At 64.4% G+C, this 54,668-nt stretch carries 59 protein-coding genes, 1 pseudogene and 1 riboswitch (1 of these 61 only partly in view); of the genes and pseudogenes, 17 read left to right on the top strand and 43 right to left on the bottom strand.

Going from position 1 to position 54,668, the window contains the following annotated elements:
* Positions 1–70 precede the first annotated feature (70 nt).
* On the bottom strand, positions 71–3,157 hold the full coding sequence (locus AiwAL_RS06695) for a response regulator (protein ID WP_262312379.1): 3,087 nt from the start codon (positions 3,155–3,157) through the stop codon (positions 71–73).
* 172 nt (positions 3,158–3,329) lie between these two features.
* A pseudogene (locus AiwAL_RS06690) lies at positions 3,330–4,103 on the bottom strand (chemotaxis protein CheB); the annotation flags it as partial.
* A 24-nt stretch (positions 4,104–4,127) separates the two neighbouring features.
* On the opposite strand from AiwAL_RS06690, the gene AiwAL_RS06685 reads away from it, so the two are divergent.
* Positions 4,128–4,265 (top strand): hypothetical protein, encoded by a 138-nt coding sequence (locus AiwAL_RS06685; protein WP_262312365.1) that lies wholly within the window; start codon positions 4,128–4,130, stop codon positions 4,263–4,265.
* Between the two features lie 114 nt (positions 4,266–4,379).
* On the opposite strand, the gene AiwAL_RS06680 is transcribed toward AiwAL_RS06685, so the two are convergent.
* Positions 4,380–5,786 carry an APC family permease gene (locus AiwAL_RS06680; RefSeq protein ID WP_235704142.1) on the bottom strand — a complete coding sequence of 469 codons (1,407 nt, stop codon included), beginning with the start codon at positions 5,784–5,786 and terminating at the stop codon, positions 4,380–4,382.
* A gap of 61 nt (positions 5,787–5,847) precedes the next feature.
* The gene (locus tag AiwAL_RS06675) at positions 5,848–6,951 is read right to left on the bottom strand and encodes a P1 family peptidase (RefSeq protein WP_235704143.1); all 1,104 of its coding nucleotides are present in this window, start codon (positions 6,949–6,951) and stop codon (positions 5,848–5,850) included.
* Between the two features lie 125 nt (positions 6,952–7,076).
* On the opposite strand from AiwAL_RS06675, the gene AiwAL_RS06670 reads away from it, so the two are divergent.
* Positions 7,077–7,871: a helix-turn-helix transcriptional regulator gene (locus AiwAL_RS06670; protein WP_235704144.1), complete on the top strand. Its 795-nt coding sequence runs from the start codon at positions 7,077–7,079 to the stop codon at positions 7,869–7,871.
* Positions 7,872–8,141: 270 nt separating this feature from the next.
* Here AiwAL_RS06670 and AiwAL_RS06665 read toward each other — a convergent pair whose 3' ends face one another.
* The 13 genes from AiwAL_RS06665 to tatA (AiwAL_RS06605) form a co-directional block, all read right to left on the bottom strand.
* On the bottom strand, positions 8,142–8,876 hold the full coding sequence (locus tag AiwAL_RS06665; RefSeq protein ID WP_235704145.1) for an ABC transporter ATP-binding protein: 735 nt from the start codon (positions 8,874–8,876) through the stop codon (positions 8,142–8,144).
* Positions 8,877–8,887: 11 nt separating this feature from the next.
* On the bottom strand, positions 8,888–9,898 hold the full coding sequence (locus AiwAL_RS06660; protein WP_235704146.1) for an ABC transporter substrate-binding protein: 1,011 nt from the start codon (positions 9,896–9,898) through the stop codon (positions 8,888–8,890).
* Between the two features lie 15 nt (positions 9,899–9,913).
* Positions 9,914–10,672: an ABC transporter permease gene (locus AiwAL_RS06655; RefSeq protein WP_235704147.1), complete on the bottom strand. Its 759-nt coding sequence runs from the start codon at positions 10,670–10,672 to the stop codon at positions 9,914–9,916.
* Between the two features lie 278 nt (positions 10,673–10,950).
* Positions 10,951–12,276, bottom strand: coding sequence for an aminotransferase class III-fold pyridoxal phosphate-dependent enzyme (locus tag AiwAL_RS06650; protein WP_235704148.1), 1,326 nt, complete (start codon positions 12,274–12,276; stop codon positions 10,951–10,953).
* A 136-nt stretch (positions 12,277–12,412) separates the two neighbouring features.
* A complete protein-coding gene (locus tag AiwAL_RS06645; protein WP_262312378.1) occupies positions 12,413–13,987 on the bottom strand; it encodes a heparinase II/III family protein in 1,575 nt (524 codons plus the stop codon).
* A 17-nt stretch (positions 13,988–14,004) separates the two neighbouring features.
* Positions 14,005–14,676, bottom strand: a complete 672-nt coding sequence (gene rpe, locus AiwAL_RS06640) for a ribulose-phosphate 3-epimerase (protein WP_235704149.1) — start codon at positions 14,674–14,676, stop codon at positions 14,005–14,007.
* A gap of 70 nt (positions 14,677–14,746) precedes the next feature.
* The gene (locus tag AiwAL_RS06635) at positions 14,747–15,226 is read right to left on the bottom strand and encodes a helix-turn-helix domain-containing protein (protein WP_235704150.1); all 480 of its coding nucleotides are present in this window, start codon (positions 15,224–15,226) and stop codon (positions 14,747–14,749) included.
* Positions 15,227–15,539: 313 nt separating this feature from the next.
* Entirely contained in the window at positions 15,540–17,081 is a 1,542-nt protein-coding gene (lnt, locus tag AiwAL_RS06630) for an apolipoprotein N-acyltransferase (RefSeq protein ID WP_262312364.1), read from the bottom strand.
* A gap of 11 nt (positions 17,082–17,092) precedes the next feature.
* Entirely contained in the window at positions 17,093–17,800 is a 708-nt protein-coding gene (mtnC, locus tag AiwAL_RS06625; protein ID WP_235704152.1) for an acireductone synthase, read from the bottom strand.
* Positions 17,801–17,807: 7 nt separating this feature from the next.
* A complete protein-coding gene (locus AiwAL_RS06620) occupies positions 17,808–18,347 on the bottom strand; it encodes an acireductone dioxygenase (protein ID WP_235704153.1) in 540 nt (179 codons plus the stop codon).
* Entirely contained in the window at positions 18,344–18,940 is a 597-nt protein-coding gene (locus tag AiwAL_RS06615) for a methylthioribulose 1-phosphate dehydratase (RefSeq protein WP_235704154.1), read from the bottom strand. Before AiwAL_RS06615 ends, AiwAL_RS06620 begins: the two co-directional genes overlap by 4 nt.
* A 22-nt stretch (positions 18,941–18,962) precedes the next feature.
* The gene (gene tatA / locus AiwAL_RS06610) at positions 18,963–19,229 is read right to left on the bottom strand and encodes a twin-arginine translocase TatA/TatE family subunit (protein ID WP_235704155.1); all 267 of its coding nucleotides are present in this window, start codon (positions 19,227–19,229) and stop codon (positions 18,963–18,965) included.
* A gap of 3 nt (positions 19,230–19,232) precedes the next feature.
* A complete protein-coding gene (gene tatA, locus AiwAL_RS06605) occupies positions 19,233–19,463 on the bottom strand; it encodes a twin-arginine translocase TatA/TatE family subunit (protein ID WP_235704156.1) in 231 nt (76 codons plus the stop codon).
* A gap of 235 nt (positions 19,464–19,698) precedes the next feature.
* On the opposite strand from tatA (AiwAL_RS06605), the gene AiwAL_RS06600 reads away from it, so the two are divergent.
* Positions 19,699–19,851: a DUF3309 domain-containing protein gene (locus AiwAL_RS06600; RefSeq protein WP_235704157.1), complete on the top strand. Its 153-nt coding sequence runs from the start codon at positions 19,699–19,701 to the stop codon at positions 19,849–19,851.
* 220 nt (positions 19,852–20,071) lie between these two features.
* Positions 20,072–20,467: a cupin domain-containing protein gene (locus tag AiwAL_RS06595; protein WP_235704158.1), complete on the top strand. Its 396-nt coding sequence runs from the start codon at positions 20,072–20,074 to the stop codon at positions 20,465–20,467.
* Positions 20,468–20,734: 267 nt separating this feature from the next.
* Here the strand turns inward: AiwAL_RS06595 and AiwAL_RS06590 are convergent, their stop codons facing one another.
* The 4 genes from AiwAL_RS06590 to AiwAL_RS06575 form a co-directional block, all read right to left on the bottom strand.
* Positions 20,735–21,289 (bottom strand): acetate uptake transporter, encoded by a 555-nt coding sequence (locus AiwAL_RS06590; RefSeq protein ID WP_235704159.1) that lies wholly within the window; start codon positions 21,287–21,289, stop codon positions 20,735–20,737.
* A 141-nt stretch (positions 21,290–21,430) separates the two neighbouring features.
* On the bottom strand, positions 21,431–22,027 hold the full coding sequence (locus tag AiwAL_RS06585; protein WP_262312363.1) for an ankyrin repeat domain-containing protein: 597 nt from the start codon (positions 22,025–22,027) through the stop codon (positions 21,431–21,433).
* A 42-nt stretch (positions 22,028–22,069) separates the two neighbouring features.
* Positions 22,070–22,528: a TspO/MBR family protein gene (locus AiwAL_RS06580; protein ID WP_235704161.1), complete on the bottom strand. Its 459-nt coding sequence runs from the start codon at positions 22,526–22,528 to the stop codon at positions 22,070–22,072.
* A gap of 141 nt (positions 22,529–22,669) precedes the next feature.
* Positions 22,670–23,044 carry a winged helix-turn-helix domain-containing protein gene (locus tag AiwAL_RS06575; protein WP_262312362.1) on the bottom strand — a complete coding sequence of 125 codons (375 nt, stop codon included), beginning with the start codon at positions 23,042–23,044 and terminating at the stop codon, positions 22,670–22,672.
* 82 nt (positions 23,045–23,126) lie between these two features.
* Between AiwAL_RS06575 and AiwAL_RS06570 the strand changes: the two genes are divergently transcribed.
* From AiwAL_RS06570 to AiwAL_RS06560, 3 genes are all read left to right on the top strand, one after another.
* A complete protein-coding gene (locus AiwAL_RS06570; protein WP_235704163.1) occupies positions 23,127–24,044 on the top strand; it encodes an extracellular solute-binding protein in 918 nt (305 codons plus the stop codon).
* Between the two features lie 125 nt (positions 24,045–24,169).
* Positions 24,170–24,781, top strand: coding sequence for an ABC transporter permease subunit (locus AiwAL_RS06565; RefSeq protein WP_235704164.1), 612 nt, complete (start codon positions 24,170–24,172; stop codon positions 24,779–24,781).
* Between the two features lie 9 nt (positions 24,782–24,790).
* The gene (locus AiwAL_RS06560; protein ID WP_262312361.1) at positions 24,791–25,330 is read left to right on the top strand and encodes a YbhB/YbcL family Raf kinase inhibitor-like protein; all 540 of its coding nucleotides are present in this window, start codon (positions 24,791–24,793) and stop codon (positions 25,328–25,330) included.
* Between the two features lie 61 nt (positions 25,331–25,391).
* On the opposite strand, the gene AiwAL_RS06555 is transcribed toward AiwAL_RS06560, so the two are convergent.
* The 4 genes from AiwAL_RS06555 to AiwAL_RS06540 form a co-directional block, all read right to left on the bottom strand.
* Entirely contained in the window at positions 25,392–25,622 is a 231-nt protein-coding gene (locus AiwAL_RS06555; RefSeq protein WP_235704166.1) for a hypothetical protein, read from the bottom strand.
* The gene (locus AiwAL_RS06550; RefSeq protein WP_235704167.1) at positions 25,619–25,870 is read right to left on the bottom strand and encodes a hypothetical protein; all 252 of its coding nucleotides are present in this window, start codon (positions 25,868–25,870) and stop codon (positions 25,619–25,621) included. The genes AiwAL_RS06555 and AiwAL_RS06550 overlap by 4 nt, the downstream gene beginning before the upstream one ends.
* Positions 25,871–25,899: 29 nt before the next feature.
* Positions 25,900–26,082: a CsbD family protein gene (locus AiwAL_RS06545; protein ID WP_235704168.1), complete on the bottom strand. Its 183-nt coding sequence runs from the start codon at positions 26,080–26,082 to the stop codon at positions 25,900–25,902.
* Between the two features lie 118 nt (positions 26,083–26,200).
* On the bottom strand, positions 26,201–27,685 hold the full coding sequence (locus tag AiwAL_RS06540; RefSeq protein ID WP_262312360.1) for a PAS domain S-box protein: 1,485 nt from the start codon (positions 27,683–27,685) through the stop codon (positions 26,201–26,203).
* A gap of 107 nt (positions 27,686–27,792) precedes the next feature.
* Here AiwAL_RS06540 and AiwAL_RS06535 point away from each other — a divergent pair, with 107 nt between their 5' ends.
* Entirely contained in the window at positions 27,793–28,053 is a 261-nt protein-coding gene (locus AiwAL_RS06535) for a type II toxin-antitoxin system Phd/YefM family antitoxin (RefSeq protein ID WP_262312359.1), read from the top strand.
* 33 nt (positions 28,054–28,086) lie between these two features.
* On the opposite strand, the gene AiwAL_RS06530 is transcribed toward AiwAL_RS06535, so the two are convergent.
* The 3 genes from AiwAL_RS06530 to AiwAL_RS06520 form a co-directional block, all read right to left on the bottom strand.
* Positions 28,087–28,566: an ISAs1 family transposase gene (locus AiwAL_RS06530; protein WP_262312377.1), complete on the bottom strand. Its 480-nt coding sequence runs from the start codon at positions 28,564–28,566 to the stop codon at positions 28,087–28,089.
* Positions 28,538–29,209, bottom strand: coding sequence for an ISAs1 family transposase (locus AiwAL_RS06525; protein ID WP_262312358.1), 672 nt, complete (start codon positions 29,207–29,209; stop codon positions 28,538–28,540). The genes AiwAL_RS06530 and AiwAL_RS06525 overlap by 29 nt, the downstream gene beginning before the upstream one ends.
* A 222-nt stretch (positions 29,210–29,431) precedes the next feature.
* Positions 29,432–29,899 carry a GIY-YIG nuclease family protein gene (locus AiwAL_RS06520; protein ID WP_262312357.1) on the bottom strand — a complete coding sequence of 156 codons (468 nt, stop codon included), beginning with the start codon at positions 29,897–29,899 and terminating at the stop codon, positions 29,432–29,434.
* A 210-nt stretch (positions 29,900–30,109) separates the two neighbouring features.
* Between AiwAL_RS06520 and AiwAL_RS06515 the strand changes: the two genes are divergently transcribed.
* On the top strand, positions 30,110–30,700 hold the full coding sequence (locus tag AiwAL_RS06515; RefSeq protein ID WP_262312356.1) for a hypothetical protein: 591 nt from the start codon (positions 30,110–30,112) through the stop codon (positions 30,698–30,700).
* A 157-nt stretch (positions 30,701–30,857) separates the two neighbouring features.
* Here AiwAL_RS06515 and AiwAL_RS06510 read toward each other — a convergent pair whose 3' ends face one another.
* From AiwAL_RS06510 to AiwAL_RS06485, 6 genes are all read right to left on the bottom strand, one after another.
* Positions 30,858–32,648: an acyl-CoA dehydrogenase C-terminal domain-containing protein gene (locus tag AiwAL_RS06510; RefSeq protein WP_262312355.1), complete on the bottom strand. Its 1,791-nt coding sequence runs from the start codon at positions 32,646–32,648 to the stop codon at positions 30,858–30,860.
* 22 nt (positions 32,649–32,670) lie between these two features.
* Positions 32,671–35,034: a 3-hydroxyacyl-CoA dehydrogenase/enoyl-CoA hydratase family protein gene (locus tag AiwAL_RS06505; protein WP_262312354.1), complete on the bottom strand. Its 2,364-nt coding sequence runs from the start codon at positions 35,032–35,034 to the stop codon at positions 32,671–32,673.
* 1 nt (position 35,035) lies between these two features.
* Positions 35,036–36,172 (bottom strand): thiolase family protein, encoded by a 1,137-nt coding sequence (locus AiwAL_RS06500; protein ID WP_262312353.1) that lies wholly within the window; start codon positions 36,170–36,172, stop codon positions 35,036–35,038.
* 34 nt (positions 36,173–36,206) lie between these two features.
* The gene (locus AiwAL_RS06495; RefSeq protein WP_235704517.1) at positions 36,207–36,641 is read right to left on the bottom strand and encodes a MerR family DNA-binding transcriptional regulator; all 435 of its coding nucleotides are present in this window, start codon (positions 36,639–36,641) and stop codon (positions 36,207–36,209) included.
* Between the two features lie 162 nt (positions 36,642–36,803).
* Complete coding sequence (locus AiwAL_RS06490; RefSeq protein ID WP_235704467.1) at positions 36,804–38,462, bottom strand: long-chain fatty acid--CoA ligase; 1,659 nt, start codon at positions 38,460–38,462, stop codon at positions 36,804–36,806.
* Positions 38,463–38,659: 197 nt separating this feature from the next.
* Positions 38,660–38,863: a cold-shock protein gene (locus AiwAL_RS06485; protein WP_029312631.1), complete on the bottom strand. Its 204-nt coding sequence runs from the start codon at positions 38,861–38,863 to the stop codon at positions 38,660–38,662.
* 313 nt (positions 38,864–39,176) lie between these two features.
* Here AiwAL_RS06485 and fghA point away from each other — a divergent pair, with 313 nt between their 5' ends.
* A complete protein-coding gene (gene fghA / locus AiwAL_RS06480) occupies positions 39,177–40,028 on the top strand; it encodes an S-formylglutathione hydrolase (RefSeq protein ID WP_235704468.1) in 852 nt (283 codons plus the stop codon).
* Between the two features lie 58 nt (positions 40,029–40,086).
* Here the strand turns inward: fghA and AiwAL_RS06475 are convergent, their stop codons facing one another.
* A complete protein-coding gene (locus AiwAL_RS06475) occupies positions 40,087–40,395 on the bottom strand; it encodes a PepSY domain-containing protein (protein WP_235704469.1) in 309 nt (102 codons plus the stop codon).
* A gap of 105 nt (positions 40,396–40,500) precedes the next feature.
* A riboswitch (cobalamin riboswitch) is annotated at positions 40,501–40,727 on the top strand.
* A 76-nt stretch (positions 40,728–40,803) separates the two neighbouring features.
* On the opposite strand from AiwAL_RS06475, the gene metE reads away from it, so the two are divergent.
* Positions 40,804–43,083, top strand: a complete 2,280-nt coding sequence (metE, locus tag AiwAL_RS06470) for a 5-methyltetrahydropteroyltriglutamate--homocysteine S-methyltransferase (RefSeq protein ID WP_235704470.1) — start codon at positions 40,804–40,806, stop codon at positions 43,081–43,083.
* Here metE and AiwAL_RS06465 read toward each other — a convergent pair.
* Positions 43,071–44,921: a chloride channel protein gene (locus AiwAL_RS06465; protein WP_262312352.1), complete on the bottom strand. Its 1,851-nt coding sequence runs from the start codon at positions 44,919–44,921 to the stop codon at positions 43,071–43,073. The genes metE and AiwAL_RS06465 overlap by 13 nt on opposite strands.
* A 99-nt stretch (positions 44,922–45,020) precedes the next feature.
* Here AiwAL_RS06465 and AiwAL_RS06460 point away from each other — a divergent pair, with 99 nt between their 5' ends.
* Positions 45,021–45,431, top strand: a complete 411-nt coding sequence (locus AiwAL_RS06460) for a MarR family winged helix-turn-helix transcriptional regulator (protein ID WP_262312351.1) — start codon at positions 45,021–45,023, stop codon at positions 45,429–45,431.
* A gap of 47 nt (positions 45,432–45,478) precedes the next feature.
* On the opposite strand, the gene AiwAL_RS06455 is transcribed toward AiwAL_RS06460, so the two are convergent.
* Complete coding sequence (locus tag AiwAL_RS06455) at positions 45,479–45,706, bottom strand: hypothetical protein (RefSeq protein ID WP_262312350.1); 228 nt, start codon at positions 45,704–45,706, stop codon at positions 45,479–45,481.
* A gap of 29 nt (positions 45,707–45,735) precedes the next feature.
* Complete coding sequence (locus AiwAL_RS06450; protein WP_235704474.1) at positions 45,736–46,065, bottom strand: hypothetical protein; 330 nt, start codon at positions 46,063–46,065, stop codon at positions 45,736–45,738.
* A gap of 349 nt (positions 46,066–46,414) precedes the next feature.
* On the opposite strand from AiwAL_RS06450, the gene AiwAL_RS06445 reads away from it, so the two are divergent.
* Positions 46,415–46,612 carry a DUF6726 family protein gene (locus AiwAL_RS06445; protein ID WP_235704475.1) on the top strand — a complete coding sequence of 66 codons (198 nt, stop codon included), beginning with the start codon at positions 46,415–46,417 and terminating at the stop codon, positions 46,610–46,612.
* 116 nt (positions 46,613–46,728) lie between these two features.
* Here the strand turns inward: AiwAL_RS06445 and AiwAL_RS06440 are convergent, their stop codons facing one another.
* Complete coding sequence (locus AiwAL_RS06440) at positions 46,729–47,676, bottom strand: CoA ester lyase (RefSeq protein WP_262312349.1); 948 nt, start codon at positions 47,674–47,676, stop codon at positions 46,729–46,731.
* Between the two features lie 93 nt (positions 47,677–47,769).
* On the opposite strand from AiwAL_RS06440, the gene AiwAL_RS06435 reads away from it, so the two are divergent.
* Positions 47,770–48,996, top strand: a complete 1,227-nt coding sequence (locus AiwAL_RS06435) for a CaiB/BaiF CoA-transferase family protein (RefSeq protein ID WP_262312348.1) — start codon at positions 47,770–47,772, stop codon at positions 48,994–48,996.
* A 30-nt stretch (positions 48,997–49,026) separates the two neighbouring features.
* On the opposite strand, the gene AiwAL_RS06430 is transcribed toward AiwAL_RS06435, so the two are convergent.
* The 3 genes from AiwAL_RS06430 to AiwAL_RS06420 form a co-directional block, all read right to left on the bottom strand.
* Positions 49,027–50,871 carry a TRAP transporter large permease subunit gene (locus AiwAL_RS06430; protein ID WP_262312347.1) on the bottom strand — a complete coding sequence of 615 codons (1,845 nt, stop codon included), beginning with the start codon at positions 50,869–50,871 and terminating at the stop codon, positions 49,027–49,029.
* Positions 50,872–50,879: 8 nt separating this feature from the next.
* Positions 50,880–51,899 (bottom strand): TRAP transporter substrate-binding protein, encoded by a 1,020-nt coding sequence (locus tag AiwAL_RS06425; protein WP_235704479.1) that lies wholly within the window; start codon positions 51,897–51,899, stop codon positions 50,880–50,882.
* A 191-nt stretch (positions 51,900–52,090) separates the two neighbouring features.
* Positions 52,091–52,231 carry a hypothetical protein gene (locus AiwAL_RS06420; protein WP_262312346.1) on the bottom strand — a complete coding sequence of 47 codons (141 nt, stop codon included), beginning with the start codon at positions 52,229–52,231 and terminating at the stop codon, positions 52,091–52,093.
* A 14-nt stretch (positions 52,232–52,245) separates the two neighbouring features.
* On the opposite strand from AiwAL_RS06420, the gene AiwAL_RS06415 reads away from it, so the two are divergent.
* Positions 52,246–52,875, top strand: coding sequence for an alpha/beta fold hydrolase (locus AiwAL_RS06415; RefSeq protein WP_262312345.1), 630 nt, complete (start codon positions 52,246–52,248; stop codon positions 52,873–52,875).
* A gap of 6 nt (positions 52,876–52,881) precedes the next feature.
* Here AiwAL_RS06415 and AiwAL_RS06410 read toward each other — a convergent pair whose 3' ends face one another.
* Complete coding sequence (locus tag AiwAL_RS06410; protein ID WP_262312344.1) at positions 52,882–53,184, bottom strand: helix-turn-helix transcriptional regulator; 303 nt, start codon at positions 53,182–53,184, stop codon at positions 52,882–52,884.
* Positions 53,185–53,252: 68 nt separating this feature from the next.
* Here AiwAL_RS06410 and AiwAL_RS06405 point away from each other — a divergent pair, with 68 nt between their 5' ends.
* Together AiwAL_RS06405 and AiwAL_RS06400 are read left to right on the top strand one after the other, a co-directional pair.
* Positions 53,253–54,206, top strand: a complete 954-nt coding sequence (locus tag AiwAL_RS06405) for a threonine/serine dehydratase (RefSeq protein ID WP_262312343.1) — start codon at positions 53,253–53,255, stop codon at positions 54,204–54,206.
* Between the two features lie 68 nt (positions 54,207–54,274).
* A protein-coding gene (locus AiwAL_RS06400; RefSeq protein ID WP_408851335.1) for an MFS transporter crosses the window boundary here: on the top strand, positions 54,275–54,668 show its 5' portion. It continues 212 nt past the right edge of the window; 394 of the gene's 606 nt are visible here — the first part of the coding sequence; its start codon is at positions 54,275–54,277; its stop codon lies off the right edge, out of view.

Below are 54,668 nucleotides of genomic sequence, written 5' to 3'. Positions count from 1 at the left end.
AGGCTCAGCTACGGGTTAAAATTCAGGCCGGCTGGTATCATATCAAAAAAACTGACCCGCAAGTGGGCCATCACGGCCTGCCCGTCCCGGGTTCGGCGAACGGCGTGTCGTCTCCGGTCCACGTGGCGGCGAGCGCCAGCCTTGCCAGCGCCGGGAGCGACGCCGCGCCCGTCTTGTCCATGATCGCGGCGCGATGGGCCTCGACCGTGCGCTGGCTGATGCCGAGATCGGCAGCGATGTTTTTGTTCGGATACCCGGCGAGGATCATCTCCATGATCTCGCGCTGCCGCGCCGTCAGGCCGGCGATGCGCCGCGCCGCGTCCTCCCGCCAGGCGGAACGTTTGGTCGCGTTGCTCATCTGTTCGAGCGCGTGGTCGATGCTGGCGAGCAGGTCGCCGCTTCCGATCGGTTTTTCGATGAAATCCAGCGCCCCCGCCTTCATCGCCCGAACCGCCGTCGGCACGTCGCTGCTGCCGGTCATCATGATGACCGGCAGCCGATACCCCGCCTCGTGAAGGTGCGCCAGCAGATCGAGCCCGCTCATGCCGGGCAGGTAGGCGTCCAGCAGAAGGCAGACGGCACCGCCCGAATGGTAGGCATCGAGGAACGCTTCGCAACTGGCATAGGTTTTGACGGTCCTGCCCTCGCGTTCGAGAGCCGCGCGAAGTGCCTCGCGGACGCCGGGGTTATCGTCCACGATACAGATGGGTGGGGCTGATCCGGCACCGGCCGCCACGGGTGGCGATTGTGGTGCCGGCCGCGGCGCGGCGAGCAGACGCTGGATGGCGCTGGTCAGTGCGGTCAGTCGCACCGGCTTGTGGAGCGCCACGCAGTCCTCGCCGGCAATGTTGCGCAGGGCGTCGGTCGAGATATCGCCGGTCAGGAGAATTGCCGGCACCGGGCGGCGCAGCCGCTGCCGCAGCGTGGCCGCAAGCTGCAAGCCGTTGACGTTGCCGGGCAGGTTGTAGTCGGTGAGGATGAGGTCCGGCTGGAGCCGTTCGCGCGCCACCAGGGCGAGGGCGGCAGCGCCGTCTCGCGCGGCCGCCGTACGGTGTCCAGCCTCGGTGAGAAACAGGTCGAGCAGGGAGCGAATCTTGGGATCGTCCTCGACGATCAGGATCGTGCCGGTGTGGCTGTCCGATGCGGCGATATCTCCCGCTTTCTGCCGGCGCGCGTGTTGCGGTAGCGTCTCGTACGGCGGCAATGCGACCTCGATGGCGAAGACCGAGCCTTTGCCGGGGCGGGACCGCACCTGTACCCGATGTCCCAGCAGGTCCGCCAGCCGCTGCACGATCGACAAACCAAGGCCGAGACCCCGGCTGTATTCCCGCGCCGCATTGTCGATCTGGTGGTATTCCTGGAAAATCGCCGAGAGTTCGGCTTCGGGAATGCCGATACCCGTGTCCCAGATCTCGATACGCAGCGTTCCGCCGTGCCGGCGGCACCCGAGCAGGATTTTACCGTGCCTGGTATATTTCAGGGCGTTCGACAGCAGGGTGCGGACCATCTGTTCAAGCAGATGCGGATCGCTTCGGATCGAAAGACCGCACGGCACCACGCGCAGAGTCAGCCCTTGCGCCTTCGCCAGATAGGCGAACTCGTCGTCCAGCCGTCCGAGCAGATCGCCGATCGGGAAATCGACCAGGTCGGCATGCACGGCGCCTGCCTCGATCTGGTTGATATCGAGCAGGGTGTTCAACATGCTCAGCATCGCGTCCAGGGTCTGGCCCAGCTTTGTGGTAAGGTCCCGCGGAATGTCGCCCTGCCCCTGTTTCTCCAGCATGCCCTGGATCAGAACCAGGGTCTGCAGCGGCTGGCGCAGATCATGGCCGGCGGCGGCGAGAAATCGCGACTTCGCGCGATTGGCGAGTTCGGCTTGGTGCTTGGCCGCCGCCAGCGCATCCGCCACATGCCGGCGCTCGGTAATATCGGTGAAGGTGATCACCACGCCCCCCACCCCGCCATCATGGGTGCGATACGGCAATATCCGGCGGTTGAACCACGCGCCTTGCCGCGCCTCGATCTCGCGCTCGATCGGCGTCAGGCTGTCCAGCACGGAAGTCGCGTCGCCCAGAAGGGTATTGTCGTTGGTGGGCGATCGCAGATCGGCCAGCTTGCGCCCGATATCGCCTGGGATCACGTTGAACAGCGCCTTCGTGGCAGGGGTGAAGAAGCGGATGTTCAGATCGCGATCGAGAAACAGGGTCGCGATGTCCGTGCTGTAGAGCACGTTCTGCAGATCGTCCGAAATGATGCGCTGGCGTTCCAGGGTTTCCTGCAACTGGCCGTTGAGCGCGGTCAGTTCCTCGTTGAGCGACTGCAACTCCTCCTTCGAGGTCAGCAATTCCTCATTGGTGGACTGGAATTCCTCGTTGGCGGACAACGCCTCTTCGTGGATGGCCTTCTGGTCCTGCGAGGCGAGTTCCAGATTGCGGATCGCGCCGCGAAGCTCGGCCTGGGTCGCGGCCAGTTCATGTTCCAACTCGGCGACGCGCGGATCGGCGGACGATCCGGGGGGCGCGGTTTTCTCGCGTGCCCGCGCCGGCGCCTCGACGAAGCAGACCAGAAATAGTGGCTCACCCTCGTTCGGCACCGGCTGCACATCGATGTCGAACGCCACCTTGCTGCCGTTCGCCGCGAAACTGCCTCCGGCGATGACGATGCGGGCATTGTGTTCCATCGCCCGGTGGATTGCCGAGCGTAGCTTGGTGCGCATGCCCTGCCCCGTCATCGCCAGCAGATCATGGGAGGGATGGCCGGGTGCGATCCGCAGATAGCGGTCGATCGGGCCCAGCGAATACAGGGTTTCATTCTTTTGGTTGATCAGCACCGCCGCGGGTGCGTGGGTTTCCAGCACCAGGCGCCGGCACAATTCGGCGAAGCCGGCCTGGCGGGTCGGCGAGCGTTCCTGTGCCTGTCCATGTCCGTGGCCCGGCTGGGTCAGCGCGCGTGCGCCAGGGCCGAAGCCGATCGAAAAATCGATCTCGCCCGGCCGCCTGCGCCCGACATGCCGATACAGCCGCTCCGGCTTCGAAATCACCTCGAACCGCTGGTCGGCGCCGTTGATCGTTTCCGAACGGCCGAGCAGAAGGACCCCGCCTTCGCGCAGCCCGAAATGGAACATCGAAATCACCTTCGCCTGTGCTTCCGGGCGCAGATAGATCAGCAGGTTGCGGCACGATATCAGATCGAGGCGCGAAAACGGCGGGGTCGCGGAAAAAACTGGTGACGTTGATCAGCAAGTCGCGGGCCAGCAGATCGAGTTCGGTCTTGTCGGTCTGCAATCGCTGGAGGTAGCGCCCGCTGTCGGCGGGCTTGATCGCCGCCAGGGCCATCCGCCGCTCGATCCTGCGCTGCAGCGTGCCCGGCTTGTAGAGGGTAAAATCATGCGCCGTCCTGCTGCGCAGAAGTCCGATGATGTCGGCAAGCCAGGGCGCCGGCGCGGCGTGCGGCTGTGCCTCCGGGGCCGACTCACCTTCCGGCTCGCTTGGCGGGACGGGATGGGTGCGCAGCCGGGCCAGCGCCGCGGGAATTTTCGCCACCGCGAGCACCTGATCGACCACGCCGGCGGTGATGGCGCTTCGCGGCATGCCGTCATAGGCGGCTTCCTCGGGGGCCTGCGCGATGACCCGCCCACCCTTCATCCGTATTTGCTTGGCCCCGGCGCAGCCATCGCTGCCGGTTCCCGACAGGATGACGCATACCGCGCGGGCGCCGTATGCATCCGCCATCGATTGCAGCAGATGGTCGAACGGCAACCGTGCCCCATGGCGCGCCTGCGGGCGTGACAGATGCACCACGCCGCCACCGACCGTCAGATAAGCGCCGGGCGGAATCACGTAAAGCTTGTCTGGTTCGACCGCCATGCCGTCGGTCGCCTGACGCACCTGCATCGCGGTATGGCTGGCCAGGAGCTCGACCAGCATGCTCTCATGGGTGGGGTCGAGATGCTGGACCAGAATCAACGCCATGCCGTGACCGGCGGGCAGTGCGTCGAGCAGTTTGCGGCACGCATCCAGGCCGCCGGCCGACGCCCCGATGCCGACCACGGGGAAGCCGGCGTCGTCTCGCCCGCCTTCAGGTGTGCTGGCCGACGCGATCATGACGAAGCTATCCGAGTTTAGAACATGAAGGCATTCGACATCAAAATAATCGCTTTCGACAAGAAAATTAATCGATATGACGATTATGGCGGCGAAGCAAACCGAAACGGCGCCGGTTACCGGGGGCGGCACACCCATCGCGCCGCAGACCCTCGATTCTGAAAATCGCATTCTTCGAGCCCCGCCGCGGCGAAGCGCCCGTGCGTCCATGATCGAGCATGCCGACAGCCGCCCTGTTCAGAGCGGCTGTCTCATCTATCTACGTCAGCCCCATATTTATTCGGGCCCCCGCAGCGTCCAAGCGCCGCGGCGGCGCAGCACGGCCAGGTAATAGATTCCGGCGGCGACCGCGATGCCGATCGTGGTCAGCAGGCTCGGCCGCCCGATCACCGGGTCGAGATAATTGGCATAGATCACGTAGCCCAGCACCAGCAGCGCCGCGACGGGAGCGAGCGGGAAGAACGGCATTTTATAATGGGCGTGCGCCGTGCTGCCGCGCATCCGTCCGAGGATCGCCGCGATGCAGAGCGATCCATAGACGAAGATGATCCCGGTGCCGGTGACGACGAACAGGACGTTCTCGTTCACGAAGCACGCCGCCACCGAAAAACCGCCGCAGATCAGCGTCGCGATCCAGGGCGAATGGAATTTCAGGTGGATTTTGCTCAGGGCGCGGTCGATGGCCGGCGCCCACACCGAATCGCGGCCGGTGCTGAACAGGATACGCGCGGATTGCAGCGTGGTGGCGATGACCGCGTTGAAAATCGCCAGGGCAACGCCAAGGCTGATGATGGTATTGATCTCGCTGCCGCCCCTGCTGACGATGAAATCCCCGAACATGTTCGATGAGCCAAGCAGCGCCTTGAGGTCGGGCGCACCCAGAAGAACCGCGGTCAGCGGCACCAGCTCCGCGAGAACGGTGATGACGAGCGCCCAGAGGATCGCACGGGCGATGTGCCGTGGCGCATCGTGGGTTTCCTCGCCGAAATACACCGCGGACCCGTAGCCGTTATAAGCGAAGATCGCGATCGAGGTTGCCATGCCGATGCTGGCGAGCGGCGCTGCGATCAGATGCCCATGGCTCAACAGCACAGGATGCGTGATGAGGCTGGCGAGCGGCCGGCTGACATGCAGGAATCCCAGCACGACCAGAACGATCAGCGCCAATATTTCCAGCAGCAGGAACAGTCCGGTAATCACCGCGTTGGTGCGGATATTCAGAATCGCGATGATTGTGGTCGAAACAATGGTGGCAACGGCGGTCCAGACCACCGACAGATGGGGAAACAGAACGCTCAGATAGGTGCTGACGCCGAGCGCCAGAACCGCCGGAATCAAAATGCTGCCGACGAGCAGGATACCCAGAACGATGAAGCCGGCGAACGGGCCGACCACCCGTCCGACGATCGCATACTCGCCGCCCGTCAACGGAAACGCCGAAGACAGCTCGGCGTAAACAAGAGCCATGAAAACCCCGACAATCGCGGCGAGAACCATGCTCAGAAACGCGCCGGAACCGCTCGTCTGCATGATGCCCGGCACGATGATGAAGACAGAGGATGCCGGGGTCACCGAAGACAGGGTGATGAACAGCACCCCCAGAACCTTCATGCCGCGCTTCAGGTTTCCAGCAGGCACCCATGCGGGTGCATCCTTGTCGATCGCGTCTTCGATCAAAGCCATTTTTACCTCCCGTTGGATAGTCTTTTAGTCTTTTATCTGTCGTCCGTTCTAACGGTTCGTTTCAATGCGCCCCGGCCGTCGGACCGCGCTGCATCAAGACACACGAAGCCAATCGATCGGGATCGATCGCGTGCACCACGCGCCCGTCTTTTCCAGTCATGGTTTCGGCGGCGAGCAGCGCATTGAGAATCGCTTCATCGACGCTCTCGACCGTCGCGATGAAAAGCCCGTCCAGATCGTCATTGGCGATCGCATCGAACCGCAGCAGCGCCGGCTCCGGCACTTCGCCGGGATCGTTCGCCGTCGAAAAGGCGATGAATATATCGCCGGAATTGTTGCCGGACGGCGTGCCGCCGCGGCCGATCCCCAATGAGGCGCGTCGCGCCAGACGCTGGAGCTGCGTCGGCAGCAGCGGCGCATCCGTCGCGATCGCGACGATGATGGAGCCGCGTTCGGCGGACCAGAAACTGTTCTCCGGCAGCATCTCCCCGACCGGCACGCCACAAACGTTGAGCCAGGGCCGCAATCCGTGATTCGCCTGCACCAGCACGCCGAGCCGGTAGGTCCCTGCCCTGGTCGTCACGACCCGCGACGCCGTGCCGGTACCCGCCTTGAACTCGTACGCGATCATTCCGGTGCCACCGCCGACATTGCCTTCCGCCACCGGCCCGGATGCCGCCGTATCGATCGCCCGGAGCACATGCTCCTCGCGCAGATGAAGCCCGGCGATATCGTTCAGCCATCCGTCGAAGGTCTCGCCGACGACCGGCAGCGGCCAATGGGTATTGCCGACTTTCTCGGGAAAATGCCGCACGAGCCAGCGCAGCGTGGCATGGTGCGCGATGCCGAGCGAAAACGTATTGGTGATGGTGATCGGCCCGGTGAACCACCCGGCCTCCTTGATCCAATGGCAGCCGGTCAGTTCCCCGTTGCCGTTCATGGCGAAAGTCCCGGCCCAGACCGGATGCAAAAGCGCGTCGCGCTGGCGCGGCAAGATCGCGGTCACGCCGGTCCTGATACCGGCATCGTCGTTGATCAGCGTGGTGAAGCCGACGGAAACGCCGGGAATGTCGGTAATGGCATTCAACCGTCCGGGTGTGCCCGGCAGCGGCAAACCGATGTCCCGTGCGCGCCGGCACGGGGCGGGAGATAATAAACTTGACATGCCTTCTTTTCAGTCCTCGCTTTTGTCATTACTTCCAGCAAGCTTGGCACTTTGACGATGCGCAATGATATTCCCAAAAAGAGGTATCGCGCGATCGCCCTTATACCTATTGGAGGGTATAATCGATGATGCTGCCGGTGACGGATTTGGCGTTTCACCAACGCCTGGGACATCTCGTGGAGCGTCTCGACTCCGGCCAGTTCTGGCCGTCCCTCGCGACCTTCCTGCGCAAGCTGGTCCCGTTCGATTCCTGGGTTGCCGTGATCTTCCGCGGCGGCTACCCGCCGATCGTGCTTTACGAAGGCGGCGCGGACGAGACCGAGGATACGCTATTCATCGAGTACGTGAACAGCCTCTATGTCCTCGACCCGTTCTATCAGTTTTCCCTGACCCGGTTCACGCCCGGATTGTTCCGAATCGACGATGTCGCGCCGGAACATTTCCGGGAGACCGAGTATTTTCGCCATTATTTCGTCCATAATGTCGTCGCCGACGAGATCCAGTTTCTGCTTCCCTTGCCCGATCTCGGCGTTTTGTCGCTCTCCCTCGGCGGCCAGGCGCGATTTACCGATGCCGAAATCGGCGCGCTGTGCCTCTACACGCCATGGCTGCTGCCGCTGATGCGCCAGGCCACATACGCCGACGGCAACGGCGCGCTGAAATCCTCAAGATTGCAGAACGATCCCGACCAGCTCGTGCGCCTGGAGGATTGGCTGCGCGAGAAAGCCAGGCCACCGCTGACCGACCGGGAGGTTCAGACCACCCTGCTCATTCTCGGCGGGCATTCGGCAAAAAGCATTGCCGGCCAGATGGGAATTTCCCCGGAAACGGTAAAAATCCACAAGCGCAATCTCTACCGGAAACTGGGCGTATCGTCTCAGGGCGGCATCTTCGCCCAGTTCATCAAGCGATTGGCATAGACCACGGCTTATACCAACCGCCGTAGCCTACGACTCACGACTGACGCTAACTCGTCATTGCGACACCGAGCGTCACGCGAAGGCGTGCATTCGCGTGACGCGAGGGGGAAGCAATCGATTTTTCCATGCACAGCACTGCAACAAAATGGATTACCTCCGCGTCGTTCCAGCAATCCCTTGGATTGCCGGAACCTTCGACGCTCCGCCACGCCGGCTGCGCCGGCTCGCAATGACGGGGGGGGGATGGGTCATTGTCCAGGCCGGTTGGCTTTACGCCGCGAGAATCGCCATCGCCTGCCGCTTGAGATCGAGAAATTCCGGGTCGAGCGTCATGTCCCAATGGCGCGGGCGCGCCAGCGGCACAACCCGTTCCAGGGCCACCCTGCCCGGCCGCGCGCTCATCACGATCAGCCGGTCGCCGAGCAGGATGGCTTCGTCGATGTCGTGCGTGATGAACACCACGGTCGCGCGAATCCGCTCCCACAGCCCGAGCAGGAATTGCTGCATGGTATGCCGGGTCTGGGCATCGAGCGCGCCGAACGGTTCGTCCATCAGCAAAACCCGTGGCCGCATCACCAGCGCGCGCGCGATGGCGACGCGCTGCTGCATTCCCCCCGAAAGTTCGTAGGTGCGATGGTTCTCGAATCCTTTCAGGCCCATGACCTCGATCAGCTCATCGACCCGCGCCCAATCGATCGATCGCGCGGACTTCATGCGCAGGCCGAAGGCGATATTGTCGCGCAGCGACAGCCACGGATAGAGCCCCGCCTGCTGAAACACCACCACGCGATCCGGCCCCGGCCTAGTGACATTCGAACCGTCCAGCGTCAGCCGGCCGGCACTGGGCGGCGTCAATCCCGCCAGCATGTTCAGCAGCGTCGATTTGCCGCATCCCGAAGAGCCGAGAATGGTCACGAAGGTGGCATCCTCGATCGTCAGCGACACATCGTCGAGCACGCGCAACGGGCCGAAATCCTTGCAGACGCGATCAACCAGAATTGGCATCGGCGCCGCCCCTACTGCGCCGCCGCGGCGAAGCGCGGCTCGACCGCTTCGGCCGGGTTTTTCGGCAGAGACGTGATCCGGCCGATCTTCAGCAGGACCTTGGCGGTATTCTCAAGCGTCTTGGTCGTGGCCGAATTAGCAACATTGCTGCCGGAGCCGAGCACATTCTGGGTCGTCTGATCCTTGGCGGAGAAAATCTGATATCCCGCCAGCTCGGATTTCGCGACCGGCAGGGTAACGCCCGCGGCTTTCGCCATGATCGCCAGCGCCTTCTTGGGATGCTGCTTCGTATAGGTCACGCCCTGATCGAGCGCGCGAACGAAATCGGTGGCCAGCTTCGGATGTGCCGCAACCCATTTGGTGTCGGCGATGCAGATATTGTAGGATGAGGCATCGGGCGGCAACTCGGCATCGGTCTTGAGCACGCGCCCGCCGAGCCCGCGCAGCGCGTCGAAAACCGGGTCCCAGACGATCGCGGCATCGATGCTTTTGGTGGTCCAGGCGACGCGCATTTCCGGCGGCGACATGTTGAGCTGGCGCACGCTGCCGAACGGCACACCGGCTTCGGCCAGAAACGTCGCCAGTTCGAACGAGGATTGCGAGCCCTCGGCGATCGCGATCTTCCTGCCCTTCAGATCGGCGACAGTCTTGATCCCCTTTCCCGGCCGCACGACGATTCCCGCCGCCGTCGTATAGCGCTCCTGATTGAACACGATGGCGAGCGGCAGGCCCTGCGAAATTCCCGCGACGAACGGCGGCACGCCGAGCCCGCACATGAATTGCAGGCTGTTCGACGCCAGGGCGCTCATCGCCGCCGGGCCGGACGCGAAGAATTTCAATGTCACGTTTGCCGGAATCGTCTTCTGGAACAGGCCGAGCGACTGGGTCACCATGTAGGGATCGGCGCCGTTATTCTCATAACCGATGACCACGCGCGGTTTCGCCGCATAGGCGGCTCCCAACCCGCCGATCATTGTCGCCGCCGTCAGGCTTGCAAGGAGAATTTTACGCGATGCCGTCATGATGATCTCCTATTGTTACGCGTGACCACGCCACGGAACGGCGCGGCGCTCGAAAACCCGGATCAGCAGTTCCATCGCATAGCCGATGACGCCGATGACGATGATCCCGACGATGACGATCGAAACCTGCAATGCCTGTCCGGCATATTGCACGAGCCACCCGAGCCCCTGATCCGCCGCGATCAGCTCGGCGGCGACCAGGCAGGTCCAGGCAACGCCGATACCGACGCGCATGGCGGTGAAAATCTCGGGCAAGGCGGAAGGCAGAATCACATAGCGAAAGATCTGGCTTTCCGAGGCGCCGAGCGTGCGCGCGACGGAAAGCCGCAACGACGGCGTGCCCCTGACGCCCGAGATCGTGCCGATGATGATGACCGGAACCGTGCCGATCAGAATCAGGAGAATCTTCGGCAGCTCGCCGATGCCGAACCAGACCACCAGAAGCGGAATATAGGCGAGCGGCGGCACCGGGCGAACGAATTGCAGGAACGGATCGATGATTCGAAAGATCAGATCGCTCCGCGCCATCAGCAGTCCGGTCGGCACGCCGAGCACGATCGCCCCGATAAAGCCGATCGCGATGCGCACCGAACTGATCCAGATGTCGTCGAGCAGAGAATGGCCGCCATAGCCCTGCACCAGCAGCAGCACGAGCGCGTGCCAGACCGCGACCGGCGACGGCAGGGCGACCGGTGGGAAAATATGCAGAACCGAAACAAGTTCCCACAGGACAAGGGCCACGCACAACGCCGTCGCCGTCGCGAACCGGGACACGTGCCGCCACCGCAGGGGGAACTGCGCAACCGGTGGGGGGCGATCAGCTCCGAGTGCCGGAGCCGGAGCCTCGGGCAATGCGTCGGCCGGCGCCGTGTTTTCCTGAACGATTATCTCTTCCTGCAACGCACCCTTCCTCCTCGTGTCCTGCTCCTGAAGTTCCCTGCATGAACTTCAGGGATAAGCAGGCCACTCATTTATCGATTCTCGTGCCGGGGTTTTTTCGGATTGTTCTATTCTTCTGAAATCATCTCCCGAAACCCGGCCAAACGCTCATCCTACGCCGCGGCGCGCTGTTCGGCCGCAAGAACATCATGCAGAATATCGCGCATCTGATCGATCTCGCCGCCATTAACCGTGAACGGCGGCGCGAGAATGATCGTATCTCCGGTGATCTTCACATGAAGCCCGGCATCGAACAAGCGCTTTTGCATCATATAGCCACCCGCGCCCGGCCCGGTGCCTGCCGCGAGATCGATCCCGGCGAGCATTCCATACCCACGGATATCGGTGACAGAAGGCAGATCGCGCAGCCCGGCGACCGTGTCGAGAAAATAGGCCGACATCTGCGCCGCCCGCTCGAACAGATTCTCTTCCTCGTAGATGTCGAGGGCCGCCAGCGCCGCGGCGCACGCGGCCGGATGCGCGGAAGCGGTATAGCCGTGCATGAACTCGATCGCGTTTTCCGGCGCCGCCGCCATGATCGTGTCCTGGATATTCTGCCGCACCGCGACCGCTCCCATCGGCAGCGCCCCGTTGGTGAGCGCCTTGGCCATGGTGATGATATCGGGCGTCACGCCGAAGCTCTGCGCGCCGAACGCCTTGCCGGTGCGGCCGAAGCCGCAGATGACTTCGTCGAAGACGAGCAGAATACCATGCCGGTCGCAGATCGCGCGCAGCCTCTGGAGATAGCCGCGCGGCGGCACCAGAACGCCGGTCGATCCGGCGATCGGCTCGACCACGCAGGCCGCGATGCTGTCGGCGCCATAGGTATCGACCATGCGCTGCAGATCGTCGGCAAGCTCGGCGCCCTGGGCGGGCTCGCCCAACACGAACCGATGTTCCGGCAGCCCGGTGTGGCGCATATGGACGATGCCCGGCAGCCCCGTGCCGAAGCCGAGACGGTTGCGCACCATGCCCGCGAGCGACAGGCCACCGAAGTTCATGCCGTGATACGCGCGCTCCCGCGAGACGAACATCTTGCGGTCGCCGTCGCCCCGCGCCGCGTGGTAGGCAAGACAGATCTTCATCGCGGTATCGACCGATTCCGACCCCGAATTGACGAAGAAGATCCGGTCGATCCCCGGCGGCAGCATCGCGGCAAGCCGGTCGGCCAGCCGGAACGAGGGCTCATGGCCGCGGGTGAAGCTCGAAATGTAATCGAGTTCGATCATCTGCCGATGCACCGCGTCGGCGATGCGCTTGCGCCCGTGGCCGGCGGGGGTGGTGAACAGGCCGGAGCTGCCGTCGAGAATCTTCCGCCCGTCCGCGCCGGTCAGCCAGATTCCTTCGGCGCCGTAGACCATTTTCGGGTCGGCCTTGAAGTCGCGATTGTTGGTAAACGGCATCCAATGATGCTGGAGCGACAGGTCGGAGCTTGACATCTCATGATCCCTCAGCCGGTGAACCGGAGAGCGATGTCTCCGGTTTCGTTCAGATGAAATCATTGTTTATCGGCGGGATGTCCGGCCAGACAATCACAAATCATGGTGCCAGTTTGTCGCTGGCCTCAACCTATCCTCAGCCCATCTTGGTGATCGCCCATTTGACCTGTTGCGGTCCGTCTGGCTGGCCGGTGAGCACGATCTGTTCGGCGCGGCGCGGTTCGGTGCCGCCGAAATAGATGCTCTCCTCCACGCTGAGCACCGCACCGCCGGCACGCAGCCGCCATCCCTGGCCGGAGGGCAGGCGCAGCAGCGCGGCCTCGCCGTCCTGCTGCAGGCTGGCGGTGACGTTGGGGTGCAGATGGAAACGCAGCGTGAAGGGCTGCGGTTCGTCAGCCTCGATACTGTCCTCGCCGCGCAAATCCTCGCCGCTTTCGGCGAGGTACAGGCGGCGGCGATGGACCGCGCCAAACAGTTTCTTCCAGCCGTCGTGGCTGGCTTCCAGCCAGTGTGCGCCATTGGCCTCCTGGCGCTGCAGCTCGACCGCGACCGGCCGGCGGCCGAGGCCGTCAGGCCTGATCTCGGCCGAGGAAACATCGGCGATCACCATGGTCGAGTGGGCAGCGGTGGCGCGCAGCGCGTCGCGCCAATCGGTGGCGGAAGCCGGCGCCGCACCGCAATTGACGATCAGCCGTTCCCGCCCGGCGGAAAACTCGAAGGACAGCGTGCCGGCATGGGCGTTGCGGTCGAGCCCGGCGGCGGGCGGCGGGCCGGCATCGACGATCGCGACGCTTTTGCCGGCGGCCAGCCGGTGAAAACCGGGATAGGCGAGCGACGCGGGGCTGCGCCCGGTCCGTCCCGCCTGGCTCAGCACGAGGTCGATCAGATTGGGCCAGTCCTCGCGCGTGCCGTTGAACAGCGTGAGCCCGCCATCGCCATGGCGCAGCGCGCGCAACGCGACCGCCATGCGCTCGATCGCCCCCGGCAGCTGCGCAGGCTGTTCGGCGCGCGCGACCTGAAGCAGCGCGCGGATTTCGGTCAGATCCTGCAAGGCGGCGAGATGCGCCGCCGGGCTGCGCTCGACATGCGCGCCGTCCGGCAGGATCTGGCGCTCGATCTCGGGCGCCAGAAAGCGCAGCGCGCGCGGCAGGAACGCCGCGTGTTCGGGTAGCGCGACCGAGGCGGCGATCAATCCCTTGATCGCGGTAAACGCCCTGCCGTCGCGCACCTCGGCGGGCAGCGAAGCGGCAAGAAGGCGCGCATCGGCGACCAGTTTCGCCATCAGCATCTGACGGAAATCGTCATCGGCGGAAGCGGCGAAGAAATCGTAATGGCCGAGCCACGCGGCGAGCCGCGCGCCGGTCACCGGCGGGCTGGCGGCCAGGGACGGCAGCGCCTCGGTATCGATCCAGTCTTCGATCAGCGCCCGCGCCCGGCTCCGCGCGGCATCGGTGCCCAGGGCCCGCAAATCGCGCAGCCAGGAAAATCCGTGGATATGGGCGAGCATCGGCGCCGACGCGTCGCCGGAGGTGAAACCGCCCGGCCGCAGCGGCCTGACAACGCCGAGATATTCGATCTCGCCCTTGATGATTCGCGCGCCGCGCGCCGGCTCGCCAGGCCAGGGGTCGCGCACCGGCAGCGAGGGCGCATCCGGCACGCTGGCACCGCGCAGGGAAACGAGTTTCGCCATCCATTGCCGCGCGCCGCGCATTACCGGGCCGCGCTCGGTCACGATCCCGGCTTCAGCGCCGCGATCGCCACGGCGTAATCTGGCTTGCCGAAAATCGAGCTGCCGGCGATCAGCACGTCCGCCCCGGCTTCGATCGCCGCCGGCGCGGTCGCCTTGTCGATCCCGCCATCGACCTCGATGCGAATCTCCCGCCCGCTCGCCGTCGCCATGCGGCGCAGTTCGGCGATTTTCGGCAACTGGCTGTCGAGAAAGCGCTGGCCGCCGAATCCCGGATTGACCGTCATGACGTTGATGATGTCGACCAGATCGAGCACATGCGCGACCGCATCCGCCGGGGTCGCCGGGTTGAGCGCAACCCCGGCCCGCTTGCCCAGCCCGCGAATCGTCTGCAGCGAACGGTGCAGATGCGGCCCGGCCTCGGCATGGACGGTGATGTGATCCGCTCCGGCCTCCGCGAACTCGGCGAGATACGGGTCGGCCGGCGCGATCATCAGATGCACGTCGAACGGCAGATTGCTCCGCTTGCGCAGCGCCCTCAGAACCAGCGCGCCGAAGCTGATATTCGGCACGAAATGCCCGTCCATCACGTCGAGATGCAGCCAGTCCGCGCCGGATCGTTCCACCGCGGCGACCTCGTCGGCAAGCCGGCCGAAATCGGCGGCGAGCAGGCTGGGTGCGATGACAAGCGGCGATCCGGGCGTTGCTTTCATCCTTCCACGTTTAGCCAACAGCGCCGCGACTTCACAAGCGCCGCGCGAAGGCCAGGCGCCCGATCGGCCATCATTCGGTGGGAAACGGGTCCGCCGGCGCCAGGGATTTGATCAGCTCGAACATCCGCTTGCGCACCGTCGGCTCGCTGATCCGGTAATAGGCGCGCACCAGTTCGAGGGTTTCGCGCTTGGTCAACTGATCGTCGAGCCCGACGCCGAACGGCTCCTGCGCCTCGGCAAAACCATGGCTGCGCCCACGCGGGCCGGACATCGGCGTTTCGTTCATCCCTTCGGGCATGTCGTCGAAGAAGAAGCTGATCGGCACGTCCAGCACCCGCGAAATGTCGAACAGGCGCGAGGCTCCCACCCGGTTCACCCCGCGCTCGTATTTCTGCACCTGCTGAAACGTCAGCCCCAGCGCGTCGCCCAGTTTCTCCTGCGACATCCCGAGCAGAGTGCGGCGCAGCCGGATGCGCGAGCCAACATGAACATCGATCGGGCTCGGCCTGCCGTCCCGATCCGTGCGATCCATCATCTCATTTGCGATCATCGACGCCTCCGGCGCTCCGGCGGATCGTTCGTCACCGCCCGACACATTGGTTTCCAGAACGATTCAGCAACGACCCCCCGGTTCCCCCGCACCTGGGGTCAACATCTCCTGAAAATCGGCGAGACAATTCATCACATTCATTTGGTGTCATATGTCATAATTCTGTCATCAAACACAATGATACTGTCGAAAAACAAAATTATCATTTCATAATCTTTCTACCGCAGATATTTGGTATAGCACTCATCTTACCACCAGCGATAGCAAAATTTTAAATTTTCTACAAGAGTGAACAATTTTTAAGACGAGCTGCTTAGCGCCTTTCAGTGCGCAACGTGACCGAGACGATCAAAAAAATCAGCCCCAAAACAACGCAATAGAGGCTGAGAATCCCGGCCATCGTCAGCCCGAACCGCCCATAAGGGGTTACCGGCAATGCAACCGGAAGTCTATGCGCCAAAACCCCGCGCCGATCGAGTCCTAATTTCGCCACGACCCGCCCGTGCGGCCCGATCACCGCCGAAATGCCGGAATTGGTGTCGATCACCAGCGGCAGCCCCTCCTCCACCGCGCGCAGCCGCGTGGTCGCGAAATCCTGGCGCGGGCCGGTGGTGTCGCCGAACCAGGCATTGTCGCTGATGTTCAGCAGCCACGCCGGCCGGTCGCTTTTATCGACGATTTCGCCGGAAAAGATCGATTCGTAGCAGATCAGCGGCCCGACCGGCGGAATCCCCTTCACATGGATAGTCCGTGGCCCCGGACCGGGCGAAAAACCGCCGCCCGGCGTGATCTTGAGCGGGATCCATTTCGGCGTGTACTCGCCGAACGGCACCAGCTTCCATTTGTCGTACCACGCCACCGCCGGCCCCGCGCCCTCGATCGCGACCAGAGAATTGCGCGGCCGCCCATCGCGCGCATAGCGGAACGACCCCGCCAGCACCGGGGTATTGCCGGCGACACTCGCGATCGCGCCGCGCGCCGATGCATCGGTCTGCAGCAAGGCCGGGCTCGCGGTCTCCGGCCAGACCACCACTTTCGGTCCTGCCCCGGCGGCCTGCAGCGCCTGCTGCGTCATCGCGAGATCGCGGTGCCAGCGCGCGATCAGTGCCGGTCGCGTGAAACTGCCCGGCACCGCGAAATCCGGCTGGATCATCGCGACGGTCAGATTGTGGTCCGGCGCCGGGCCGGCATCGGTGCGCCACACGCCGAATCCCGCCCAGACCGCTAGCACGGCACCCGCCGCCGCCCAACCGCGCGGGCCGAGCAGTGGCAGCCCGGCAACGATCGCGGTCAGCAAGGTCAGCAGATAAATGCCGCCGACCGAAGCCGGCTGCATCATCACCACACCCGCGATGCCCGGCAGCGCCCAATCCGCGCCCCAGTAATTCCACGGAAACCCGGTGAACAGGAATTGCTGCGCCAGATTCGCCATCGCCAGCGCGCCGGCGAACAGGAAAATCATCGCAAGGCGGGACAAGGCCGTCACCGGCCTGATCCAGTAGCTCGCGGCCGCGGGCAGCATCATGTAGCACGCCACCGCCGCCGCGAGCCCCGGCGCGGCGAACGGCACCGCCCACCAGAATTGCCGTGCCATGATCAGCATCGGCTCGGTCACCCAGAACAGCCCGAGCAGGTTGAAGCCGAACCCGAAACACCAGCCGAGCCAGATCGCCCGCCGCCAGCCCCCCGCGCGCGCCAGCAGGCGCAGCAGGCCCGGCACCACGATCCACAGCAGCGGCAGCAGAAAGAACGGCGGCAGCGCCAAAGCGGCGAGCAGTCCGAGGCCGAAGGCGCGCCACGGGCCGGATTTGAGCGGGGCCGGGACGCGCGCGGCCCACCGTTCCAGCAGGGTCATCGAGAACTCCGTTATGAGGGCTGAGGCAGGCCAAACCGCGCCGCGACCGACGCGAGATCGGGCGCGTGAGGATGCGCCGCCGAAGGCGCGGTGCCGTCTTCCGCCCGTACGAGCTGGCAGACCATGAGCCCGGCCTTGGCGGCGGCGGCAAGCTCCGCCTCGGCATCCGACAGGAACAGAATCGCCGCCGGCTGCCGTCCCAGCGCACGCGCGATCGCGGCATAGCTCGCCGCCTCGCGCTTGCCGCCGATCCGCGTGTCGAAAAACCCGACGAACAGCGGCGTCAGATCGCCCGCTTCGGTATGGCCGAACAGCAGGCGCTGCGCCTCCTCCGAGCCGGAGGAATAGACCGCGAGCGCCAGCCCCGCCGCGTGCCACGCAAGCAGCACCGGCGCGACCTCGGGATAGAACCGGCCGCTCAGCGCGCCGGCGGCGAAACCCTCCGCCCAGATCCGCCCCTGGATCAGCTTCAGCGGCCCGACCTTGGCGTCCCGGTCCATCAGCGCGTGCAGCGTCTGCACCGGCTGCGCGCCGGGCGTCATGTCGTCGAGTTCCGCCAGCGCCGCCGCGATGTCGGGCTCGCCGCTATGGGAAGCGATGAACGCGCCCAGCCTTGCTCGCGCATAGGGAAACAGCACGTCATGGACGAAGCTGATCGGCGACACCGTGCCCTCGATATCGAGCAGCACCACGGATGGCGGCACGGTCTCGCCGGACATGATCGGTTCAGGCGACCGGAAATTGCGCGCTGATCGCATCCCCGGTGAAATGCGCGACCCAGCCGGACTGATCGGTGAAGACCCGCAGTGCGATGAAATCCGGCTTCGCCCCCGCATCGAACCAGTGGCGGATATTCGCCGGCACCGAAATCAGATCGCCCTGCGTGCACAGCGCGTCATAGACCCGTCCGCTGGTATGCAGCACGAAATGCCCCGATCCGCGCACGAAAAACCGAATTTCATCCTCGGTGTGGATGTGCTCGTTCAGGAATTTCTCGCGCAGCGCCCCGGCCTGCGGATGATCCGGCGTCATCTTGATCACGTCCGCCGAACCCGCCCCGGTCTCGCCCATCAGCCGGTCGAGATAAGGCTGGTAGGCCGCCAGAATCGCCTCCGGCTCGGCATCGTCATCGAGCGTCACCGGGCTGTCCCAGCGCTCGAACCGCACGCCGATCGCGCCGAGTTCGCGCGCGATCGCGGCTGGATCCCCGGTATCGAGCATCGGCGCGCCTGGCGCGTTCTCGTCGAAAATTCTCAGGCCGCTCATCGTATCCGCCTCCGTTCGAGTTCGCAGCGGAGCAGGAATTCCAGCGCCTCCAGGCGCCAGAAGCAGCGCTCCACGTCCGGCCCCCAGGCATACACGCCATGGCCGCGCAGAATATAGCCGATCGGCTCCGCATCAAGCGCCGGCGCGATCACATCGGCGAGCCGCGCCATGTCCTGATCGTTGTCGAAAACCGGCAGCGCGACCCGCGTGTCATGGGTGACGATGCCGCGAAACGCCTTCAGGATCTCGTAGCCTTCCAGCACCAGCGCATCGCCCGGCACCGCCATCGACAGCACCGTCGCGGCAACCGAATGCCCGTGCAGCACCGCGCCGGTTTCGGGAAACCGCGCATAGAGCTGGCAATGCAGCTTCGTCTCCGCGCTCGGCTTGTCGCCCGCGCGAAGCGCCACGCCGTCCAGCCCGACTTCGATGATATCCGCCTCGGTCAGCCTGCCCTTGTGAACTCCGCTGCGGGTGATCGCGATGGCGGTATCGCCGAGCCTCGCGGAAAGATTGCCGGACGATCCGGGCACCCAGCCCAGCCGGTCCATCCGCGCGCCGACCGCGACAAGATCGCGCGCGGCCTCCGCCATCGCCTCGTGCCGCCCGCGCGGCTCAGGATCGCGGAGAATCGTCGGTGCGCACCGTCTCGGGCGCGCTTTTCGCGGCATCGGGCGGTATTGTGCCCTCGGCAACCCGATTCTGCACCTGCGGCGGTGCTGCCGGTTGCGCCGGCTTGGCCGAATCGTCGCCCAGATTCTGCTTGAACGCCTTGATGCCCTTGCCGAGCTCGCCCATCAGATTGCCGACGCGCGAGCCGCCGAACAGCAGCGCCACCACCAGGATGACGATGAGCCAATGAACCGGCGAATCGAAACCCACGGCTCAGCCCCGGTTCCGCTCGGTCGTCGTTGTCGAGCCGGCCTGCGCCGCCGGCGCCTGCACGTGCTGTTCCAGCATCGACGCATCCTTGGGCTGATCGTCGGCAAGGTTGTTCCTGAACGATTTCATCCCCTTGCCGAGTTCGCCCATCAGATTGCCGACGCGCCCGGTGCCGAACAGGATCAGCACGACCGCGAGCACGATCAGCCAATGCCAGATGCTCAAACCACCCATGATCCAAATCCTTCCTCAGCGGGATACGTATCTCGGCACATCGGTATGGCCGAGCCACCCGACAATGGCCGCGGTCCCGAGCCTTCTGCATAGCCCAACCGGCCGGCCGCGCCAATGGCGCGCCCGGTTTCGGCCGGACCGACATGCCGGGGCGTTGCCGCGCAACCGGCCCAGCCCTTGGAAACCCGGCTCCGACACCTCATCTGACCTCTACAAAACGTGAACGGAGCGCCCGATGCGGCTTCTGCTGATCGTCCTGCTGATCCTGTTGGTGCTTGGTGGCGGCTTCGGCCTGCATGGCGGGTTGTTCATCGGCCCGCACGGTATCTGGTATGGCGGCGGCCTCGGCCTCGTTCTCGTGGTCGTCCTGATCCTGCTGATCCTCTGACCCGCCCCGCGCCCAATCCGTTCATCGGCATTTGCGCCGTCTCAATCTTAGGGTGTGTCCCCAATAGCGGTGTGGCCTTTGATTCTCAAATTCCTAAAATTGCCGCCGCAAACGAATAGGAATTTCAGAATCTCCACACTAGCGACATGCTAAATTACCGCCGAACCTGATTGACCATCATGCATCGGTTGAACGCCCGGATGCGCAGAGGAGAACTCGCATGGAAGTAAGACGAAGCGGCTCGCAGCCTTCTGGCAAGGGACCGGCAGACTGGTTCACCGGAACGGTTCGGATCGACCCGCTGTTCAGCCCACCCGATCCGGCCCGCGTTGCTGGCGCCCTGGTTACCTTCGAGCCCGGCGCGCGCACGGCATGGCACACCCATCCACTCGGTCAGACCCTGATCGTCACGTCCGGCTGCGGCTGGGTTCAGCGCGATGGCGGGCCGGTCGAGGAAATCCGGCCGGGTGATGTGGTTTGGTTTCCGCCCGGTGAAAAGCATTGGCACGGCGCTACGCCCACCACCGCCATGAGTCATATCGCCATTCAGGAGAAACTTAACGGCTCGCCCGTCGACTGGATGGAAAAGGTGAGTGACGCGCAATACCGGCGCTGAGACAAGTCATGACGCAAGGTATTAAGGACAAAGTCTTCGTTAGGGTGTGTACCCAATGGCGGTGTGGCCGGCGAATGCAGACAAGCCGCTGACCCGTAGGACACGAGATATCCGCAATTTGGCATGCTCAACGCGAAACGCGCAGAACGGTTCGCGGGTCTTGTGCCGTTTCACTCCGGCATCTCGGACAACGTGGCGCGAGCATGGTTCCGCGCGCCGGCACAGCCGGCCGGCGGCGGATGACGTCACCGCCGGCCGGCCGGTTGCTCAGGCCGCTTTCGCCCCGACCGGCAGGATCGTCCTGCCATGGGTCGCGTTGATCACATCGGCCGCAGCCAGATAAGCCGCGAACAAGGCGGTGAGCAGCCCGGTATAGCCCCCGGCATGGGTCAGCGCCGGCGCGCCCAGCCAGATCCCGAAGGCGAGCAGCACGAAGGTGATCCACAGCGCCAGAAAAATCAGGAACACTGCCCGGTTCAGCGCGAAACTCGCGATCCACATCGCGAAGGTGAACACGCCCCAGACGAACAGATACCAGCCGACGAAATCGCCGGGCACGCCCTTCGCGAACAGCTCGACGAACAGCGCGAAACTCCACCAGAATGCGCCATAGGAGCAGAACGCGACGAAGCCGAACGTGTTGCCGTTGCGAACCTCCATCAGGCCGGCGGCGAATTGTGCGGTGCCGCCGAACGCGATCGCCATGGCGAGAACCATCGGCACCGAGGTTCCGGGAAACAGCCCGGCATTGATCATGCTGAGCAGCCAGGTGGTGGTGGCGAAGCCGAACAGCCCGAGCGGGGCGGGATTGGTAACGGGCATAACTCCTCCAAATATTTTTTGAGCGGCGCAAGCGAATCAGGCCGCGCCGCCGACTATCGCGTCCCGATCGTTCGATAGCAACATATTTCAATATTTGGAATGAATGCCGCGCCGCCGCGCGGCGGAAACACTGACCCCCGGTCAGGAATGCCCGCCGAAGCCAAGAAATCCCGCCGCCGGGTTGGGCACGCCCGGCTGATCGGGGCTCGCCGGCGCCCGCACCGGCTGGCTATGCGCCGGTCGCGGCCGGCTCCGCGCCGCCTGGAAAACCGGGGTCCGGGCCGAAGGCCGCACCGTCACCGGCAGCGGCGCCGCATTGCCGCCGCTGCCGGGGCCTTCTTCCTGGCGCACCGACAGCAGCATGAAGGTGATGTCGTTGCGATTCAGCTCGACCGACATCTCGATCGGCGTCTCGCCCAGCGCGTTGCGCGCGTCGAGATTGGCGCCGCGGCTCACCGCCGCGCGGGCTTCGGTATAATTGCCGTGATTGATCGCGGAAAACAGCAGCTTGGTCGGGTCCTCCCCGGCGGTCGCGATCGGGCCGGCCGAAACATCGCCCGAATTGGCAGCTCCCGGCAGCGCGGGCGGCGGAACCTGTTCCTCGCGCGGCTGCGGATGAATCGCCGGGCCCGCCATCGGCGCACCGGGCGTCGGCATCTGCGCCGCGGCCGTCCCGGTCAGGGCGAATGCCGACAGCAAGGCGACGGCGGCGGCAAGGGCAGGCTTGGAAACGGTCATGGCGGCGGCAATCCTGTATTGCGGATCGTGCCTTTTAGCCCATCATCGGTTCAGCCACCAGAACCCGGCATTCAGATAGGTCGCGAAAATCCCCCAGGCCAGATAGGGCACCAGAAGCCACGCCGCCATCCGGTCGATCCGGCGGAACGCGGCGATGGTCAGAGCGACCAGTATATTCATCGCAATCATCGCGATCAGGGCGATGCCCGGCCGGTGCAGGCCGAAAAACACCGGCGCCCAGACCGCATTGGCCCCGAGCTGCCACCCCCACAGAACCAGCGCGCGCCGGTTGTCGATCAGCAGGTCGCCGCGCAGCCAGACCCGCCAGGCGGCAACCGCCATGACGATATAGAGCACGGTCCAGACCGGGGCGAACAGCCAGTCCGGCGGCGAGGCCGGCGGATGCGGCAGCACCGCGTACCAGGGTCTGACCGAAGGCGCCGCCGCCATCCCCCCAACCAGCGCGACCAGCAGCGTGAGCGCGACGAATCCCGCCAGCACCCAGAACTGGGCGCCTTGCGTGCGGTTCTGTTCGGGTCGCTCGGGAGGGCGGAAGACACGATCTCCTTTGAGAACAAACTTAGGCTTGCATCACCCCGCTGAAAAGATGTGCCGCGCCGATCTTCAGGCAGATTGTTAGGGTTATTTCGCACCGGAAGCCGCCACCGCCCCGGTCAGCGCCGCAAGCGCTCCGGCGCCGGCCTCGGCCGAGGCGGTCTGCAGGTTCCGATACGCGTCGAGCACCGCATCGCCGAGCGGCGTGAGCTGCGCGCCGCCGCCCGCGACCCCGCCTTTCACGGCCAGGATCACCGGGCCGCGAAACGTCGCGTTCAGTGCTTCGGCCAACTGCCAGGCGCGCTTGTAGCTCATGCCCATGCGCCGCCCCGCCGCCGCGATCGAGCCGGTCTCGCGAATGCCTTCGAGCAGATCGGCCCGACCCGGCCCGATGATCAGCCCGTCGCCGAGCACCACGCGGATGCGCAGCCCCGCCGTCTCGGGATGCCGGACCTTCACCATGACGCAACACAATCACGAAATCGCGCGATTGACGATATAGCCAATTAGCCATATCGCTACGGCCGAAACGATGGAGGACTTCATGGCAATCAATCGGCGGACCTTCGGAATCGGCGCGGGCGCGGCGCTCGCCCTCCCCGCGCTGGCCAAGGCGGCATCGGGCACGATCACGGTGGCCTATGCCGGATCGATGGGCGTGCTGATGAACCGGGGCCTCGGACCGGAATTCGAAAAACAGACGCACATCACCTATCGCGGCATCGGCCAGGGCGCCTTCGCGCTCGCCCGCCTGATCGCCGGCAAGACCATGCATGCCGACGTGTTCGTCTCGATCACGCCAGGGCCGATCCGCGTGCTGCAGAAGGCCGGTCTGGTCGGCCACGCCGTGCCGGTTGCGAGCACCGCCATGGTCATCGCCTACAGCCCGAAATCGCGCTTCGCGCCGCAGCTCGAAGCGGCGGCTTCGGGCAAAACCAAGTGGTATGACGTGCTGGAGAGCAAGGGCCTGCGCTTCGGCCGCACCGATCCGCGCACCGACCCGCAGGGCCGCAACATCCTGTTCACCTTCGATCTCGCCGAGAAATTCTACCATCAGCCCGGCCTGGCCAAACGCGTGCTTGGCGCGCCGATCAACCCGCGTCAGATTTTCACCGAACCCTCGCTGCTCGCCCGGCTCGACGCCGGCGAACTCGACGCGACATCGGGTTACGAAAGCGCGGTGAAATCGCTGAAACTGCCGTTCATCCCGCTGCCGAAGGAAATCAATCTCAGCGATCCCGCCATGGTCGAGCCCTGGTATTCCAAGGCGGCGGTCACGCTCGACCTGAAAGGCAAAACCAAGGTCTTGCACACCGAGCCTCTGGTCTTCTATGCCTGCGTGCCGAAGGACGCGCCGAACCCGGATGCCGGCCGCGCCTTCATCGCACTCATGCAAAGCAAGGCGGGTCAGGATTTGTTCGCGCGCTACGGCTACAATCCTCCGCAAGGCGGCGCCATCTGACCAAGGCGATCACCGGCGCATTCGTTCTCGCCCTTCTGGCCGCGCCATTCGTCGGGCTGGCGCTGCTGACCGACTGGGCGCGGTTCGATCTGACCCGCAGCGATGCTTCGGCGATCGCCACTTCGGTGCTCTACGGTCTCGCGACCCTCGCGGTCATCGCCCTGCTCGGCACGCCGCTGGCGCTCTGGCTCGCCACGGCGAAGAGCAGGTCGCGCCATGCCGCGCAGGTGTTCCTGCTGCTGCCTCTGCTCACCCCGCCGCTCGCGCTGGGCATTCTTCTGGCGGCGTTCTACGGCCCGATCGGGCCGGTCGGCGCGCTGATCGGGAAATTCGGCCTGATCATCACCAACAATCCCGCCGCCTTCCTGATCGCCGGCATTTATGCCGGTATGCCGACCTATGTGGTCGCGGCGCGGACCGCCTTCGCCGATATCCCGCCGGAATTCGCCGAATCCGCCCTTACCCTGGGCGTTTCGCGGCAAAAGATCTTTCGCCACATCACCCTGCCGATGGCGCGCGACGGACTGGGCGCGGCACTCGCCCTCGCCTGGGTACGCGGGGTGGGCGAACTCGGCATCGTGCTGATCTTCGCTTATTTTCCGCAAGGCATGCCGATCCGGCTCTGGGTCGATCTGGAGGATCGCGGGCTGGACGCCACGTTTCCGCTGCTGTGGATTTTTCTTGCCGCTGCTCTGCCGCTGCCACTATGGCTGCTGCGGCGCGGCTCGAAACGCTGAGGAAATGCCATGAAACGCCTGCTCGCCGCTGTTCTGCTGGCCACCACCGGCATCGCCCAGGCCGGCAATTTCACCATCGCCTCGGCATCCTTCGCCAATGGCGGGACCATTCCGCTGGCGCAGGTGTTCGACCAGCATGGCTGCGCCGGCCGGAATGTCAGCCCGGCGGTGGCGTGGTCGGGCGCGCCGGCGGGAACGCGCGGCTTCGCGGTGACGCTGTTCGATTCCGATGCCCGCGCGGGCAAGGGGTTCTGGCACTGGATCGTCGCGGATATCCCCGCCTCGGCAACCCATCTCACCGCCGGCGGGGCTCTGCCGAACGGCGCCAAGCCGGGCAAGACGGACTGGGGGTTCGCCCATTATGGCGGCCCCTGCCCGCCGGTTGGCGACGCACCGCACCACTACCATCTCACCGTCTATGCGCTGCGCGTCACGAAACTTCCCGCTGCCGCGCTGCGTTCCCACGCGGCGCTCGCAGCCGCTCTCGCCCATGATTCGCTTGCGTCAGCCTCGATCGTCGGGCGCTACGGGCGGGCGAAACCGAACTAACGTATAATTAACAATGATAACTGTCCTTTGTTTCACGCGAAACAAAGGCACCAGACCGGACCTAAATTGGGATCGCCGAAGCGGCCCGTCCCGCATCCAGTTCCGCCGTGACGAGGTCGTCGAACCGGTCACGCTCGTCGGGCGCAAATCGACCCTCAACGATGCGTTTGCGGATCAAACGCGCCAACTCGCCCAGGCGCCGCGCCGACAGGGTCGCGCGATCGGGCGGGCTCGCCGGCGGCGCTGCGTCATTCGGCTCCGCTGGTGATTGAATTTGCATAAACTCGGTCATTGCCGCCTTCCGCCGGGGTGGAACTCATGGTCGCCGGATTGCCGCCGCGGCTTTGCGCGGTTCGAGCGATCCATCTCCGCGCGCCCGACCGGAGACCATTGAATGGTCGAGACGCCATTGGCCGTGGTGGCGGCGACCCTCGCGATCGGTTTGCCAGGCAATAGAGAGAAGATCAGCAGGATTGCCGTCCAGACCATGAAGCCGCCCGGCGTGGCGGCATCCCGATCCGCTGAGCGAACTGGTTGCATTTTGGAAAATCCCGAATAGCGCCGAAGGCTTACTTTCCGAGCTTTTCGCGCACGCTGTCCTTCACGCCGCCGACGGTGCTCTGTGCCTTCCCGGCGGCTTTCTCGGCGGCGCCTTCGGTCTGCGTCCTGGTGTCGCCGGTGACTTTGCCGACGGCTTCCTTGACGGAACCCTTCACCTGTTTGGCGCTGCCCTTGATCCGATCCTTGTCCATTTTTCGCTCCTGTGTCGGGGTGTAACCTGGAGCGATACTGGTAAAATTGCTGCGAAATTGCACGCGCTATATATTTTCAGGCTGGTGCGGCCATACCAGTGAGCATGAGCCGTGAAAACTAATCGGCGCCGGTCACGCCGCGCTCGCGCGCCCAGATGATCAGTTTCGCCCGGCTGGAAACCCCGGTCTTGCGATACAGGCTGGCGACGTGGTTGCGCACTGTGTTGCGCGACAGGCTGAGCTGGGTCGCGATCGCCGCGTCGTCCTGCCCCTGGCAGACCAGCCCCAGAATCTCGCGCGCACGGGGCGGCAATTCGGCGAGGCCGGCGGTTTTGGCCGGGCTTGCGGTCTCTGGGCGGCGCAGGCGAACCAGTTTTTCCAGCACGGCGCCGGTAAACCAGGTGGTGTCCTTCATCACCGCCTCGATCGCATGGGCGACCTCGACCTGGGTACGGTTGCGATCGGAAATATTCTGCGCGACCAGAAGAACGCAGGACTGGTCGCGAATTTCCACCGCCTCGGCGGAGACCAGGCAGTCGAGCGTATCGCCGGATTTGGTGCGCAGGCGCAGGTCAAGGCCGCGGACGCGGCCATCCTTGCGCAGCAGCCGCTCCAGTTCGGCGCCCGCGCCGGAATCGGCCCAGAGCGGCAATTCGACGGCGTCGCGATCGACGACATCCTGCTGTTCGTAGCCGGTTTCGCGGGTGAAGGCATCGTTGACCAGAAGAAACCGGCACCCCTTGCGCAGCGCGATCGCGGTGGGAACCGGGGCGAGGCGGAAGGCGATTTCGAAGCGTTCCTCGCTCTGGGCGAGCGCCGCCTCGGCCTGCCTGCGGCCATCGAGATCGGCGAAGGTGAACAACATGCAGCGTGCTTCGCCGATCTCGATCGGCTGGCCGGCCACGACGACGCATTTTTCGCCGCCGGTGGGGAGTTGCAGGAACGCTTCCATTTGCGGGATGGTGCGGCCCTCCTGGAGCCGTTCGATCGCGAGTTCGCGGCGTGCCGAGCCCTCCAGAACGTCGATTTCGTAGATCGAGCGGCCGATGACGTCCTCCTCGCGATAGCCGGTCATTTCGAGAAAACCCCGATTGGCCCGGACATGGCGCAGATCGTCCAGGCACAGAATGAGCGCGGGCGCGGGATTGGCGCTGAAGGCGCGCTCGAAGCGATCCTCGGCGTTGTAGCGCTCGGTTTCGTCGTCGATGACCAGGACAAGGAGATCGGGCAATCCGTCGTCATCGACCAGAACGAGGCTGCGGATGCGATGGGTCCAGGTCGTATCGCTGGCGTCGGCGGCCGCGACCTCGACCACGACCACGACCTCGTCGAACACCTCGCCGGCCAGCACGCGCTCCATCGGGTACTGCCCCTCGGCGAGGCGATGGTTGTTGCGATAGCGCAACTCGAAACGCTCGCGATACTCCGAGACGGTGACGCCCAAGTCCTCGACGGTTTCGACGCCGTGCAGCGCGAGGGCGCGGTCGTTGGCCCAGATGATGGTCTGGTCGGTCGCGATCAGGATCACGCCGTCGCTGACCCCCGCGACGATCTGGCGAAGGTGGCGAAGGCCGGCGTGCTGGCGCGGGAGGGGTTCTGACATGGTTGGGTTTTAGGCGCGGCAGGCGGGGATGGGAAAGAGCGTTCGAACATTGCGCGATTGTATGGGATTCGCTAATCTAGCCAGATAGCTAGCCATGAAAAACGGTCATGCACAGCGTAGGTGTTTTCGAGGCGAAAAACCGGCTGACGTCCCTGCTCGATGAAGTCGAAAACGGCGGCGAAATCCTGATTACCCGGCGCGGCAAGCCGGTTGCCCGGCTGGTGGCCGCCGAGGCCGGATTCGATCGCGCGAAGGCGCGGCGCGTGGCCGATAGGCTGCGGGAGGCGAGCAAAGGCGTTGTGCTGGCCGGCCTCTCGATCAGGGAATTGATCGGCGAAGGCAGGCGGCATTCCGCTCGCGAGCAATGATTCGGCCCTGATCGCGGCGGCGAGCACGGCTGTTCAACGCTTCGGTATAGCGACGAGTGAGAGCAGGTGGCGGACGCCGGCGAGTGCCGCGCGGTATCGGTCCTGTTTCATGGTGCCGGTTTTACTGGACATGAGGATATTGAAGCCGAAGCTGCGCATGCGGGCGAAGATGCCTGGATTGATTCGGATCCTTGACAGGTCTTCGCGCATGGTGACATCCCTTGTGTAATGTGAAGTGTTTTCAATTTTCCAATGCGCGCGGATGGCGCCGGCGGCACGAGCGGCAGTGATCGGGCGGTTCGCGATGTAGAAGGCTGTTTCGCTTGTCTGGTGGAGCAGCCCGGTTGCGGGATTGCGTGTCGCAACCGAGCGTTCCACCTGGATGATCGCGGCGACATGGGTGTGCCAATTGGTGCCTGCGAGTGCATCGGCCGGTCCGAAGACAGTGACGATACGGGTTTCATCGCGGTTGCGGCTATGGTCGCTATCGTGCGGTGGGGTCGTCGCGGTGATCTGTTCGATCGCACCTTTCAGGGTCGGCTGATTGTTCTTGACCTGAACGATCAGCCCGATTTCGGCTTCCTGGGCGACCTCGAAGAGTTTTTTTGACAGTGCAGAGCGCATCGAGGGTGACGATGGCGTCGGCGCCGATGCCCAACTCGGCAAGCAGCGTCTGTGCTGCCGGGATTTCATTGGATTTCGCATTGATATCGAGAGGCGCCAGCACGAGTTTGGTGTCGGTGGCAAAGGCGCTGAGCACATGAGCCGCGGTTCGATCGTGGAACTTGTCGAAGCTGCCACGCAAGGTCTTGCCATCCAGTGCGATGCTGCCGGCACCGGGCTTGGCGTTCGCCGCGTGCAGCAGCGCCGCGTGCCGACGGAAGGCCGCCTCCACTGCGACCGGATCAAGCCCCTGGAGGATATAGCGGATCGAGGTGTGGGAAGGCGCGCGGCGCCATTTCAAACCGAAGCTACGGTTGAGTGTCTGGCGATGGGTGTCGATGAATGTGACGATACCGCGATAGGAATCGCTGCCGCTCACGACCGCGAGGATCGAAAACAGAAGCACGTAGGGCAGCTTGTAGAGTTTGCCCTCCGCGCGGCGTGGGTCAGGTACATCAGCCAGGATGTCGAGCAGTGGGGTGAATGTGGCCATGGCAACCTCCGAGTCGATTGCCTGCCCAAGAATCCCAGATCAATCGCCTCGGGAACCCCCCAAACTCACGCCTCTTCACTTTCCGACGCCATGTTGCATATCGGACTCGGTAAACCGTCAGCTCAGAGGGTTGAACAGCCCTGCGGCGGCGAGAGATGTGGGGGGGGGGGGTTAATTTGGTTTAAGTCATATACAAATATTCGGCTAACCGAAATCACTATGCTATGCAGATGTCAACATCTTAATCGTTCGACCTAACATTTTTTGTGATACTCGATTACCTTTAAAGGTGATCGTATGAGACGGTCGCTTTGTTCCTTGAACATTCAAAATATCATGCCCATCGCCTAATATTTTTTCAATTGTGGCACGTTCAAGAATGCTCAATACCTTTTTATGGTCCTGGCCAGAGCGAAACTGAATTTCCCCGACTAGAAGAAAGCGTTGGCCTGCCGGCGCCTCATGCAAACCCTGCATTAGACTAACTGAGTTAAAATGTTGCTTAAGGCGTCGCCGGAGATGGTCAGTCTTCCCAATATAAAGCGGATAAGACTGTTTCCCGTGCGTGCGACCGAAAATATAAACACCTGAGGTCTCCATAATATTCTCTAAAGTATGATTTCTAAAATCATATCGACTTTTGTTCCAATTTAAAAACATTGGCTGGTGCCAAGATACAGAAATATCCATTGATCGCCCCCCCCCAAGCTCATCCTTTCCCATAGTCTATACCATTTTTATAATATTTCGCAACAAAAAAGGACGAGCGCCAGTAGTCCGCTTTAATGGGATGAAATGAAAGCGAAATGGATTGCTTCAGCCGCTGCGCGGCTTCGCAATGACGTGTTCGGGCGCGGTACTGTGCGAGCAGGATAATGCGATGATCGGTGTGAGCGGCTGATGGCGAAACTGGTCACTGAATTGAATAGCGCTTCAGATCGCGTGCAGCGTTGCCTGTCGCTGGAGATCACCTATCGCACCTTCGAGTTTGGGTGGGTGTTCTATAATATCTTCCCGAGCTTCGATGATCAGCCGATCCTGAACGACGCGGTGCTGAAGAACAGCGCGGATCGCGGTGGCACGAAGCCGGGCTCGCTTCATGCAAACGAGGACGAATTCTGTAGCCTGTTGCCCGACATGCGCCGGTTTCTGGAAAACGGGGAGACAGTGTTCTGGATGCCGGTGGAGGCGGATGTGGCGCTGGAGATCAAGCGCTGGAGCTTCGGCGACATCGAGCCGTTTGATCCAAGTCGCGCGGATCAGGATCAGAGTAATGTCGAGCTGATATTGGACATCGATCACTACCAGTTCCGCGACGTCACCGCCTATGGCGGTGGGATGATCAAAATCGTTTATCTCTGTTCCTGGACCGCCTTGCGGCAATTCTACCGCGATCTACGTGCCGAGTTCCTGACGTTCCGCGATGCGAATGACATTACTGCGTATAATGTCGCACGCGGTTTCGACCGGCCCGAGCACGACTGGTTCTGATGCGGCAGACTTGCGCCCTGGCGCTTTGAGCGGCGTGGATTGCTTCGGCACTGCGTGCCTCGCAATGACAGGGTGGGATTGATTCCGGGTTTCCAAAGGCCTGCGGCCTTTGGCGGGTCCAGGGCAGAGCCCTGGCCTCACCTTGGCTGATTGTCAGTCAGAACGCGGCGTCTTCGAATTCCATCATGGTGGCGGAGCCGGACTGGATCGCGGCGAGCAGGGCACCGGTCTGCGGCAGCAGGCGTTCCATGAAGAATTTCGCAGTCTGCACCTTGGCCCGATAGAACTGGCCGGCGCCGTTTTGCTCGTCCGCCTTGGGTGCGGCGATGGCGACCATGCGCGCCCAGACGAAGGCCAGTGCGGTCAGGCCGAACAGGCGCAGATAATCGACCGAGGCGGCGCCGATTTCGTCATGGTTGGACATCGCGTTTTCCATGATGAAGCCGGTCGCGACCTGGACGTGTTCCAGCGCCTGCTGCAGCGGCGGTAAAAACGGCTCCAACGCCGCGTTATCGGCGTTGGATTCGATGAACTCCATCACCGGATCGAGAAAGCGGGTGAGCAGGCGCCCGCCATCCTGCGGCAGTTTGCGGCCGACCAGATCGAGCGCCTGAATGCCGTTGGTGCCTTCATAGAGCATCGAGATGCGCGCATCGCGGACATATTGTTCGATGCCGTGATCGCGGATGTAGCCGTGGCCGCCATAGACCTGCACGGCGGTCGAGGCGATTTCGAAGCCAAGATCTGTGAACATGGCTTTGACGATCGGCGTCATCAGCGCGGAGAAATCATCGGCGGCCTGTTTCGCGTCGTCGTCGGTCGATTTGTGCAGGATTTCCAGCTCGCGCGCGACCCAGCCGGCGAGCGCGCGGCAGCCTTCGATATAGGCGCGCATGGTGAGCAGCATGCGGCGCACATCGGGGTGGACCAGGATCGGGTCGGCCTGCTTGTCCGGCGCCTTGGTGCCGGTCAGCGCGCGGCCCTGGATGCGGTCGCGCGCATAGGCAACCGCGTTCTGATAGGCGGTTTCGGCGATGCCGAGACCCTGGATGCCGACCGACAGCCGCTCGGTGTTCATCATCTTGAACATCGCGGCAAGGCCCTTGTTGGGCTCGCCGACCAGCCAGCCCTTTGCATCGTCGAAGCTGATCGCGCAGGTCGCCGAGCCCTTGATGCCCATTTTATGCTCGATCGCGGTGCAGGACACGCCGTTGCGCGGGCCGAGCGAGCCATCGTCCTTGACCAGCACCTTCGGCACCAGGAACAGCGAGATGCCCTTCACCCCGGCGGGTGCGTCCGGCAGGCGGGCGAGCACCAGATGGATGATGTTCTCGGTCAGGTCGTGTTCACCGGCGCTGATGAAAATCTTGTTGCCGGTGATGCTGTAGGACCCATCGTCGTTCGGCACCGCCCTGGTGCGCAGCATGCCGAGATCGGTGCCGCATTGCGGCTCGGTGAGGCACATGGTGCCGGACCATTTTCCTGACACGAGGTTAGGCAGGTAGGTTTGTTTCTGTTCCTCGGTGCCCGCGTGTGACAATGCCACATAGGCGCCGTGCGACAGGCCGGGATACAGGCCGAACGCCACGTTCGCCGAGCAGAGCATTTCCTCGACCATCAGTGCCGCCGGAATCGGCATGCCCTGCCCGCCATAGTCGGGAGATGCGCCCATCGCGGTCCAGCCGCCGTCGCGGAAGGTTTTGTACGCCTCCTTGAAGCCGGACGGTGTGCGGACCACGCCGTTTTCGTAGGTGCAGCCCTCGAGATCGCCGGACTGGTTGAGCGGGAACAGCACGGTTTCGGCCAGTTTCGCGGCCTCTTCCAGCACGCTGTCGATCAGCTCGGGGGTGAATTCCGCGTTGCCCGGCAGTTCGGCGAGCGCGGTACTGTCATAGAGTTCGTGGAGGACAAAGCGCATGTCCTCAAGCGGTGCCTTGTAGATCGGCATGGTCAGTCTCCGTTTGGTTCGTTCAGTTCCGCAAGGGCCGGCCGGTGTCGAGAATGTGCTTGATCCGCGCCTGGCTTTCCCTGGTGCGGAACAAAGCCATGAACGCCTCGCGCTCCAGCGCCATCACGTCGGTTTCCGAAACCGGGTCGACGATATCGACATCGCCGCCGGTCAGCACGCGGGCGAGATGCGACGCCACCGTGACATCGTGCGGTGTCGCGACGCCTTTTTTTCGGAATTCCTCCACCGCCATGCCAAGGCCGACCCGGCCGCTCGCACCGGGCAACTGCAGCATGGCCGGCTCGGGCTTCGCGTAGCCGCTGACCAGCGCGAGTGCGCGGGATTTGGCATCAGCGAGAACCCGGTAGCGATTCATCGTAATGCCGTCCTCGGGTTTCAGAAATTTCAGGTCCTTCGCCTCGGCGGCGGAGGTCGAGAATTTCGCGGTGGAGACCATTTCGAAGACTTTAGCGACAGCGGGCATCGGGCCTTTCGGCGCGTCCTTCGCGGTCTGCCAGCGGGCCAGCATGGTGGCGCAACCGCCCCAGCCGGGAACCAGCCCGACGCCGCATTCGACCAGGCCCATATAGGTTTCCGCGTAAGCCTGCACCGCGGAACAATGCAGCAGGATTTCGCAGCCGCCGCCGAGCGCGCGCCCAGCCGGCGCGCCGACCACCGGGAACGGGGCGTAGCGCAGCGCCTGATAGGCTTTCTGGCCTTCCTTGACGCTGCCTTCGATTTTTCCCCACATGCGCAGATTGGCGGCGAACACGGCGAGGCCGAGATTGGCGCCGACCGAGAAATTCTCGCGGCCCGGACCGGCGCGCAGATCCTCGCTATGGATCACCAGCGCCTTGTAGGATTTCTGCACCAGCGCAATGGTTTTTTCGAGCAGGGCGAGAATGTCGCCGTCCAGCGAGTTCATGATCGAGTGGAACTCGAAGCAGAGAACGCCGTCGCCGATATCCCAAACCGAGGCGGATTTGTTAGTGAGAACCGGCTTTGCACCGCGTTTGACGTCTTCCAGCAGCAGAACGCCATCGGGGCGTTTGACCGGACGATAGGTACCGTCGGAGCAAAATTGCAGGAGCGCGCTGCCTTCGGTTTTGTAAAAGGTGCCTTTGCCGAGCCTGGTGAGAATCGGCGGCACCGGGATCGACAATGCGGCAAGTTTTTCCGAAACCCAGTCCGCGCCCAATTTGTCGATCAACTCGAACGGGCCGTATTTCCAGGTATAGCCGAGGCGCATCGCCTCATCGACGCTCGCGATATCGTCGGCGATTTCCGGGATCAGCGAGGCGGCATAGGCGAGCACGCGGCCGAGCACACCCCAGGCATACTGGCCCGGCTTGCTCTTGGCGCCGACGAGTTTTTTCAGATCCTTCTTCGCGTCCTTCACCTCGTCGATTTTCGGGCGGACCGTGGCGCGCCATTCGAGGCGGCCCTGCGCGGCCGCCTTGAGCGACAGGGTTTCCTTCACCTTGTCGGCGCCGCGGCCGGAGCTGCGATAAAAACCGCCCTTGCCTTTCTTGCCGGTATAGCCTTCGGCGATCAGTTTTTCGATCATCGAGACGTCGCGATTGATCGCGTGGAACGGATCGGATTTCGGCAACAGGCGGGCGAGCGATGCGTTGACATGCGGGCCGAGATCGATGCCGACCAGATCCATCAGGCCGAATACGCCGGTCGACGGGAATCCCATCGGCTTGCCCATGATCGCGTCGGCTTCCTCGACCTCCAGGCCCATATCGAGCGCCAGAACCATCGCGCTCTGAATCCAGTAGGTGCCGATGCGGTTGGCGATGAAGCCCGGCGTATCGCGGCAGGAAATCACCGATTTGCCGAGAGTGACGTCGCAGAATTTGGTGATTCTGCCGATGGTTTCGGCACTCGTGTCTGGGCCGGTCACGAGTTCCAGCAGGCGCATATAGCGCGGCGGGTTGAAGAAATGGGTGATGACGAAATCGGGTTTGAGCGTGTCCGGCATGTCCGACATCAATTCGGACAGCGGAATGGTGGAGGTGTTCGAAGACACCACCGAGCCCGGCTTGCGCACCTCGGCGATCCGCTTGTAAAGCGCCTGCTTGATGTCGAGCCGTTCGATGACGGCCTCGACGATCCAGTCGCATTCGGCGAGGCCGGCGAAATCGTCCTCGGTATTGCCCGGTGTGATCAGCCGCGCCGCCTTGGGCGACATCAAAGGCGCCGGCTCGATTTTCTTGAACCGCTCGATCGCGCCCCTGGCGATCGCGTTGCGGTCCGCGCTGCCCGGCTTGACGATGTCGAGCAGCTTCACCTTGATTCCGGCATTGGCGACATGGGCGGCGATCGCCGCTCCCATCACGCCGGCGCCGATGACGGCGACGGATTTGATTTCGCTTGCCATGTCAGACCGCCTCCAGCACCGTCGCGATGCCCTGGCCGCCGCCGATGCATTGCGTCGCCAGCGCGTATTTGCCGCCCTCGCGCTTGAGCACGGACGCCGCCTTGCCGGTGATGCGCGCCCCGGTGGCGCCGAGCGGATGGCCAAGCGCGATCGCCCCGCCGTCGAGATTGACGGTGGCGGGATCGAGTTCGAGATCGCGGATGCAGGCGAGCGCCTGCGAGGCAAAGGCTTCGTTCAGCTCGACCACGTTGATGTCGCGCGATGTCAACCCGGCGCGGGCAAGCGCTTTCCGCGAAGCCGCAACGGGCCCGATGCCCATGATGTCCGGCGCGCAGCCGGCGACGGCGATGGACTTGATTCGCGCCGTGACCGGCAGCCCGTGCTTCATCGCGTAATCCTCCGAGCAGACCAGAACCGCGGAAGCGCCGTCGGTCAGCGGCGAGGACGTGCCGGCGGTGACCGTGCCATTGGCGTCGAAGGCCGGCTTCAGCCCCGCGAGGCCCTCGCGCGAGGCGTCGTGGCGGATGCACTCGTCCTGGCTGACATTGGCCTTGTTCAGGGTGATCGGTACGATTTCGTCGGTGAGTTTGCCAGCCTTCTGCGCGGCAGAGGCCTTGACGTGGCTCGCGAGCGCAAATTCCTCCTGCGCGTCGCGAGTGATCTGCCAGCGCTGCGCGACATTCTCGGCGGTATCGCCCATGCCCATGTAGGCGGCGGGGTTTTTCGCATGGAGCGCGGGCGAGGGCATCGGGTTGTAGCCGCCCATCGGCACGCGGGTCATGCTTTCCACGCCGACCGCGATGAACGCCTCGCCGGCGTTCATCTGGATCGCTCCGGCGGCCATGTGGATGGCATACATCGACGAGCCGCAGAAGCGGTTGACCGTGGCGCCGGCGACGGTGATCGGCAGATCGGCGAGAAGCGCGATCAGGCGGGCGACGTTCAGACCCTGCTCGGCCTCGGGGAAGGCACAGCCGACGATGATATCCTCGATGTCCTCGGCCTTCACCCCGGTGCGGGCGATCAGCGCGCGCACGACCTCCGCCGCCATTTCGTCTGGCCGCACCCGCGTCAGCCCGCCTTTCTTGGCGAGGGCGAAGGGTGAACGGGCATAGCCTGCGATGACGACGTTGGTCATTTGTGTAACTGGCTCCTGAACCTGTGGGTTGGGACTATTTTGGGCGCTGCTGGAGAGCCGCCTCGGCCTGGCGTTCGATATCCGCGAGTTCGGCGAGGCTCTGCTCGAGGGCCGCGCGCTGCTCCTGCAATTTGGCGATCCGCTTGCGCACGCCGGTCAGCAATTGCCTGACCTGGGTGTGCTGGGTCGGGTCGATATCGTAGAGATCGAGATAGTCCTTGATTTCGCGGAGCGAAAAGCCGAGCCGCTTGCCCCGCAGGATCAGCATCAGCCGGGCCCGGTCGCGCGGCGTATAGACGCGCGTGGTGCCGGCGCGGCTCGGGTTGATCAGCCCCTTGTCCTCATAGAAGCGTATCGTCCGCGCGGTGACACCGAGCTGACGCGCCAATTGGCTGACCGAGTAGAGCGCGTTCGCCTGGCCGCCGGCCTCGGCCATCTCGCGTTGGTGCCGCTGGTGCAGAGCGGTCATCGCCGGGCTATCCGTTGTCGTCATAGTCATACCCCATCCTGTGCCGTTCGAGAGACGTTTTTTTGGTTCAGCGTGGACGAACATGACCGATTCCGGGAGTTAACGCAAAGAGAATAGCCATTACGTATAGGTCATGCCCATACCTTTGTCCAGTGGAGAATGTCAGGATTTGGCGGTCTTCGCCGCCTCCTCGGCCACGAGCTCCTTTTTCGATAATTTGCCGACCATGGTTTTCGGCAGGGTTTCCCGGATTTCGACCGATTTCGGGATTTCGATCTTGTTCAGGTGGTCCTTGAGAAAGGCGAGAATCTCCTCCGGCGTCGCTTTGGTTCCGGGACGCAGGGTGACGAACAGCTTGGGCGCCTGACCGCGATAGGTGTCCGGGATGCCGATGGCGATCGCGTCCTGCACCGACGGGTGCTGATACGCCGCTTCCTCGATCACGCGGGGATAGACGTTGTAGCCGCCGCAGAGGATCAGATCCTTGATGCGATCGACGATGAACAGATAGTTGTCGGCGTCGAGATAACCGATATCGCCGGTGCGCAGCGCGCCGTCGACGAAGACCTTCGCGGTCTCGTCCGGGCGGTTGTAGTAGCCCTTCATCACCTGCGGGCCGCGCACGCAGATCTCGCCGCGTTCGCCCTGCGGCATCAGCCGTTCGGGGTGTTCGGGGTCGCGGATTTCGACGATGGTGCCGGGCAGCGGCGTGCCGACCGAGCCGCGCCTGACCCCGCTTGGCGGAGTCGCGGTGACGACCGGCGAGGTTTCCGACAGGCCGTAACCTTCCAGCACGGCGCATTTGGACAGGCGCTCGAACCGCTCGGCGCCCTCGATCGAGATCGGCGCGCCGCCGGAGATGCAGAATTTGATGAAGGACAGATCCTTCCCCTCGCCCGCCGCGTTGCAGATCGCGGTATAGAGCGTGGGCACGCCCGGCATGATGGTGGGGCGCTTGCGGGCGATCGCCGCCATCAGCATTTTCATGTCGAGACGCGGCATCAGGATGAGTTCGGCGCCGATCGAAACTCCGAAATTCATCACCGCCGTCATCGCGAAGACGTGGAAGAACGGCAGGATGCCCATGATCCGCTCGGCGCCCTCGTCCATCGGCGGGCTGCCGGCGAGAACCTGCTGGACATTGGCGGTGATGTTGGCATGGGTGAGCATCGCCGCCTTGGGGACGCCGGTGGTGCCGCCGGTATATTGCAGCGTGGCGATATCGTTCTCAGGATCGATCGCGACCGGGCTGGGTTTGGCGGCGCCTGAAATCAGGGTCTCGAAGCGGAGATAGGGTAGTCCGGCGGGGATTTTCGCGAGTTCCTTGCTCTTGAACAGCCGGAACAGCAGCCCTTTGAGCGGCGGCAGCGCCGCAGCCATCGAGCAGACGATAACCCGCTGAAACAGCCCATTGGCGGCAAGCTTGCCGATTTTTTCGTGGATCATCGCGACATCGAGCGAGACCATGATGGTGGTGCCGGAATCGCGAACCTGTGCGGCGATCTCGCGCTCGGTATAGAGCGGGTTGTAGTTCACCACGGTGCCGCCGGCCTTCAGGATGGCGAAGTACATGACGACGAAATAGGGCGTGTTGGGCAGGCAGAGCCCGACCCGCGTGCCTTTGGCGACGCCGAGTTTCTGCAGTCCGGCGGCGGCGCGGTCGGCAAGCGCTGCGATCTCGCCCCAGTTCCAGCCCCGGCCGAGGAAATCGATCGCCGGGCGGGTGCCGAACCGGCGCGCGGCATCGTCCAGCATCGTGCCGGCCGGGCGGGCGACGGCGGTGAACTCCGCGACGGGACGAGGGGCGGCGAGATCGTTCATGGCGTTTTCCTCCAGAGACGGCTTGCGACACGGCTCAAAGGCCGCGTTCACTCAGGATGCGTTTAGTTGCCGTTAACGTAAATGTCTATCAAAACCTGCCGGCATTCGCAAGGATTTCGGTATGAATCGATGAAAAAACGGGACAAAAAAAGGGGCCCCGAAGGGCCCCGTTCCAACTGGCCGAAGTATCGGGAACTTCAAACCGCCTTGAGGTTGATGGCCGCGGCCTTGCCGCGTTCCATCGCGATTTCGTAGGAAACTTTCTGGCCTTCGTTCAGGCCGCGCATTCCGGCCGCCTGAACCGCGGTGATGTGGACGAAGACATCCTTGCCGCCGTCTTGCGGCACGATGAAACCAAAGCCTTTCGTGGTGTTGAACCACTTGACAGTGCCGATCGCCATTGCTGCGTCGTCGCTCCTTAGACACACCCGCCGTACGACCGCCGCACGGCTCAAGAGGGACAACCGGGTTTTGGACGTCTTGGCCGCATACGGAAACCCCCGTCTCGCGCAACAAGGCAAGCCAAAGTCGATTGCAGCGTTAATGACGCAGAAACACTCCGGCCTGTCAACGCGAATACGCAATGGCGCGGCGGGATTCCTGGCGATTCCAGCATGAAAGCGATACATTCTTCCGATCGCATAAACCGCCGCCGGCCGATTGCGCGGGCGGGACGGCGCGGCGATAGTGCAGCCATTCCAACGGGAGAAAACGATGAGCGGACCGAAAATTTTGGAAACGATCTCCGTGCAGAAATGTTTCGGCGGCACCCAGGGCGTGTATCGTCACGAATCGGCCGAAACCGGCTGCGCCATGCGATTCGGCCTGTTTCTTCCGCCGCAGGCGGAGCGCGGCAAGGTTCCCCTGCTCTACTGGCTTTCGGGCCTGACCTGCACCGAGGAGAATTTCGTGGTGAAAGCCGGCGTGCAGCGCGTTGCCGCCGAACTCGGCATCGCCATCGCGGTTCCCGACACCTCGCCGCGCGGGCTGGGCTATCCGGGCGAGGACGATGCCTATGATTTCGGCTCCGGTGCCGGGTTTTATGTCGATGCGACCGAGGCGCCGTGGCATCACGGTTATCGGATGTATTCCTATGTGACGAAGGAGTTGCCGGCGCTGATCGGAGAAAAATTTCCGGTCGATCCGGCGCGGGTGGGGATTTTCGGCCATTCGATGGGCGGCCATGGCGCGCTGACCATCGCGCTGAAAAACCCGGCTTCCTACAAATCGCTCTCGGCGTTCTCGCCGATCGTCTCGCCGATGCGCTGCCCCTGGGGCGAAAAGGCGCTGACGGGATATCTGGGCGCCGATCGGGCCACGTGGCGGGATTACGATGCGACCGCGCTGATCGAGGCGCGGGGCTGGCAGGGCCCGCCGATCCTGGTCGATCAGGGCGATGCCGATCCGTTCCTGGAGCGGGAGCTCAAGCCGGAATTGCTGCGCGAGGCCTGCGCAGCGAAGGGCGTTTCACTCGATCTCAGGATGCGGGAGGGCTACGATCACTCCTATTTCTTCATCGCCAGCTTCATCGAGGATCATCTGCGGTTTCACGCGAAATATTTGTAAATGGAATGACTGAGCAGCGGAACGAGCTGACGCTACGTTCCGCTGTTATGATCCGGTGTCAGTCGGCGCTGGGGCCTTCCACGCTGTTTTCCAGAACCGCGCCTGTCTTGGCATCGACGCCGATTTCATGGGTCGCGCCTGTGGTTTTGATGTCGAAGGAATAGCGCAGGCCGCTGCCGCCTGTCTCGCGTTCGAGTTCCATGGCGGCGATCGTGCCGGGCTGCGCGCGCAGCGCGATCTGCCGCGCCCGGACCGGAGTGACTTTGGCGTCCTTCTGCAATGCCTGGCCGCTATAGGCGAAGGCCGAACCGGTGGCGGCGAGCGACAGAGCGGCGGCGATGGCGAAGCGTTTGGTGATGAGGGTCATCGGTGTTTCCTTGTCCTGCGGCCCGATGCGGGCCGGGAGCGGATGAGGCGCCGGCGCGCCGTGCCGGATCGTGACCGCAAGCTTGTGTCTCGGTAAGCCGGGCGATACAGTCGGTTTTGCGACGGTTCCGCGCGAGCGGATCAAATGGGAATGCCGTGACGCCTCGGCCGGGATGCAATCCCGGAGGCCAGTCGGTAGCTGCCCCCGCAACTGTGAGCGGCGAGCAAGGATGCATGGGCCGGCAACGGCCCGCCACTGGGGATTTCCCTGGGAAGGTGCATCGGCGCTGTGACCCGCGAGCCAGGAGACCTGCCGGCGCGGCACGAACAGACCCACCGGGCGGGGTGCCCCGGTCAAGGAGGCAGATATGGTGTTTTCAGAATTCCGGTCCGGCGGAGGGCATCGCGCATGACCGTCGCCAGCAATCTCGGCTTTCCGCGCATCGGCCATCGGCGTGCGCTGAAGACGGCGCTCGAAGCGCACTGGGCGGGCAAGAGCGGCGAAGCGGCCTTGCTGCGCGAGGCAGCAGCGCTGCGGGAAGCCCATTGGCGGCATCAGCACGGCGCGGGACTCGCGCATATCCCGTCCGGCGAATTCTCGCTTTACGATCATGTGCTCGATACCGCGACGATGCTGGGCGCGGTTCCGGCTGGCTATGGCTGGGACGGCGGCGGGCCGGTATCGCTCGCGACCTATTTCGCCCTCGCGCGCGGCAATGCGGAGAAGCCAGCGCTCGAAATGACCAAATGGTTCGACACCAATTACCATTATCTGGTGCCGCTGCTCGCGCGCGATCAGCGTTTCGTCCTTACCGAGAACCGCCCGCTCGCGTCGTTCCGCGAGGCGGCCTCGTCCGGCCTGCGGACCAGGCCGGTGCTGCTCGGGCCGGTGAGCTTCCTGCGCCTCGCCAAGACCACCGACGGCTCCGATCCGCTCGATCTGCTGGACGCGCTGGTGCCGGTCTATGCGCGCATCCTGCGCGAACTCGCCGAGGCGGGGGCGGTGATGGTGCAGATCGACGAGCCGGTGCTGGCGCTCGATCTGCCCGCCCGCGCGCGTGACGCCTTCGCCCGCGCCTATGGCGCGCTCGCCAAGGCCGGCCCGGAGCTTCTGCTCGCCAGCTATTTCGGGCCGATCGGCGACAACCTCCCGACGGTTCTCGGCCTGCCGGTCGCCGGACTGCATCTCGATCTCTGCCGCGGCTCGCTGGATCTCGGGCCTGTGCTGGAACAGGCGCGGCCCGATCTCGCTTTGTCGCTCGGGCTGGTGAACGGGCGCAATATCTGGCGGGCGGATCTGCGCGCCTGCCTCGCGACGGCGCAGCGCGTCGCCGAGGCGCGCGACGCGCGGCTTCTGATGATCGCGCCCTCCTGCTCGCTGCTGCATGTGCCGCTCGATCTCGCCGAAGAAACCGGGCTGCCGGCGGAGCTTGCCGGAAATCTGGCCTTCGCGATGCAGAAACTGGTGGAAATCAAGCTGATCGCGCGCGGCCTCGACGAGGGCGAGGCCGCGATCGCGGCAGCGCTCGACGAGTCGGATGCGGCGATCGCCGCGCGGGCGGCCAGCGACTCGGTGCATAACAAGGCGGTCGCATCCCGGCTCGCCGAAGCGACCGATGCGATGACCCGACGGCGTTCGGCGTTTCCGGTGCGCCGGGTAGCGCAGCGCTCAGCACTCGATCTGCCGCGCTTTCCGACCACCACGATCGGCTCGTTTCCGCAGACCACCGAGGTGCGCCGCGCACGGGCGGCGCACGCCAAGGGGGCGATCGACGATGCGGCCTATGACGCGGCGATCGAGACCTGGACGCGCGAGGCGATATCCTGGCAGGAGGCGATCGGGCTCGACGTGCTGGTGCATGGCGAATTCGAGCGCAACGACATGGTGCAGTATTTCGGCGAGCGTCTCGCCGGATTCGCCTTCACAAGGCATGGCTGGGTGCAATCCTATGGCAGCCGCTGCGTCGCGCCGCCGATCATCTGGGCGGATGTGTCGCGCCCCGCGCCGATGACGGTGCGCTGGGCGCGCTTCGCCCAGTCGCTGACCGAGAAGCCGGTGAAGGGAATGCTGACCGGGCCGGTGACCGTTCTGCAATGGTCGTTCGTACGCGAGGATATTCCGCGCGAGACGACCTGCCGGCAGATCGCGCTGGCACTCCGCGACGAGGTCGCCGACCTGGAAGACGCCGGCATCCGGGTGATCCAGATCGACGAGCCGGCCTTGCGCGAGGGGCTGCCTTTGCGTGCCGCCGAACGCGACGCCTATCTCGCCTGGGCGGTGGACTGCTTCCGTCTTTCGGCTTCGCCGGTGCGGGATGCGACCCAGATCCACACCCATATGTGCTACGCTGATTTCGAGGATATCCTCGATGCGATCGCCGCGCTGGATGCCGACGTGATCAGCATCGAGGCGACGCGAAGCCGGATGGCGCTGCTGGAGGCGTTCGAGAAGCGCAACTATCCGAACGAGATCGGGCCGGGCGTGTGGGACATCCACAGCCCGCGCGTGCCGGAGGCCGCCGAGATGGCGGCGCTGCTGGAACGCGCGGCGGCCCGGCTCGACCCCGACCGGCTCTGGGTCAATCCCGATTGTGGCTTGAAGACCCGGCGCTGGGACGAGGTTCGGCCCGCGCTGGAAAACATGGTCGCGGCGGCGCGGCGGCTGCGGGCCGCGACTCACTCGACCTGACGCATCTTCGCCCCCTCGCCGGAGGCAAACTCCGGCGAGGTTTCGGCGATGATCGCGGCGCGGCGGCGGAAATAGCGTTCGCGCTTGGTTTCCGCCGCAACGACGCGGTGATGCACGCGCAGCAGATCGGCGCGCGAAATGATCCCCTGGAGCCGGCCTTCATGATCGACCACCGGGATGCGCGGCGTGTCCTCGGTGATCATGCGCGAAGCGACGGTGATCGCCATCTCGCCTTCCCAGGCGGTGACCACGCGGCGATGGGCGAGCGCCGCGCCGAGTGGAATCGCGCGATCCGCTTCGTTGCCGATCCAGGCGAGGATATCGGCGCGGGAGACCAGGCCGGCCAGATCGCCGTTCTCGTCGGTGACCGGATAGGCGCGATGGCGCGGCTCGGGGGCGAGGAAATACTCGATCGCGTCGCCGATGCTCATGTCGGAACCGAGCGTCTCCACCGGGGTCGCCATGATCTCGCCGGCGCGCGCGATGGCGAGCGGATCGACGCTGTATTCCCGCGTCAGATGATGGCCGCGCCGGGCGATTTTCTCGGTCAGGATCGAGCGTTTCATCAGCAATACGGTAACGCCCATGCTCGCCATGCTGGCGGTGATGACCGGGAGCAGGATGAGATGATTGCCGGTGAGTTCGACCGCGAACAGGGTCGAGGTGAGCGGCGAGCGCATGGTTCCGCCCATCATCGCCGCCATGCCGACCACCGCCCAGAAGCCGGGTGCCGCGTGCGGCATGAACGGCGCCAGCACGGCGCCGAGCGCGCCACCCATGATGAGCAAGGGCGCCAGCACGCCGCCCGAGGTGCCCGAACCGAGAGCGACCGACCAGATCACGCTTTTGACCAGAACCAGCCTTATCGCCGCCGCGCCGACGAGGCCGCCGGCGAGAAGCTTGGCGATATCCGGGTAGCCGACGCCGAGCGCGAGCGGATCGAAGATGCCGCCGATACCGACCACCACGCCGCCGAGCACCGGCCACCACATCCAATGGATCGGCAGTTTCAGGAATCCGTCTTCGGCGGCGTAGACCATCATGGTGAGCAGCGCCGAACCGAGACCGGCGATCAGGCCCAGCCCGACCCAGCCGAGCGCGTGGAGCGGGTCGATGATGACGTTGCCGACATAGGGAAACAGCGGCGCGGGCGTGAGCACGTAGCGCCGTTCGATCGCGGCGGTGATGCACGCGATCGCGACCGGCAGCACGCTGCGCGGCTTCCATTCGAACAGCAGAAGCTCGACGGCGAGCAGGATCGCGGCGACCGGGGTGCCGAACACCGCCGTCATGCCCGCGCAGGCACCGGCGACCAGAAGCGTCTTGCGTTCGGCGTCGGTGAGGGAAAAACACTGCGCGAGCAGAGAGGCAGCCGCTCCGCCGGTCATGATGATCGGGCCCTCGGCGCCGAACGGGCCGCCGGTGCCGATCGAGATCGCCGAGGAGATCGGCTTCAGGATCGCGACCTTGAGGTCGAGCCGGGCATTGCCGAGCATGATCGCCTCGATCGCCTCGGGGATGCCGTGACCGCGGATTTTTTCCGAGCCGTAGCGCGCCATGATGCCGATGATGACCGCCCCGGCGACCGGGATCAGGATGGTCCAGAGCGCCGGATGGCCATGATGCGGCACCCCGCCGGGCTGCATCACCCTGGTGGACCAGATGCCGTAATAGGAGATGTTGTTGATCAGCGCGATCAGCCGGAGCAGAATCCAGCCGGCCGCGACACCGAAGGTTCCGGCGAGCAGCGCAAGGGCGGATAGCGGGAACAGGCGCTTATCCGTCGTGAAATCGCCGAGATCCGCGATACCGGATGCCGGTCGGGTACTGGGTTTCATGGAGCTGGAATCCGATTGAAGAGGAATATCGTTCTGTCGCGGCGCTAATATCGTAATACGACATATATAGACAAGAGGCGTTTCGGGTTACACTCGCGTATGTCCGACATGACCCTTTCCGATCACGACTACCGGACGCTCGCGGAGTTCCGATATGCGCTGCGCCGGTTCCTGTCCCTGAGCGAGACGGCGGCGCGCAGCGCCGGGCTGACGCCGCGCCAGCACCAGGCGCTGCTCGCGATCAAGGGGGCCGATGGCGCCGCGCCGATCGGCCTCGGCGATCTCGCCGAGCGGCTGGCGTTGCACCACAACAGCATGGTGGAATTGGCCGACCGGCTGGCCGATTCGGGCCTGGTTTCCCGGATTCCCGACAGCACGGACCGCAGGCGGGTGCGGCTGGCGCTGACGCCGGCGGGGGAAGAAAAACTCGCCGCGCTGTCGGCGATTCATCTGGAGGAACTGCGCCGGATGCGCCCGGTGCTGCAGCGGCTGATCGACCGGCTCACATAGATGCGTCCCGTGCGGGTTTGCGAACCCGCGCGGGACGCGGTGCGGGGCTACTGATTGACCTGCTCGGAACGGCTGGTCGTCGTCGTTACCGTCGAGGGTGTCCCCGGCACGGCCATGGGCGGCGGTGCCGGCACCAGCACTGGTCTGGTGGTGGTTTCCTCGGTGCTCGTGATGGTCCGGGTCGGCGGCGGGCCGGAACAGGCGGACAGGGCCGCCATGCCGCCGATCAGGGAAAGCCCCAGCGCCAATCGTACGCCGGCTTTGTTCGCGATCATCGCCATTCTCCTGTTGCTGTCAGGCCGCATCAAGGCGTGGTCGTTGTCGTGGTGGTGCGCCGCGTCGAGGTTGCCACGTAAGGCGCCGGCTGGGTGACCGTGACGCTCCTGCTTTCCGAAGCGGCGGTATCGGGATTGCCGTAGGTGGTTTGCTGCGAGTAACTCCGCGTGCCGTAGCCGTTATCGGTGCGCCTGGTCACCGTGGTGCTGAGCGTGCCCGGCGGCGGCGGAACGATGGCGGGTGGCGCCGGAGGCACGACGGCGGTGGTGGTCGTGGATTGATAGGTGGTCGATTGCGCCAGCGCGGCACCGCTCATCAGAGCCAGGGCCGCCAGACTCGGCAAGATATATTTTTTCATAACAATATCTCCTCTCATTGCTTCGCGAAGACAAGTCACCATACGGGACGTGTCGCCACACGGAACAAGTCGCCTGCAAAATATAGGCAACCGAGCCGAATCGTTCCAATAAAATCGTCATTACAGATTCGACATTGATTATAAATCAACCAAAAATATGTCGCCATTATTTTGACATGAACATTTTTGATTTAACGCCTGTTTTCAAACACCGTCACAAAGATGCCGGAATTTTTGTTGCCGCCGGATTACCCGAATGCCAAAGGTCGGTGCCGGCGTTGTGAAGGGCGGGCAGTTGCATAAGCGCGCCAGGTTTCGCCGCCGCGGGAAATCGCCCTATAGTCGGATCATGAGCATCCTTTCGAAGCTGACCCTCACCGCCGTTCTGGGTGTTGCCGCGCTGTCCCTGTCCGGTTGCGGCCTCGCCGCGGCGCCCTGCCGCGTCACCTCCGCCGGGCTGAAGATCGTGCCGCTTCTCGGGCCGGTCGCCGCGGCGCCGACCGATGCCTGCGCGAACGTGATCGACCCGACGCCGACACGAAGCTGACGGACAAACGGCGCGCCATACCAGCCAGCCCGTCCATCCATGTCGCGGCGGTCGATCGGCGCGGAATTTCATGGCTTTGTAGATCGCTGTGCGATTCCACTTAAAGCCATATTGCTCTAGGTCCCGGTATCGGCATTTGCGGTCGCAACCGGTGCCGTGCGATCCGCCGAGCCGCGCGCTTCGATCGCCTCATGGCGCTCGATCAGGGCCTGCGCCCGGCGCACCACGGGAACATCGATCATCCGCCCCTCGAAGGCAACCGCGCCCCGCCCCGCTTTCGTCGCCTCCTCATAGGCCGCGACCAGCCGCCGCGCGTGATCGAGTTCGGCCGACTGCGGGCGGAACGCCTCGTTGAGGATCGCGACCTGTCCTGGATGAATCACCGACGCGCCGGAAAAACCGAGGCGGCGGGAGCGTTCGATCGTGGCACGGAAGCGGCCGAGATCGGCGAAATCGGCGACCGTGCCCAAAAAGCCGAGCGGCAGGATGCCGGCGGCGCGCGCCGCGAAGATCGCCTGCTGCTTGGGAAACAGCAAACCATCGGCCTCGGGTACCATGCCGACCGCGAGTGCCAAATCCTCCGACCCCACCGTCAGCGCCACCAGACGCGGATGGGCGCGGGCGATCGCCTCGGCCTGGAAGATGCTGCCGGGGGTCTCCAACATCGCGATCAGCCTGGTGTGCCCCGGAGCCATGCCGCGCTCGGCCTCAATCTCGTCGACGGTTTCGGCGATCAGGCGCAGATGGTCGGCGCTCTCGATCTTCGGGAGCATGAGTGCGGTGACCCCTGGGGAAACCGCCACCTCCAGATCGCGCACCAGCATCCGCCAGGGGCGGTTGACGCGAACGATCACATCCGCGCCGGCAGCACTCACGGTTTTCGTGGCGGCGGCGATCATGCCACGCGCGCGCTCCTTCTCGGCGACCGGGATCGAATCCTCAAGATCGAGAATGATCGCATCCGCACCGCGCCGCGCCGCGCCGGCGACGAAGCGTTCGACCGTCACCGGCACGAACAGCATGGAACGCCAGATCGGCAGGGTTCGGCCCGAAAATTCAGTCATGATGTATCCTTTGCTCTGATGCCCGCGGCACGACCATGGCTGGCGGTTCGCGACGTTCTATAACCTGCGCCGCAGTTATGGGAGACGATCGGAATGGACGCTGGCCTGCATCAGAAGGAGTACGAGCCCGGTGCGCGAGCGCCGCTGAACGGCGTGCGGGTGCTCGATCTGTCGCGCCTGGTCGCCGGCAATGTCGTGACGCATGTGCTGGCCGATTTCGGTGCCGATGTCATCAAGGTGGAAAACCCAGCGACCGGCGACGATCTGCGCCACTGGCGCGTCGACGATATTTCCACCCACTGGAAAGTCTATGCCCGCAACAAGCGGAGTCTCGCGCTGGATTATCGCGACCCCGAAGGGCTGGCGCTGCTGCTGCGTCTGGTTGCGATCGCCGACGTACTGGTGGAGAATTTCGTCCCCGGCAAGCTCGAACGCATGGGGCTAGGGCCGGATATTCTGCTGGAGGCGAACCCGAAGCTCGTCGTCGCGCGAATCTCCGGCTGGGGCCAGACCGGGCCGTTCCGCGCCAAGCCGGGCTTCGGCAGTCTGGTCGAGGCGATGTCGGGCTTCGCCGCGATGAACGGCTACCCGGACCGTCCGCCGGTGCTGCCGCCGCTCGCCCTCGCCGACATGATCACCGGGCTTTACGGGGCAACCGCGATCATGATCGCGCTGCGCCATGTCGAAGTGGCGGGCGGGTGCGGCCAGGTAGTCGATCTTTCGCTGTTCGAGAGCATGCTGAGCGTGCTCGGTCCGCAGGCGGCGAATTATGCGCTGACCGGCCGCGCCCCGGCGCGTCACGGCAGCAGGTCGGGCACCACCGCGCCGCGCAACGTGTATCGGTGCGCAGACGGCAAATATGTCGCCTTGTCGGCCTCGATGCAGCAAATGGCCGAACGCCTGTTCCGCGTCATCGGGCGGCCTGAACTGATCGTCGATCCGCGATTCGCGACCAACAGCGCGCGCGTCGCCCATAACGATCTGCTCGACCCGATCGTGGCCGAGTTCATGGCGGCGCACACGCAGGCGGAGAATCTGGCTTTGTTCGATCAGGCGGGCGTGACGGTCGGGCCGGTCTGCGACCCAGCGGATTTGATAGCCCACGATTTCGTTCGCGAACGCGAGGCGCTGATCGCCCTGCCGGACCCGGAGATGGGATCGCTGCCGATGCACAATATCCCGGTACGCCTGTCCGAAACTCCCGGCGCGCTGACCCGCCCGGCGCCGGAGCTTGGGGCGGACACCGAGGATGTGCTGGCCCTGATCGAGACCGACACGGCGGCGATCGCCGTGCTGCGGGAGCGCAAGGTCATCAAATAAGCAAGAGCCGTCTTCCGCGTATGGAATTTTCTATAGAAAACCCGTCGAAATCCATGGCACGGCGGCGACGACGATCAGAGCGACGACGAGTGTTGCCATGTAGGGCCAGATGCGGCCCAGCGCCTCGTCGCTCGACGCCTTGCTGATCAGGCAGGTCTGGTAGAAGCCGACGCCGAAGGGCGGCGAGAACAGGCCGATGCCCATCGCGAGGATCGAGACGATCGCATACTGGATCACGTTGATGCCGACCTGCCCCGCGATCGGAAACAGCAGCGGGCCGAACAGCACCATCGCGGGCAGTCCCTCAAGCACGCTGCCGAGCACGATGAACAGCAGGATCGACACCGCCATGAAGCCGTATTTGCCGCCGGGCAGCCCGGTCATCGCCGCGGTCAGGGTCTGCGCGAAACCCGCCTGGGTCAGCGCCCAGGCCATCGCGCTCGCCGCCCCGATAATGAGCAAAATCGCCCCCGAAAGGGCCGCCGTTTCGACCAGAATCGGAAACACCCGCCGCCAGTCGAAACAGCGATAGACGACGAGGCCGACCAGCACGGCGTAGACCACGCCGATCGTGGCAACCTCGGTCGCGGTGGCGATGCCGGCCAGCACGGCATAACGGATCAGAAACGGCAGGATCAGCGCGGGAATCGCCACGAGGAACAGGCGCGCGGCTTCGCGCGGTGCCACGGTCGCGCCGCTCGGCCGCTCGTTTCTGGTACGGAAGAAAATCAGGATGATCAGGCCGAGCGCGGCCACCGCCGCCGGCAGCAGGCCGCCGGTAAACAGCGCGGCGGTTGACACGCCGGTCACCGCGCCGACGATGATCAGCACGAGGCTCGGCGGAATCGTTTCCGACATCGCGGCGGCGGCGGCGAGCTGGGCGACCAGTTCGCCCGGCGGCGTGCCGCGCCGCTTCATTTCCGGCAGCAGCACCGGGGCCACCGCCGCCTGGTCCGCCGCCTTCGAGCCGGAAATCCCGGCGATCAGATAGATCGCGCCGATCAGCACATAGGACAGCCCGCCACGGCGGTTGCCCACCAGCTCGCTCAGCAGATCGACCAGTGCCCGCGCGATGCCGGTCATTTCGAGCAGCAGGCCGAGAATGACGAACATCGGCACGGCCAGCAGCTCGATCGACGCCATGCCCTGATCCATCTGGCTGATCACGATGGACAGCGGGATCGAGCTGGTAAAATAGATATAGCCGATCGTCGCGATGCCGAAGGCGAAGGCGATCGGCACGCCGGCGAAAATGCAAACCCCGACGATGAGAACGAAGAACACGACAAGATCGCCATTGCCGATGGCGTAGAGCAGCGGCTCGGCGGCCCACAGGCCGAGGCCGATCACGACCCCGATCGCCAGCGTGATCAGCAATTCCCGCCATGCCGCGCCGGCGAACAGTTGCCGGAGCGCGACGTAAAACAGCATCATCAGAGCAACCAGCTGCCCGGCAACCTCCCAGGAACCGGGAATATGCAGCGTCGGCGTGGTGATGGCCTGCTGTTCGTACATATAGCCGATTCCCGGCACGATCAGTTCGAGGGTGAATACCGCGACGATCAAGCCCGCGATACGCGCCAGAAAGCGCTGCCGCCCCGGCGTCAGCCGGGCGACCAGAACGGTCATCCGCATATGCTCGCCGCGCCGCAGTGCGATGACCGCACCCAGGCTGACGAGCCAGAGAAACAGAATCTCCGCGAGTTCGTTCGACCAGATCAGCGGCTTGTCGAGCACGTAGCGCCAGATGATGCCGGCAAACAAAATGATAATTTCAATAACGACAAGGGCTGCCGCCAGCCCTTGCGTTATCCAGTCGACCAGCACGTCCAGCCGCCGGAGGGCGGCGGCTGGGGTATTCGGTTGCACGTTCATTCAGTGTGTCAGGAGAGCTTGCCGGTATAGGCTTCGAGCGCCGACCATAGCTTCGGCCCGAATTTCTTCTCCCAATCCTTGTAGAAACCGGCTTTGATCAGGGCGTCCTGGAACGCCTTCGGGTCGGTGCTGTTGAACACCATGCCCTGCTTGGTCAGCTTGCCTTTCAGCGAGTTGTTCAGCGTGTTGTTGGCGACGCGCTGCTTGGGCGCCTGTTCGTTGAACGCGGCCTCGACGATTTTGCGGTCCGCTTCCGGCATGCTCTTCCAGAACGCGCCGTTCACCAGCATCCAGTAACCCACCCACATGTGGTTGGTCATCGAGCAGTATTTCTGGACCTGATAGTATTTCTGGGTTTCGATCAGGCCGAGCGGATTTTCCTGACCGTCGACCACCTTGGTCTGCAGCGCGGTATACAGCTCCGCGATGTTCAGCGAGGTGGGCGCCGCGCCCAGATATTTGAACAGCGACACCGAAATGGGGCTGGGCGGGACGCGAATTTTGAAGCCCTTGAGATCGGCCGGGGTCTTGATCGGCTTGGTGCTGGTGGTGATTTGGCGGAAGCCTTCGTCCCAGATCCGGCGCATCGGGTAGAGACCGAGCTTCATGATATCGGCGCGCACCACAGCGCCGACCTTGCCGTCGAGCGCTTTCCAGGCGGTTTCGATATTCTTGAACGCGAAGCCGACATTGTCGATCGCCGCACTCGGCACCAGGCTGGAGAGGATGTTGTCGCCGATCCCCATCATCTGGATCGCGCCGGAGCGCACTTCCGACAGCATATGCGTGTCGTCACCGAGTTCGTTGCTCGGGAAAACCTGCACCCGCACCCGCCCCTTGGTTTCGGCGGCGATGCGCTTGCCGGCCTCGGTCGCGTTGACCGCGGTGGGATGATCGGCCGGCACGTCGAGCCCGAGCTTGATCAGGAACGGCCGTGCCGCGCGCGCGGAACCCGGCGCCAGAGCCGCCGCACCGGCCATGGCACCCGCGCCGGCCAGAAATTGCTTGCGCGAAATAGTTGCCGTCATTTCAACTCCTCCGTGTTGACTGCCTCACCCGGATATTTCCAGGGTTGGCGTTGATTTCAGTGGCCTTCCGGCCGCACCGGCGCCCTGATTATCGGCAACCCGCAGCATTTACAAATGCGCGCCGGCGTCGCCGCGCCGGGCGCTGGGGTGATGCGTCCGGGGTTTCTCCAAATATATGACGAAACAAATGCTTATCTACCGGAATCGCTTGCGGCGGAACGGGTCGGCATATCGCCGTATCCGGCGAGGGTCGCCGCGACCTGCTCGCGCAGCCAGATCGCGGCGGGATCGCGGTCCCACTGGGCGGACCACACCATCGACACGGCCGGCACCCGCAAGTCCAGCGGTGTCGCATATCCTGAACCGCGGCGGTCTCGATCGACTCAGCCTGATCGGCATGTCCTGGGGCGGGTCGGTAACCGCCGCCTATACCGCCGCGCACGGCGAGACCGTGGCGAAGCTCGCTCTGATCGCGCCGCAATGGCTGACGGAAGGGCCGGTGCGGATCGACGCGGGCGGCACGCTCGGCGCTTATCGGCGCATCGACGTGCAGGCATTCCGGCAGCGCTGGCTCGATGCCGCACCGGCGGACCGGCGCGACGGCCTGATCCCCGCCGGCTGGTTCGATTCTTGGGCGGAGACGACGCTGGCAACCGATCCAGGAGCCGGCGCGCCCGGCACGATCCGCGCGCCGAGCGGTGCCGTGCTCGACGTGCGCGAATACTGGACGGCGGGGCGGCCGATCTACGATCCCGGCGCGATCCGCTCCCCGGTGCTGCTGACCCATGCGGAATGGGATGCCGACGTGACGATCGACCGCATACAGGCGCTGTTCCTGCGCCTGACCGGCGCACCTTACCGCCGCTGGGTCGAGATCGGTGAGGGAACCCATATGGTCGTGCTGGAGAAGAATCGCTGGCAGGTAATCGACGCCATCGTGGCCTTCCTAAAGGAAACCCGTGCACTGATCGACTGAAATCGGCTAAAGCCGGGCGAGAAGCCCGGTTTTGACGATGCGTATCTGCTCCTCGTCCCGCTTGTAGAACGTCCATTGCTTTATCCGCCGGGCGCGCACCAGGCTGGCCTGGGTCAGGACGCGCATGTGCTCGCTGAGCGTCGCCTGGGTGATGCCTAGCTTTTCGGCGAGCAGGAGGGCGCAGACGCCATCCTCCGTCAGATCGCCGTCGACCTGCGGCGGGAAATGGGCACGCGGGTCTTTCAGCCATTCGAGGATTATCAGGCGGCGCTCATTGGCGAGCGCCTTGATGATATCGACATCTTGCATTTCGTTAATTTGCCAAGTTACTAATTATTATCGATGTCGTCCAGAAAATCCTGAGCAAAGAGCAGAAGATGACCCCGGATACCCCGATCACCGCCGACCGGATCGCCGCAACCGAGCGGCTGATCCGCCCTCACATCCGCCGCACGCCGGTTCTCCGGCTCGATCTCGAAGATTTCGGCCTCGCGCCCCGGCCGATCGCGTTCAAACTGGAGTTTCTTCAGCATTCCGGTTCCTTCAAGGTGCGCGGTGCGTTCGCCCACCTTCTGACCCGGACCGTGCCGAAAGTCGGCATCGTCGCGGCCTCCGGCGGCAATCACGGCGCCGCGGTCGCCTATGCTGCCATGCGCCGCGGCGTGCCGGCAACCATTTTCGTGCCGAGCGTCACCTCGCCCGCCAAGGCCGAACGCATCCGCGGCTACGGCGCCGATCTCGTCGTCGGCGGCGACCGCTACGCCGATGCGCTCGCCGCAAGCGAACGCTTCGCAGCGGAACGGGGATCCCTCGTCATCCACGCCTATGACCAGCCCGAGACGCTGCTCGGACAAGGCACCATCGGCCCCGAACTCGAAGCCGACTGCCCGGACATCTCGACCCTGCTGGTGGCGGTCGGCGGCGGCGGGTTGATCGGCGGCATCGCTGCCTGGTTTCGCGGGCGGATGAAAATCGTCGCGGTCGAGCCGGAGGATTCGCCCACTCTGTGGCGCGCCTTCGAGTCCGGGCGTCCGGTCGATGCCGAAGCGGGCGGCATCGCGGCCGATTCCCTCGCGCCGAAACGCGTCGGGGACATGATGTTCCCGATCGCGCAAGCCTTCATCGAGCGCCCCGTCCTCGTTGCGGACGGCGATATCCTTGCGGCACAGCACGCGCTCTGGGATAAAATCCGCGTCGTGGCGGAGCCCGGCGGCGCCGCGACCTTTGCCGCCCTGCTGTCCGGCAAATACGCGCCGGCCGCCGGCGAGCGCGTGGCCGTTCTTCTCTGCGGCGCCAACACCACCGCGGTCCGCTTCGAACCCAGAATCTGAAACCGCGAGTTCACTCGCCGCCGTCGCGGGCGGCGGAATGGCTCTCCTGATCGAGGACGACCCGCGCGATCGCGGCCTCGCCCCCGACGGCGATCCGGTCCCGGCGGTTCATCGGCCTTTACGCCGCCTGCCTGATCTGCTCGTTCGGCGTGTTCGTGCCGTTCGTCGATCTCGTCCCCGATGCGATGGGTCACGGCGTTCCGCAATTTTCGGCGGTTCTACTGCTGAGTGTGATCGGCATCGGGAGCACCGCCGGGCGCTTCTTTCTCGGCGGGCCGGCCGACCGGATGGGCCGTTCACGTGCGCTGATGGCGATGTTCGCCGGCATGGGGTTTGCCCTGGCCATCTGGGCGGTCTCGAAGGATTTCTGGGCGCTCGCCGTCTTCGCGTTCGTCTACGGCGTCGTCTACGGCGGATGGGTCGCGATTCTTCCAGCCGTGGTCATGGATTATTTCGGCGGTC

It is taken from the genome of Acidiphilium sp. AL, from assembly GCF_025499445.1.
In the GTDB taxonomy this organism is placed as follows: Bacteria; Pseudomonadota; Alphaproteobacteria; order Acetobacterales; family Acetobacteraceae; genus Acidiphilium; species Acidiphilium iwatense.
This window is presented reverse-complemented; position numbering and strand designations above follow the sequence as displayed.

Bases quoted from the DNA above. Each gene is read 5' to 3' on its own strand.
- AiwAL_RS06685 (WP_262312365.1), top strand. From the start codon at position 4,128: ATGAAGGCATTCGACATCAAAATAATCGCTTTCGACAAGAAAATTAAT.
- AiwAL_RS06680 (WP_235704142.1), bottom strand. From the start codon at position 5,786: ATGGCTTTGATCGAAGACGCGATCGACAAGGATGCACCCGCATGGGTG.
- AiwAL_RS06675 (WP_235704143.1), bottom strand. From the start codon at position 6,951: ATGTCAAGTTTATTATCTCCCGCCCCGTGCCGGCGCGCACGGGACATC.
- AiwAL_RS06670 (WP_235704144.1), top strand. From the start codon at position 7,077: ATGATGCTGCCGGTGACGGATTTGGCGTTTCACCAACGCCTGGGACAT.
- AiwAL_RS06665 (WP_235704145.1), bottom strand. From the start codon at position 8,876: ATGCCAATTCTGGTTGATCGCGTCTGCAAGGATTTCGGCCCGTTGCGC.
- AiwAL_RS06660 (WP_235704146.1), bottom strand. From the start codon at position 9,898: ATGACGGCATCGCGTAAAATTCTCCTTGCAAGCCTGACGGCGGCGACA.
- AiwAL_RS06650 (WP_235704148.1), bottom strand. From the start codon at position 12,276: ATGTCAAGCTCCGACCTGTCGCTCCAGCATCATTGGATGCCGTTTACC.
- AiwAL_RS06645 (WP_262312378.1), bottom strand. From the start codon at position 13,987: ATGCGCGGCGCGCGGCAATGGATGGCGAAACTCGTTTCCCTGCGCGGT.
- rpe (WP_235704149.1), bottom strand. From the start codon at position 14,676: ATGAAAGCAACGCCCGGATCGCCGCTTGTCATCGCACCCAGCCTGCTC.
- AiwAL_RS06635 (WP_235704150.1), bottom strand. From the start codon at position 15,226: ATGATCGCAAATGAGATGATGGATCGCACGGATCGGGACGGCAGGCCG.
- lnt (WP_262312364.1), bottom strand. From the start codon at position 17,081: ATGACCCTGCTGGAACGGTGGGCCGCGCGCGTCCCGGCCCCGCTCAAA.
- mtnC (WP_235704152.1), bottom strand. From the start codon at position 17,800: ATGTCCGGCGAGACCGTGCCGCCATCCGTGGTGCTGCTCGATATCGAG.
- AiwAL_RS06620 (WP_235704153.1), bottom strand. From the start codon at position 18,347: ATGAGCGGCCTGAGAATTTTCGACGAGAACGCGCCAGGCGCGCCGATG.
- AiwAL_RS06615 (WP_235704154.1), bottom strand. From the start codon at position 18,940: ATGGCGGAGGCCGCGCGCGATCTTGTCGCGGTCGGCGCGCGGATGGAC.
- tatA (WP_235704156.1), bottom strand. From the start codon at position 19,463: ATGGGTGGTTTGAGCATCTGGCATTGGCTGATCGTGCTCGCGGTCGTG.
- AiwAL_RS06600 (WP_235704157.1), top strand. From the start codon at position 19,699: ATGCGGCTTCTGCTGATCGTCCTGCTGATCCTGTTGGTGCTTGGTGGC.
- AiwAL_RS06595 (WP_235704158.1), top strand. From the start codon at position 20,072: ATGGAAGTAAGACGAAGCGGCTCGCAGCCTTCTGGCAAGGGACCGGCA.
- AiwAL_RS06590 (WP_235704159.1), bottom strand. From the start codon at position 21,289: ATGCCCGTTACCAATCCCGCCCCGCTCGGGCTGTTCGGCTTCGCCACC.
- AiwAL_RS06585 (WP_262312363.1), bottom strand. From the start codon at position 22,027: ATGACCGTTTCCAAGCCTGCCCTTGCCGCCGCCGTCGCCTTGCTGTCG.
- AiwAL_RS06575 (WP_262312362.1), bottom strand. From the start codon at position 23,044: ATGGTGAAGGTCCGGCATCCCGAGACGGCGGGGCTGCGCATCCGCGTG.
- AiwAL_RS06570 (WP_235704163.1), top strand. From the start codon at position 23,127: ATGGCAATCAATCGGCGGACCTTCGGAATCGGCGCGGGCGCGGCGCTC.
- AiwAL_RS06560 (WP_262312361.1), top strand. From the start codon at position 24,791: ATGAAACGCCTGCTCGCCGCTGTTCTGCTGGCCACCACCGGCATCGCC.
- AiwAL_RS06555 (WP_235704166.1), bottom strand. From the start codon at position 25,622: ATGACCGAGTTTATGCAAATTCAATCACCAGCGGAGCCGAATGACGCA.
- AiwAL_RS06550 (WP_235704167.1), bottom strand. From the start codon at position 25,870: ATGCAACCAGTTCGCTCAGCGGATCGGGATGCCGCCACGCCGGGCGGC.
- AiwAL_RS06545 (WP_235704168.1), bottom strand. From the start codon at position 26,082: ATGGACAAGGATCGGATCAAGGGCAGCGCCAAACAGGTGAAGGGTTCC.
- AiwAL_RS06540 (WP_262312360.1), bottom strand. From the start codon at position 27,685: ATGTCAGAACCCCTCCCGCGCCAGCACGCCGGCCTTCGCCACCTTCGC.
- AiwAL_RS06535 (WP_262312359.1), top strand. From the start codon at position 27,793: ATGCACAGCGTAGGTGTTTTCGAGGCGAAAAACCGGCTGACGTCCCTG.
- AiwAL_RS06525 (WP_262312358.1), bottom strand. From the start codon at position 29,209: ATGGCCACATTCACCCCACTGCTCGACATCCTGGCTGATGTACCTGAC.
- AiwAL_RS06520 (WP_262312357.1), bottom strand. From the start codon at position 29,899: ATGGATATTTCTGTATCTTGGCACCAGCCAATGTTTTTAAATTGGAAC.
- AiwAL_RS06515 (WP_262312356.1), top strand. From the start codon at position 30,110: ATGGCGAAACTGGTCACTGAATTGAATAGCGCTTCAGATCGCGTGCAG.
- AiwAL_RS06510 (WP_262312355.1), bottom strand. From the start codon at position 32,648: ATGCCGATCTACAAGGCACCGCTTGAGGACATGCGCTTTGTCCTCCAC.
- AiwAL_RS06505 (WP_262312354.1), bottom strand. From the start codon at position 35,034: ATGGCAAGCGAAATCAAATCCGTCGCCGTCATCGGCGCCGGCGTGATG.
- AiwAL_RS06500 (WP_262312353.1), bottom strand. From the start codon at position 36,172: ATGACCAACGTCGTCATCGCAGGCTATGCCCGTTCACCCTTCGCCCTC.
- AiwAL_RS06495 (WP_235704517.1), bottom strand. From the start codon at position 36,641: ATGACCGCTCTGCACCAGCGGCACCAACGCGAGATGGCCGAGGCCGGC.
- AiwAL_RS06490 (WP_235704467.1), bottom strand. From the start codon at position 38,462: ATGAACGATCTCGCCGCCCCTCGTCCCGTCGCGGAGTTCACCGCCGTC.
- AiwAL_RS06485 (WP_029312631.1), bottom strand. From the start codon at position 38,863: ATGGCGATCGGCACTGTCAAGTGGTTCAACACCACGAAAGGCTTTGGT.
- fghA (WP_235704468.1), top strand. From the start codon at position 39,177: ATGAGCGGACCGAAAATTTTGGAAACGATCTCCGTGCAGAAATGTTTC.
- AiwAL_RS06475 (WP_235704469.1), bottom strand. From the start codon at position 40,395: ATGACCCTCATCACCAAACGCTTCGCCATCGCCGCCGCTCTGTCGCTC.
- metE (WP_235704470.1), top strand. From the start codon at position 40,804: ATGACCGTCGCCAGCAATCTCGGCTTTCCGCGCATCGGCCATCGGCGT.
- AiwAL_RS06465 (WP_262312352.1), bottom strand. From the start codon at position 44,921: ATGAAACCCAGTACCCGACCGGCATCCGGTATCGCGGATCTCGGCGAT.
- AiwAL_RS06460 (WP_262312351.1), top strand. From the start codon at position 45,021: ATGTCCGACATGACCCTTTCCGATCACGACTACCGGACGCTCGCGGAG.
- AiwAL_RS06455 (WP_262312350.1), bottom strand. From the start codon at position 45,706: ATGATCGCGAACAAAGCCGGCGTACGATTGGCGCTGGGGCTTTCCCTG.
- AiwAL_RS06450 (WP_235704474.1), bottom strand. From the start codon at position 46,065: ATGAAAAAATATATCTTGCCGAGTCTGGCGGCCCTGGCTCTGATGAGC.
- AiwAL_RS06445 (WP_235704475.1), top strand. From the start codon at position 46,415: ATGAGCATCCTTTCGAAGCTGACCCTCACCGCCGTTCTGGGTGTTGCC.
- AiwAL_RS06440 (WP_262312349.1), bottom strand. From the start codon at position 47,676: ATGACTGAATTTTCGGGCCGAACCCTGCCGATCTGGCGTTCCATGCTG.
- AiwAL_RS06435 (WP_262312348.1), top strand. From the start codon at position 47,770: ATGGACGCTGGCCTGCATCAGAAGGAGTACGAGCCCGGTGCGCGAGCG.
- AiwAL_RS06430 (WP_262312347.1), bottom strand. From the start codon at position 50,871: ATGAACGTGCAACCGAATACCCCAGCCGCCGCCCTCCGGCGGCTGGAC.
- AiwAL_RS06425 (WP_235704479.1), bottom strand. From the start codon at position 51,899: ATGACGGCAACTATTTCGCGCAAGCAATTTCTGGCCGGCGCGGGTGCC.
- AiwAL_RS06410 (WP_262312344.1), bottom strand. From the start codon at position 53,184: ATGCAAGATGTCGATATCATCAAGGCGCTCGCCAATGAGCGCCGCCTG.
- AiwAL_RS06405 (WP_262312343.1), top strand. From the start codon at position 53,253: ATGACCCCGGATACCCCGATCACCGCCGACCGGATCGCCGCAACCGAG.